38 protein-coding genes (1 of these 38 only partly in view) are annotated in these 41,296 nt (G+C 44.4%); 26 read left to right on the top strand and 12 right to left on the bottom strand.

Annotated features, from left to right (window positions below):
• Positions 1–36: the 5' end (the start) of a glycosyltransferase family 9 protein gene (locus L2W36_RS18805; protein WP_236111126.1), read on the bottom strand. The gene continues 999 nt to the left of window position 1, outside the view; 36 of the gene's 1,035 nt are visible here — the first part of the coding sequence; the start codon lies at positions 34–36; its stop codon lies off the left edge, out of view.
• 140 nt (positions 37–176) lie between these two features.
• Here L2W36_RS18805 and coaD point away from each other — a divergent pair, with 140 nt between their 5' ends.
• Both coaD and L2W36_RS18815 read left to right on the top strand, forming a co-directional pair.
• Positions 177–671 (top strand): pantetheine-phosphate adenylyltransferase, encoded by a 495-nt coding sequence (gene coaD, locus L2W36_RS18810; protein ID WP_236111128.1) that lies wholly within the window; start codon positions 177–179, stop codon positions 669–671.
• Positions 672–860: 189 nt separating this feature from the next.
• Positions 861–2,267 carry an ArnT family glycosyltransferase gene (locus L2W36_RS18815; protein ID WP_236111190.1) on the top strand — a complete coding sequence of 469 codons (1,407 nt, stop codon included), beginning with the start codon at positions 861–863 and terminating at the stop codon, positions 2,265–2,267.
• 55 nt (positions 2,268–2,322) lie between these two features.
• Here L2W36_RS18815 and pyrE read toward each other — a convergent pair whose 3' ends face one another.
• A complete protein-coding gene (gene pyrE / locus L2W36_RS18820; RefSeq protein ID WP_236111130.1) occupies positions 2,323–2,964 on the bottom strand; it encodes an orotate phosphoribosyltransferase in 642 nt (213 codons plus the stop codon).
• Between the two features lie 292 nt (positions 2,965–3,256).
• The gene (rph, locus tag L2W36_RS18825; protein ID WP_006071259.1) at positions 3,257–3,973 is read right to left on the bottom strand and encodes a ribonuclease PH; all 717 of its coding nucleotides are present in this window, start codon (positions 3,971–3,973) and stop codon (positions 3,257–3,259) included.
• Between the two features lie 199 nt (positions 3,974–4,172).
• Here rph and L2W36_RS18830 point away from each other — a divergent pair, with 199 nt between their 5' ends.
• Together L2W36_RS18830 and L2W36_RS18835 are read left to right on the top strand one after the other, a co-directional pair.
• Positions 4,173–5,039: a YicC/YloC family endoribonuclease gene (locus L2W36_RS18830; protein ID WP_236111133.1), complete on the top strand. Its 867-nt coding sequence runs from the start codon at positions 4,173–4,175 to the stop codon at positions 5,037–5,039.
• Between the two features lie 185 nt (positions 5,040–5,224).
• Positions 5,225–6,430 (top strand): tyrosine-type recombinase/integrase, encoded by a 1,206-nt coding sequence (locus tag L2W36_RS18835; RefSeq protein WP_236111136.1) that lies wholly within the window; start codon positions 5,225–5,227, stop codon positions 6,428–6,430.
• A gap of 187 nt (positions 6,431–6,617) precedes the next feature.
• Here L2W36_RS18835 and L2W36_RS18840 read toward each other — a convergent pair whose 3' ends face one another.
• On the bottom strand, positions 6,618–7,214 hold the full coding sequence (locus L2W36_RS18840; RefSeq protein WP_236111146.1) for a hypothetical protein: 597 nt from the start codon (positions 7,212–7,214) through the stop codon (positions 6,618–6,620).
• Between the two features lie 400 nt (positions 7,215–7,614).
• Between L2W36_RS18840 and L2W36_RS18845 the strand changes: the two genes are divergently transcribed.
• Complete coding sequence (locus L2W36_RS18845; RefSeq protein ID WP_236111148.1) at positions 7,615–9,762, top strand: ATP-binding protein; 2,148 nt, start codon at positions 7,615–7,617, stop codon at positions 9,760–9,762.
• A gap of 8 nt (positions 9,763–9,770) precedes the next feature.
• Positions 9,771–11,141 carry a hypothetical protein gene (locus tag L2W36_RS18850; RefSeq protein WP_026958156.1) on the top strand — a complete coding sequence of 457 codons (1,371 nt, stop codon included), beginning with the start codon at positions 9,771–9,773 and terminating at the stop codon, positions 11,139–11,141.
• On the opposite strand, the gene L2W36_RS18855 is transcribed toward L2W36_RS18850, so the two are convergent.
• Entirely contained in the window at positions 11,125–12,660 is a 1,536-nt protein-coding gene (locus L2W36_RS18855) for a DNA cytosine methyltransferase (protein ID WP_236111151.1), read from the bottom strand. The two genes, L2W36_RS18850 and L2W36_RS18855, sit on opposite strands and share 17 nt — an antisense overlap.
• Positions 12,661–13,703: 1,043 nt before the next feature.
• Here L2W36_RS18855 and L2W36_RS18860 point away from each other — a divergent pair.
• Together L2W36_RS18860 and L2W36_RS18865 are read left to right on the top strand one after the other, a co-directional pair.
• The gene (locus tag L2W36_RS18860) at positions 13,704–14,669 is read left to right on the top strand and encodes an integrase domain-containing protein (RefSeq protein ID WP_236111152.1); all 966 of its coding nucleotides are present in this window, start codon (positions 13,704–13,706) and stop codon (positions 14,667–14,669) included.
• A 5-nt stretch (positions 14,670–14,674) separates the two neighbouring features.
• Entirely contained in the window at positions 14,675–14,950 is a 276-nt protein-coding gene (locus L2W36_RS18865; RefSeq protein ID WP_236111155.1) for a hypothetical protein, read from the top strand.
• 177 nt (positions 14,951–15,127) lie between these two features.
• On the opposite strand, the gene L2W36_RS18870 is transcribed toward L2W36_RS18865, so the two are convergent.
• Together L2W36_RS18870 and L2W36_RS18875 are read right to left on the bottom strand one after the other, a co-directional pair.
• Positions 15,128–15,844 carry a hypothetical protein gene (locus L2W36_RS18870; protein WP_147724822.1) on the bottom strand — a complete coding sequence of 239 codons (717 nt, stop codon included), beginning with the start codon at positions 15,842–15,844 and terminating at the stop codon, positions 15,128–15,130.
• Between the two features lie 16 nt (positions 15,845–15,860).
• Positions 15,861–16,703 (bottom strand): hypothetical protein, encoded by an 843-nt coding sequence (locus tag L2W36_RS18875; RefSeq protein ID WP_236111158.1) that lies wholly within the window; start codon positions 16,701–16,703, stop codon positions 15,861–15,863.
• A 143-nt stretch (positions 16,704–16,846) separates the two neighbouring features.
• Here L2W36_RS18875 and L2W36_RS18880 point away from each other — a divergent pair, with 143 nt between their 5' ends.
• The 4 genes from L2W36_RS18880 (at position 16,847) to L2W36_RS18895 (ending at position 19,626) form a co-directional block, all read left to right on the top strand.
• Positions 16,847–17,182 (top strand): hypothetical protein, encoded by a 336-nt coding sequence (locus L2W36_RS18880; RefSeq protein ID WP_236111159.1) that lies wholly within the window; start codon positions 16,847–16,849, stop codon positions 17,180–17,182.
• A 243-nt stretch (positions 17,183–17,425) separates the two neighbouring features.
• Complete coding sequence (locus L2W36_RS18885) at positions 17,426–19,120, top strand: DUF927 domain-containing protein (protein WP_236111161.1); 1,695 nt, start codon at positions 17,426–17,428, stop codon at positions 19,118–19,120.
• Positions 19,117–19,401 (top strand): helix-turn-helix domain-containing protein, encoded by a 285-nt coding sequence (locus tag L2W36_RS18890; protein ID WP_236111163.1) that lies wholly within the window; start codon positions 19,117–19,119, stop codon positions 19,399–19,401. Before L2W36_RS18885 ends, L2W36_RS18890 begins: the two co-directional genes overlap by 4 nt.
• The gene (locus L2W36_RS18895; protein WP_236111165.1) at positions 19,402–19,626 is read left to right on the top strand and encodes a hypothetical protein; all 225 of its coding nucleotides are present in this window, start codon (positions 19,402–19,404) and stop codon (positions 19,624–19,626) included.
• 333 nt (positions 19,627–19,959) lie between these two features.
• On the opposite strand, the gene L2W36_RS18900 is transcribed toward L2W36_RS18895, so the two are convergent.
• Positions 19,960–21,330 carry an NCS2 family permease gene (locus tag L2W36_RS18900; RefSeq protein ID WP_236111168.1) on the bottom strand — a complete coding sequence of 457 codons (1,371 nt, stop codon included), beginning with the start codon at positions 21,328–21,330 and terminating at the stop codon, positions 19,960–19,962.
• Positions 21,331–21,719: 389 nt separating this feature from the next.
• Here L2W36_RS18900 and gmk point away from each other — a divergent pair, with 389 nt between their 5' ends.
• The 6 genes from gmk to recG all read left to right on the top strand — a co-directional run bounded on the left by gmk (position 21,720) and on the right by recG (position 29,023).
• Positions 21,720–22,343, top strand: a complete 624-nt coding sequence (gmk, locus tag L2W36_RS18905; RefSeq protein ID WP_031494034.1) for a guanylate kinase — start codon at positions 21,720–21,722, stop codon at positions 22,341–22,343.
• Positions 22,344–22,521: 178 nt separating this feature from the next.
• Complete coding sequence (rpoZ, locus tag L2W36_RS18910) at positions 22,522–22,794, top strand: DNA-directed RNA polymerase subunit omega (RefSeq protein WP_006071268.1); 273 nt, start codon at positions 22,522–22,524, stop codon at positions 22,792–22,794.
• 45 nt (positions 22,795–22,839) lie between these two features.
• The gene (gene spoT / locus L2W36_RS18915) at positions 22,840–24,957 is read left to right on the top strand and encodes a bifunctional GTP diphosphokinase/guanosine-3',5'-bis pyrophosphate 3'-pyrophosphohydrolase (protein WP_006071270.1); all 2,118 of its coding nucleotides are present in this window, start codon (positions 22,840–22,842) and stop codon (positions 24,955–24,957) included.
• 63 nt (positions 24,958–25,020) lie between these two features.
• Positions 25,021–25,707 (top strand): tRNA (guanosine(18)-2'-O)-methyltransferase TrmH, encoded by a 687-nt coding sequence (gene trmH, locus L2W36_RS18920; protein WP_006071272.1) that lies wholly within the window; start codon positions 25,021–25,023, stop codon positions 25,705–25,707.
• A 96-nt stretch (positions 25,708–25,803) separates the two neighbouring features.
• Positions 25,804–26,091: a GIY-YIG nuclease family protein gene (locus L2W36_RS18925; RefSeq protein WP_412104876.1), complete on the top strand. Its 288-nt coding sequence runs from the start codon at positions 25,804–25,806 to the stop codon at positions 26,089–26,091.
• Between the two features lie 853 nt (positions 26,092–26,944).
• Entirely contained in the window at positions 26,945–29,023 is a 2,079-nt protein-coding gene (gene recG / locus L2W36_RS18930; protein ID WP_236111170.1) for an ATP-dependent DNA helicase RecG, read from the top strand.
• Positions 29,024–29,148: 125 nt separating this feature from the next.
• Here the strand turns inward: recG and envZ are convergent, their stop codons facing one another.
• Both envZ and ompR read right to left on the bottom strand, forming a co-directional pair.
• Complete coding sequence (gene envZ, locus L2W36_RS18935) at positions 29,149–30,468, bottom strand: two-component system sensor histidine kinase EnvZ (RefSeq protein WP_006071275.1); 1,320 nt, start codon at positions 30,466–30,468, stop codon at positions 29,149–29,151.
• 93 nt (positions 30,469–30,561) lie between these two features.
• A complete protein-coding gene (gene ompR, locus L2W36_RS18940; protein ID WP_006071277.1) occupies positions 30,562–31,281 on the bottom strand; it encodes an osmolarity response regulator transcription factor OmpR in 720 nt (239 codons plus the stop codon).
• Between the two features lie 355 nt (positions 31,282–31,636).
• Here ompR and L2W36_RS18945 point away from each other — a divergent pair, with 355 nt between their 5' ends.
• Positions 31,637–32,500: a helix-turn-helix domain-containing protein gene (locus L2W36_RS18945; protein ID WP_236111171.1), complete on the top strand. Its 864-nt coding sequence runs from the start codon at positions 31,637–31,639 to the stop codon at positions 32,498–32,500.
• A gap of 61 nt (positions 32,501–32,561) precedes the next feature.
• On the opposite strand, the gene greB is transcribed toward L2W36_RS18945, so the two are convergent.
• Complete coding sequence (gene greB / locus L2W36_RS18950) at positions 32,562–33,047, bottom strand: transcription elongation factor GreB (RefSeq protein ID WP_006071280.1); 486 nt, start codon at positions 33,045–33,047, stop codon at positions 32,562–32,564.
• 282 nt (positions 33,048–33,329) lie between these two features.
• Between greB and L2W36_RS18955 the strand changes: the two genes are divergently transcribed.
• The 6 genes from L2W36_RS18955 (at position 33,330) to L2W36_RS18980 (ending at position 39,415) form a co-directional block, all read left to right on the top strand.
• Positions 33,330–33,863, top strand: a complete 534-nt coding sequence (locus tag L2W36_RS18955; RefSeq protein ID WP_236111173.1) for a hypothetical protein — start codon at positions 33,330–33,332, stop codon at positions 33,861–33,863.
• A 491-nt stretch (positions 33,864–34,354) separates the two neighbouring features.
• Positions 34,355–35,131 carry a hypothetical protein gene (locus tag L2W36_RS18960; protein WP_236111176.1) on the top strand — a complete coding sequence of 259 codons (777 nt, stop codon included), beginning with the start codon at positions 34,355–34,357 and terminating at the stop codon, positions 35,129–35,131.
• 61 nt (positions 35,132–35,192) lie between these two features.
• Complete coding sequence (locus L2W36_RS18965; protein WP_236111179.1) at positions 35,193–35,852, top strand: fimbrial biogenesis chaperone; 660 nt, start codon at positions 35,193–35,195, stop codon at positions 35,850–35,852.
• 11 nt (positions 35,853–35,863) lie between these two features.
• The gene (locus L2W36_RS18970) at positions 35,864–38,194 is read left to right on the top strand and encodes a fimbria/pilus outer membrane usher protein (protein WP_236111183.1); all 2,331 of its coding nucleotides are present in this window, start codon (positions 35,864–35,866) and stop codon (positions 38,192–38,194) included.
• Between the two features lie 3 nt (positions 38,195–38,197).
• Positions 38,198–38,899, top strand: a complete 702-nt coding sequence (locus L2W36_RS18975; RefSeq protein ID WP_236111186.1) for a winged helix-turn-helix domain-containing protein — start codon at positions 38,198–38,200, stop codon at positions 38,897–38,899.
• A gap of 36 nt (positions 38,900–38,935) precedes the next feature.
• Positions 38,936–39,415: a hypothetical protein gene (locus tag L2W36_RS18980; RefSeq protein ID WP_031493333.1), complete on the top strand. Its 480-nt coding sequence runs from the start codon at positions 38,936–38,938 to the stop codon at positions 39,413–39,415.
• Between the two features lie 91 nt (positions 39,416–39,506).
• On the opposite strand, the gene L2W36_RS18985 is transcribed toward L2W36_RS18980, so the two are convergent.
• Positions 39,507–40,094 carry a YjaG family protein gene (locus L2W36_RS18985; protein WP_006071293.1) on the bottom strand — a complete coding sequence of 196 codons (588 nt, stop codon included), beginning with the start codon at positions 40,092–40,094 and terminating at the stop codon, positions 39,507–39,509.
• Positions 40,095–40,159: 65 nt separating this feature from the next.
• On the opposite strand from L2W36_RS18985, the gene L2W36_RS18990 reads away from it, so the two are divergent.
• The gene (locus L2W36_RS18990; RefSeq protein ID WP_006071296.1) at positions 40,160–41,086 is read left to right on the top strand and encodes a D-2-hydroxyacid dehydrogenase; all 927 of its coding nucleotides are present in this window, start codon (positions 40,160–40,162) and stop codon (positions 41,084–41,086) included.
• The last annotated feature ends 210 nt before the right edge of the window (positions 41,087–41,296 follow it).

Genomic DNA, 41,296 nt, shown 5'->3' on the forward strand with positions numbered 1-41,296 from the left:
GATTTTATCGTTTCGAACTACCAGAATGTTTTTCATGTGATCTTTCTCTTTATCTCGTATACCTAGCAACTCAAGGATAATAGCAAGTCATTGGATTAATGATAACTGTTGCGTGTCTGTTTGTTCGCATCTATAAAATGTTACACTGAACAAAATTTCTTACTAGAGCAAACATTGTGACCCAAAAGCGTTTATCTCGAGTTATCTACCCTGGTACATTTGACCCTATCACCAATGGTCACCTTGATCTTATTGAACGAGCGGCCACTATGTTTGATGAAGTGATCATAGCGATTGCAGCAAGTCCGAGTAAGAACACCATGTTTACACTTGATGAGCGGGTTGAATTCGCCCAAGAGGTGACCAAGCATTTGGACAATGTCTCTGTCAAAGGGTTTTCCGGCCTCTTGGTCAACTTTGCTGAAGACGAAAAAGCCAATGTGCTTATTCGTGGTTTACGAACCACTGTCGACTTTGAATATGAGTTCGGGTTGACCAATATGTACCGACGTTTGCTACCTGGTTTAGAGAGTGTATTTCTTACACCAGCAGAAGAGCATGCGTTCATCTCTTCGACCTTGGTTCGAGAAGTAGCCATACATGGTGGCGATGTCAGTCAATTTGTACCACCTCTGATTGAAGCTGCACTTCAAACTAAGAAAGTCGTTTAACATTTGAATTTTGTTTATAAAATTACACTCCCTAACAATAGATTGATTGCCAATTTATTGACCTACACTTAAAGAATGTGTGAGACTTCGTGAGTTTTTATTTGGCAGGATGATATAGCTATCATCCTGTTTTGTTTGTAACAGAAATCCTGTTATCTGTTTTGGCGACAAGTTGGAGCTAACAAAATGATTAATAAAGAGCGAACGCTGTGGACCTTGCTGATTGGTGCGTTGCTCATCCGCCTACTCTCTCTTGGGTTTTATCCACTTATGGATACGACCGAGTCACGTTATGGAGAAATGGCGCGAATGATGGTGGAAACCGGAAACTGGTTAACACCTCTGTTTGATTATGGAGTGCCTTTCTGGGGCAAACCACCACTATTCACTTGGATGAGTGCTGCGAGCGTTGAACTGTTTGGCCTATCTGAGTTTACGTTACGTCTTCCACATTGGCTGGCTGGGGTCTTAGTAGTGTGGGCAGCGGCATGGTTCGCGAAAAAGAATGGTTATAACCCGCTTGTTGCAGCTGTTGTGTTATCTACGACGCTCGTGTTCTCCATTTCTGCCGGTGCAGTAATGACGGATATGGCGCTTACTGTAGGTTTAACGCTAGCGATGATTGGCTTCTATCAATGCTGGCGTGGTGAGACTCTCTGGGGCTACGTTGGCTTTGCGGGTCTCGCGATTGGCTTGCTGGCTAAAGGACCAGTAGCCATCGTCTTATTTGGTCTGGCGGTCTTCCCGTGGATGGTAGTTCAACATGGCATTATCGGTGCGTTTGTTGAACTGTGGCGTCGCTTCCCGCTCATCAAAGGCACATTGTTAATGCTTGCCATCGCTTTGCCTTGGTACATCATGGCTGAACGCGCTACACCAGGCTTTATCGACTACTTTATCGTTGGCGAACACTATAAGCGTTTTGTTGAGCCGGGTTGGACAGGTGATCTATACGGGTCTGGTCATGAGGAACCTAAAGGAAAAATCTGGTTCTTCTGGCTATTGGCGGTATTACCATGGTCAATCATTCTGCCTATTTTAATGCTAGTTCGCGCCAAATTTGGTTGGGAGCAAGCAAAGCAGAATCACGGTTTTACCAGTTTTGCAATTTGGTGGGTGTTGTCTCCGTTGATTCTATTTACTATGTCGAGCAATATCTTGCCAACCTATGTTCTCCCAGGCACACCAGCTATCGGTATTTTGTTGGCCATTTTCTGGAAGAAGAAGGACACCATTTGGTTGGCCATTGCATCACTGATTGTTCCAGTGGCGCTGATTGCAGCAACTTATATGCTCGCTACAGGTAAGATTGCTGATAACAGTGATAAGGCGATCTTTGAAACTATCGATCCTAATGTCCGTACTTTCTACGTCTACCCTAGATCATACTCAGGCCAGTACTACAGTAACGGTCAAGCTAAGGTGTTTGAGTCGGATGACCAAGTGAAAGGGTTAAACGAGTTCTACATCATCTCGTACAAAGATAGACAGCGTGACTTTATTCCATTTAAGGAAAAGTACGACTGTAGCAAGCAAGCTGTAGCCGAGAGTCACGATAGAATGGCGTTACTTTGTAAAATAAAGCCAAGTAACTAAAAAATAAAAGGGTCGGTATGCAAGCATACCGACCCTTTTTTAACGTTGCTAATAGTTAGATACCGTACTCTGCACGATACGCTTTCACTGCCTCTAAGTGCTCAGCGTTATCACCTTTCTCTTCAAGGAAAGTTACAAGGTCAGTTAAGCTTACAATCGAAATGACCGCACAGCCGAAATCACGTTCTACTTCTTGAATCGCTGATAGCTGGCCTTTACCCTTTTCTTGACGATCAATAGCAACAAGTACGCCAGCTAGATCAGCGCCATTGGCTTTAATGATTTCCATCGACTCGCGAATCGCTGTACCAGCGGTAATCACATCATCAACCAACATAATACGGCCTTCTAATGGGCTACCAACCAAGTTACCACCCTCACCATGGTCTTTTGCTTCTTTACGATTGAAGCAATAAGGAGTGTCCACATCGTGGTGGTCAGCCAGCGCAACTGCTGTCGTTGTCGCAATAGGGATGCCTTTATATGCAGGGCCAAACAGCACGTCATAGTTAATACCAGAATCTGCTAATGCTGCCGCATAGAAACGGCCTAAACGTGCTAGGTCGCGGCCAGTATTGAAAAGCCCAGCGTTAAAGAAATAAGGGCTTTTACGACCAGATTTAAGGGTAAATTCGCCAAATTTTAGAACTTCTTTTTCTAGTGCAAATTCAATAAATTCACGCTGGTATGCTTTCATTTTTTCTCTCTCAGTTGTTGTGTTTAGGTATGCCATTGTCATACCTGATTTGGACAAAGGTTTAGTCAAAGTTATCACTCGCTTTGACTAGATTCCTGCCTACGCAGGAATGACGCGAGCCGTAAATTGACTAACTTAATATGTCGTCACCCCACCAGCCGCGCGCCTGCGCAGGCAGGGGTCTGCTCAACGCAATCTCCAGGCTTTAGTAAATTCCTATCTTCGCGGGAATGACGTACGACGTTAGCCTGTATCTTAATCAAAAAAATAGCCCCCTTACGGGAGCTATCAATCAATCTTCTAATGCCAACTTCTGAGCTGCAACGATCTCGGCAATGCCTTTATTTGCTGACTCCAGCAATGCCATTAATTCTTTGTGGGTGAACGGTTCGCCTTCAGCGGTCCCCTGAATCTCAATCATTCGGCCGTCTTCAGTCATTACCACGTTCATATCGGTATCAGCAGCGGAGTCTTCGGTGTACTCAAGATCGCATAGGATGTCTTCGCCTAAAATGCCGACAGATACTGCAGCAACGTGGCCTTTCATTGGGTTCGCTTTTAGTTTGCCTTTCGCAACTAAGTGAGCGAACGCATCCGCCATTGCCACACTTGCACCCGAAATAGACGCCGTACGTGTACCACCGTCCGCTTGAATCACATCGCAATCAACCGTGACCATGATTTCACCCATAGCCTCTAAATCAACAACGGCGCGAAGGCTGCGGGCGATTAGGCGTTGGATTTCCATAGTACGTCCGCCTTGCTTACCACTTGAAGCTTCACGGCGCATTCTTGAATGTGTTGAGCGTGGTAGCATGCCGTATTCTGCCGTTACCCAGCCTTTACCTTGGCCTTTTAGCCAGCGAGGGACATTTTCCTCTACCGTTGCATTACACAACACTTTGGTATTGCCGAACTCGACTAATACAGAACCTTCTGCATAAGCGGTATAGTTGCGAGTAATTTTTATTGGGCGCACTTGGTCTGCTGCGCGATCATTTGGACGCATGGACATTACCTTTGTTGGGGAAGAGGATTTGGTTGGGCGAGGATTATAGCGAAGTTGGCTTTACGGGTCTAGCATCCTAAGTGCTAGAGACAATTCAATACATCCACCATTGGATATCTCATCGTGTATGACTTAGCGCACCTCACTATGCTAACATGAAGACAGTTTGAACAATTTATCAATCCAAGGAAATCAATCCATGATCTACAGCATGACCGCATACGCGCGTAAAGAAGTCAAAGGTGACTGGGGTAGCGCAGTATGGGAAATCCGCTCAGTAAACCAACGTTATCTAGAAACTTACTTCCGTCTTCCTGAGCAGTTTCGTGGTCTAGAACCTGTACTTCGTGAACGTTTCCGCAAACGCCTAGCACGCGGTAAAGTCGAATGCCACTTGCGCTTCGAAGCAAACCCTGCTGCAAAAGGTGAGCTAAGCATCAACGAGACACTCGCTCAGCAAGTGATTGGTGCAGCAAAGCAAGTTATGACAATGACAGGTGAAGATAGCCGCCTAAATCCATTCCAAGTGATGCAATGGCCTGGTGTAATGGAAACACCTGAACAGGATATGGATACCATCAATAAAGCATTGCTTGAGGGTTTCGAACAAGGTCTTAGCGACTTCATCGATGCTCGTGCTAGCGAAGGTGAAAATATGAAGGCGCTTATTGTTCAGCGTCTTGAAGCGATCACTGCTGAAGTAATCAAAGTACGTGCTCGCATGCCAGAAATTCTTGAGTGGCAACGTGAACGCCTACTAAGCAAGTTTGAAGAAGCAAAAATTGAGCTTGATGCCTCGCGCGTAGAGCAAGAACTTATTCTACTGGCACAGAAATCAGACGTTGCTGAAGAACTGGACCGCTTAGACTCTCACGTTAAAGAAACAACCAGCATCTTGAAGAAAGGTGGCTCTGTAGGTCGTCGTCTTGATTTCATGATGCAAGAGTTCAACCGTGAGTCGAACACACTGGCATCTAAGTCTATTAGCACCGATATCACGGCTTCTGGCGTAGAACTAAAAGTTCTTGTTGAGCAAATGCGCGAGCAGATTCAGAACATTGAATAAGGGTTTTTGAGTCTCTTTGAGCTTACTTAATCTTACCAAGCCCCTGTAAATAGGGGCTTTTTTTGTTTTCAGGAGATTTCAGGTCTTTGCCTAAACTTTCAACCAACTGGTGAGTTTAATGGTGAGTAGGATTGATCTAGTATGCCCTTAAATGGTGAGTAACTTTCCATGATAAGGAGAACTATATGGGTAAGCTCAACGCACGAAAAGTCGCTGCTTTAGCCAAAGATGAACCACGCAAAACCGCAGATGGCAACGGCCTCTACTTCGTCGTACCGACTTCTGGAGAACCTTTTTGGATCTTGCGATTTTCAATCAACGGCAGCCGCCCAGAAATGACACTTGGATCCTATCCAGAACTATCCCTGGCTGACGCACGTGATGCCGCCTTCCAGCAGCGAAAGCTCATTAAACAAGGCATAAATCCACTGGCCGAACGTCAACGCCGTCAATGGTCAGGTATAGAAACCGTCGAGCAACTGTTCGATGATTGGTATAAAAACGATCTTCAAGTAAGACTGCAACACGCTAACATCCCCAAGCGTATCTACACCAAAGAAATCCACCCAGTGATGGGCAAAATAAGAATCGATCAAGTCACTGCTCTTGATGTAAGAGAAGTAATCAAGCGCGTCGTAGATAGTGGCCGCAAAAGCATCGCAAATGATACCTTGATGTACATGAAACAGCTTTTTCGACATGCCAACAAACTCGATCTCACACAGTTCAACCCGGCAGCAGCTTTTCGTGTCAACGACGCAGGAGGTGTTGAAAAAAGTCGAGAGCGTGTTTTAACCGAAGACGAGATAGCAACTGTGTTTCGAGTGTTCAGAGAGAACAATGTAAGCTTTACACGAGAAAACTATCTAGCTTGCTGCTTATATCTAGTGCTAGGCGTCAGAAATAGCGAGCTATGCCAAGCGCCTTGGGATGAGTTTGATTTAGATAATGGGATCTGGGAGCTCCCCAAAGAGAGAACCAAAAATGGCATACCATTAACTATTCCACTTCCTCGCCAAGCTGTGGAATGGCTGCAAGAACTCAAAATCAGAGCTCTTGATTCCGATTATGTATTTCCGAGTAGAAGGAGGAGCAAAAATCCATACATGGGCTCAGATACAATAACCACCGCTATTAAATATTTGTTTGGTCGTGACAAAGAGAGGCCAACCAAAAATAAAATGGAAGGGGTTGATTACTTTGTTGTCCATGACCTGCGTCGTACCTTCAGAACACTGGCTTCAGCCGAGGGCATTGATGGTCAAGTGGCTGAAAGATGTCTAAATCACAAACTCAAAGGTGTTGAAGGCATCTACAACCGTCACGATTTTCTGGAGGAGCGACGAGAAGCACACCAGAAGGTTGCAGATCGCATCGCTAAGTATCTTTGAGCAAATACTCGCCATAACCTTGGGAACTCGGGAAAGTGGGAAATCAGGGAAATTGGGAACACTACCCTTCCTTGCCACTCCCACACCGTTTGGCCTGATAAGCAGCATACCAATACACTCCTCCAACGGCAGCTATCGTCAAAAGCAGCCCTGCTAGCCAATACCAAAGCAATTCCATACTGCCTCCTCAAATCGTTGAATCAAATGGTTCGCAACTAATACCACCACAATCGAAGCCAGTATCAATACTGGTCATGCTGTCATCCCCAAACACATTGCCGCCGATATCAATACAGGAGTTTTCCATCATGGGAAGGCCACTTGCTGGATTGATATCACCACACAAAAATGAAGAACTCGAATCAGAGGCATAATCTGCGGCATCTGGTATCAATTCCACACCTACCGCATCAACCAATCCAGCTTGGTATACTCCTGAACTTAATAAGCCAGATGCCGAGCTAGCTCCCATCGATATCGATCCATGCCCTTGGAACCGTCTCACCCTGTTAGTGCTGGCTCTGGGCCTGCCATAACGTCGATGTAGCTTGTTCACGCAATAAGCTGCGGTAAACAGGATAATCAAAAATGAAATTGGGCTGGGCAAGGCAAACAACAACGCCACAAAAAGAACCAATTTCACCATCACTTTAAGCGGCCAGAGCCAATCACGAATAACTGCTGTCTCCGCCTCTTTTTCTGTGAAAGCATGAGGTTCAATACCAGCGCTGCCAGGATGCCTTGCCGCAGCCTCCGCTGAAACAGCTTTCATTTTGATAGCCATACCAGTTCCTCATTTAGTTACACCTCATAAACCAGTCTGGCACAACACATCGAATACGCAATAAGCAATTGAAAACAAATGAAATGCACTAACAGAACACTAAGAGAAACCTCAGAATTTTAAGCTATTACGCTGCTGAAAGCCCCCCTGAACCACACAAAAATTGGTGTGAGCTAACCCCCATAGAGTACAAAACTAGTTTAATAATTATGATATTAGGGGCATTATCACAGACGAATAGCTAAAACTACTTGCTTAATCATAAAATTGGAACAGTGAAGGCAATCAGCAAGATTTCCTCACCTACAGTATTCTAAGTTTACTTATCGTAGGCCACCGAATAAAACACAAAAGCTTTGATTATGCAGAAGGCTAGGTCACTCATGTTTGAGAGGTAGAAATGGAAGATAAAATGCCACTAATTACGCCGTTTAGAGCAAATGCCCACTTGCTCAAGCTTTTAGGTGATGAATTAATTGGCGACGACCGTTTGGCTGTATTTGAGCTCGTAAAAAACGCTTACGATGCCAACGCAACTAAAGTGGACGTTACGCTGAACTTAGATGGTGATAACCCGCACATTATTATATGGGATCACAACGGCTTCGGTATGACCAAAGAGGACATCCTAAACAAGTGGATGGAAATAGGTACAAACAGTAAACGTAGCAAAAATAAAGTCAGGACTCCAGCTCCACTTAATCGCCTACCTCTAGGAGAAAAAGGAGTTGGCCGCCTAGCTGTTCATAAATTAGGTAAGCAACTTACAATCAACACAAGAGCTAAAGATTCTGCAGAACACCAGATAACTATTGATTGGCCCAAATTGATTGACGAAGCTCAGTACATTGAAGATACGCGAGTAACAATTACACCTCTAGAAACACCTAAGTATTTCAAATCAGAAACGGGGACAAGAATTGAAATTGGTGACTTAAACAACACACATTGGACTCGTGGTGATTTAAGACGCCTTAAACGCCTATTGACTAGCCTTATCTCGCCATTCAAGACTGTATCTGACTTCGATGTAAATTTGAATGTTCCAGGCAGAGAAAAGGAAGTCGCAGATTTACTAGAAGCTAAAGATATACTCGACAAGGCACTGTGGACATATGATTTCATTATCGATGAAAATGGTCAGTTTTCGTCGACCTACTCTTTCAATCCTCCTCAAACATTCAAAGAGCTAGCTTCTTCCTCTATAGAAACTAAAGATGAGCAACTTGAACTTTTAGAACCTAGCAAAGAAGAAGAGTTGGCTCGCGAAGAAGCGATTCGCGAATCATTATTGCTAAAACCTGAAGATATTAAGGGAATCGGTCCTATATCCGGCACCTTTTATATATTCATGAAAACTGGAGCTGTGTTAAGCGCTATTGGTTCTCCCCAATTAATTAAAGATTATTTAAAGGAACAATCTGGAGTACGCGTATACCGAGATGGTATCCGCGTCTTCAACTATGGCGAAGGGAAAGATGACTGGCTCGGTTTAAACGCAGGAAGAATCAATATGCCTGGTCAAAAAATCGATACAGGAATGGTTATTGGTGGTATTGATTTAAACCTTGAGGATAGCGCCGGTCTCAAGGAAAAAACAAACCGTGAGGGTTTTGATGATAATGACACTTATAAACGTTATCGATGGATAGTCGCTAGTGTGATTGAAGATTTTCACTTAAAGCACAGAAATGATCGTGAAGCTCTTGATGCCTACCTAAAAGGAGATATTAAAGATGCGTCACCAGCAACAACTCGCTTCACCGAGAGCATTGAAGACATTAAAAAAACAATCAAAAAACACAAGCTTGAAGAAGAAATGAGCGGTAAAGTTGCACAAATTGAATCAGACTATCTTCAAATGAGGGAGGTTACTTTAAGCTCTGGCATAGCTGGCATCAATTTGGCTGTAATATTTCACGAGGTAGAAAGGGGGGTTGATGATCTAAACGAAGCAATCCGACAGTCTGATGATTACGAAACCCTTCTAAAACGAGCAGAACATCTTGCTGAATTACTCGAGGGCTTTGCTCCACTTCTCCGCCGTAATGAACAGAAAACGTTTAACATCAAAGCTCTTACTCAAAAGATTATCAAACTTAATACACATCGATTCAAACACCACAATGTGACTATATCTTGTCCTGTCAATACTGACGAATCAGAATCGTTTGAGGTTACGGCACCATTCGGTTTACTTCAAGCAACCTTAACTAACCTGATCGATAACTCAATTCATTGGACAAACTTAAAAGCTGAGAAAAAAGGTAGTGATTTTAAACCTGCTATACGTATCGATACCCTTCCCAACTGGTTTAAGGAAGGTCCAGCATTAGTTGTTATGGATAATGGCCCTGGCTTTAGTTTGACCCCAGAAGAAGCGATCCAGCCTTTCAAAACCTCTAGACCTGGCGGTATGGGGGTTGGGCTTTACTACGCCGATAAAGTGATGGAAACAATCGGAGGTAGACTTCAAATATGCAACCCAGAAGATTTAGACCTACCTGAAGCATATCAGGGGGCAGCAGTAGTAATGATTTTTTGCTAGGAATAATAATGATCAGTTTACCAAGTATCGTTCTTATAGACGATAACAAAGAAGACTTAGATATACTTCAAGATAGTTTTACGCGCATGGGCTACCCATGCTTCCCTATACACTATCAAGGAGATGATCCCGCCAATGAGTCAGGAATAGATCACGTCAAACTCGACATGATCAAGCCACGCATCGTAATTTCTGATCTTAACCTTCAAGAGCTTCAAAAAGTTGATGAAAAACAACTAGCTGGCCCAATTGCAGAAGTTCTACATAAGTTACCACTGAGTGGCCCATTCATCTTGTACTTTTGGTCTCGTAATGCAGGCACTGTCGATCCTGTAATGCAAGTGATTTATGAGCGATATACCGATATACCTCATCCTATACACTGGGGAGTACTAGACAAGACTCAGTTCAAATCAGGTCAACAAGACCTAGCAGAACGAATTACTACTATAACTAAAGAAAGTCAGGTGTTCGATGCATTATGTAGCTGGGAAGGCCGGGTCTCAACTGCAGCACAAAAAACAACAGATTCATTGTTCAACTTAGCTCGCGCGACCGAACATGAAAGTTTAGGTGAATATAAAGATAAAACCACTACCAAACTTCAGTCCATGCTATCTGTAATTGGTAATGAAACCTTGGGTGTAAAAAATGCTGCAGAAGAACCAGATATAGCGATAGAGCTTGGCTTAGAACCAGTGCTTCATGACCATATACAATCAATGTATGAGCAAATAGAACCTTCTGTATGGACTGATGCAGCCAATGAGATTGGAAAGCGAATCAGGGCAGACAGTGATGTGAAAGCATATCTAAACTCCTTTTATCATGTCGAAGAGTTAGACGCTGAGGCCTCCAATACCAAACGTGGGACTTGGGTAGAGTTTGAACCTACCTACATGAACAACCCTGACAATGCTCAGAAAATCAAAAACCATTTTGGCAGAAAAATCAAAGCGCTACTGAATGAAGAATTTCTAAACTGCGATATTGGTGACAGTACTGAAAGAGCCGAAGCTCACGCAGCAACAAGGCTAGGCTTTCTAGAGCTGTCTGCGGAATGTGATCAAGCACAGCGGAAAACAAAGCTTCACAGATACTTTTTATCCGCAATGATCCCTGTTGAATACGAAAGATTTACATTTTTTAGAGAGCAGGACAAAACCAAGCATTCTGGGATTTATCGTTTACCTAACATTAGAGTTTGTGAACAGGAATATATCGTTAAAGTAACTTTTATGTATCAGGTTGGGGCAATTCCAGATTTTAACAAATGGCTTGGCAAGCCAATTTTTAGGCTAAAAGATCAGATTTTGTCAGATATTAGCTTCAATGCATTTCAACATGCAGCACGACCAGGGATTATTCGCTTTGACTAAGTAGCTCAATCACAATCTTACCTATCTGCTGTGCCAAATAGGGTGGCACAGCATTCCCAACTTGAACATATTGCTGGGTTCTATTCCCTTCAAACTTATAATTATCCGGAAATGTCTGCAAACGAGCGGCCTCTCGAACTGTTAAGCTTCGGCATTGCTTCGGATCATAATGAATAAAGTAATGCCCGTCTTTTGAAATATGACTTGTCACCGTTGTTGAGCACTTGTTTGCCGCTTGAGTTCTAAAGCGGTCAGCATGAGAGCCGGAATTCCAGTTCTCATGAGCAGGAGCAAGATCTCTTGGGAAATCTCTCGCCTTAGGAGAAGTACCACCACTTAGCTGTGTATATGCAGCGCTGTAAGCGTAACGGAGCAAGTCACTTTCCATATGACCACGAGTTTCATGATTTAACACACAAGGTGGCTCAACCGCTCGATACCATTCAATTAAGTGCTCGGGCATTTGAATTGGGCACTCGACGGGCTGAGACGCAGAGCGAGCGAGATTCTTATGCGGTTTAATGTCTAAATCTTTTGATTGATTAAATTGCGTCTTCAGTAATCGTTTAACTTGGGTAGCATTCTTAGAAACAACGCTCCCCCAATCAGTCGCGTTGTCTTTACGCTTAGAAAAGCCACTTCTGAGCTTAGGCAAATCAGCCAATACTTGCTCTACTGTTGATCTATATTCAAATGGTGTAAGTATCCTTGGTACTTTTTCAATATCAGCACGTACACCAAGTAGAATGACACGATGACGAGCTTGGGGAACACCATAGTTCTCCGACTTAATTAGAAAGTTGGTAGGGTCGTCATAAGTAGGGTTAGTTGGGTCGTTGGCATCAACAACCAAAGAAAAAACTTTGTATCTCGGTGTTACTATTTTAGTAACGCGCCCCGGCGCTCTAAGATCTTTTAAAATGCGAGGGAACATAATTTCCCCGTCTATTTTTGCAGAAAGTATACCGCGTACATTCTCCATTACGAAAACATCCGGCTGCGCAATAGATAGCACTTTTAAATATTCTTTATACAAAAAGTTACGATGATCTTTTTCTGCCTTGTAGTTCTTTATCCCTGCATTGCGAGAACGGCCAGCCAGTGAATAAGCTTGGCATGGCGGCCCGCCTATGACGACTCTAGGCTTGTTGCCATGCTCCTTAACTAGCTTTGTAATACGTTGATGAATATCGTCGTTGTCATCACCAAGGGCATGAGGAGTGTAAAGCGTTTCTTGCTGTGCTTGTTCAGCCTCTTTTGCGAAGCGAGCAAATAGCTCTTCCCGGCTTAACTTACCCAAGAGATAATCGTTGTAGCTTCTTAAGCCCACCTCAGTATCTTTTACCTTTCTGTAAAAAGCCCTTGTGGTTAACGTCATGTGCGCAGATGGTTCCTTTTCAACAGACACACCGATTTTAAATGGTCGATTTCCTTCCTTATCAGTGACTGAAGATACCCCCTCACCTAACCCGCCTGGGCCTGCAAAAAGGTCAATTACAAGAACTTCACCTGTTTTCATTACTTCACTATTACTGTCATTTTTAAACGCTAGGCAATCATACCAGGCAAATAAACATAAACAATTACTTTATGCCTCCACTCTCCAAATAGACAGGTGTACGCTCTTTATTCCCTTACCCGGTCAAAAAACAATCAAAAAACAATCAAAAAACAACTGTTAAGTTTCAAAGCACAAGCTATGACTTAACAATCCAAAACCAACCTAAAAGTCGCTTTTCGATTTCGATTGACGCTGCTCTTTTCTTGCGCAAAGATGAAGGGGCATCAACGGTAGCTGGCCAAAAACAGCAATAACAAGATACCTATCTACTCAAAGACTTTGGTCTTTAAACTCTAACCCAGAACGGGGGAATTGCCCCTACTGGGCACTCCCTCGCCTGATTGTTCTCACACCGAGGGAAACACCATGATTTTTTTGATTATATTTGCGGCACTATGCTGCTGTATTGCTGTGCGTACGCTTTACTGCACAGCCAAAGTTACCTGCGATCAGACTTGTTCGATTGCAGAATCCAGACTCAATATCGAGCCTGCCTACTTCACCAGAGCACCTCCTGCTCTGCAACACAAACCAAATAGCAGTTTTACACAGCTGTACTCCAGCCCCCGTCTCTGTCTCCCGTCAGGGAACAGAGACGGGGGTAGCTACCCCCGACGAAAGCCTTGTCGCTCAATGCGGCAGGGCTTTCGCACCGCGCACAAAAATGCACGAAAAACCCTGCTTTTCGCAGGTTCCTTCCATCAATACAATGAGACAAAGACGATGACATTAGCCGGATCTGCTACCAGTACAGCGCATCTATGCAACAAAGCAATGCAACGAACCAGGTAGTTGAATGAGTTGCTTTCTCCATAGCGATGTTCATTCGTAACTGTTTAACAGTAATTAACACCGTGGGTATCGGGCTTATCTACTCTATGTACCGAGCAAGATCTCGGAGGCCAAGCAGCAAGCAGAGCTGTTAGAAAAACTGCCTTATCACTTACCAATCAATGATGAAAAGCATGGCCGCTAGTTGAATAACCTGAGGGACGACAGCAATGAGGTGCGAACGAGCAAATCCAGACGCTTACAATTTTGGCTTACAAAACAGGGATATGATCCGAGCTGGGTTAAATGCGCTAAAGGAAGATGTGCAAAGTTTTCAAACACGAGAAACACTCCATGATCGATGGCGGGTGTTTGCGACCTGGGCGAAAGCGGAGCTTGGGATAAAAGACATGCGTAAGCTGGAGACTCATCACCTACAACAATATGCTGCGCATTTACGAGATCGCTTTGAGCGTGACCAGATCTCACCGGCGACTGCACAGAATTATATGAGTGCCGTAAATCGGGTAATGGAGATCGCTCGTGGAGATAACCAAGTTCGAGTTGATCCGGTCCGTGAAGGCGGCTTACCAACCAGAGCCGGTGTTTGCGAACAAAGCCGAAGTGCTACACCTAAGCTTCATAATCTCGCCATCTCTGCTGCATCTGAACGAGTTGGCGTATTGTTGGAACTACAACGCGAATTTGGATTACGATTTGAAGAGTCAGCCAAGCTAAATGCTGAAGCTGCGCTTAAACAGGCCACAACAAAATCTGTAATTGATATTAAAGATGGCACAAAGGGAGGACGCCACCGTTGTGTACCTATTGTCTCGCAGCAACAAGTAGAAGTTTTACAGCGTGCGGCTGCAATTCAAGATGGCAGAAGCCTGATACCTGCTCACCAGACCTACAAAGAGTTTCGCCAAGACGCTTATAAAGAAGCCGCCCGTTTACCTGTTAACTTTCATAGTGAACGCCACCATTATGCTCAAGAGCGCTACCTGACACTGATGCGAACTGAATGCCCAGTTCGAGCGGAAGTTGGTCACGGTAGGCCTCACCATCAATACCTTGCTGAAAAGCTGAAGATCAGCGTTTCACATGCTAGGGCATTGGATAAAGAGATCCGTAGCCAAGTAGCGCGAGAACTTGGGCACGGGCGTATTGATGTGACAAACAGTTATTTGGGCTGAAGACTATGGAACGATGGGTCAAGCAGAGGTGCCATGAATACGTTCGCCATGGCGGTAAAGTTGCTCGTCGCAATATGGTGAAACGACTGATTGCTGCATTGGAAGACATTGCAGCGCACGAACATGGAGTGAAACAGCCTCCGCAAGTGGGTCGTGCGCATATTCATCGCTACTACAACCGGCGAGGCGATTTGAGTGAAGCTACTTTGAGAGATCATTTTTACGCATTTTGCCTGCTCTGGAAGCTGCTTGGCAGAACCGGTGAGCCACCAAAGCCTTAAAGCGACAGGGTTGCGCCCAGAATGGGCAACTACAGAGTGCGCTATCGCCAATGGAAACAGATAAAATGTAATAACTTCAGTGAGCAATAACTCATTGAATACGCGGTAGCTGGCCGCGAAAAACAATCAGCATTTACTTAGCCTCCGACTTTCACATGTGAAAGTCGGAGCCCAACATCAACAACGGGGATAGCTAGTCACTAATGTTCGAGTATCCCCGTTTTTTAGCACAAGGAAGCGAAATTCATCATCAGGATGCCGCCACTCCTCAATGTTATCGGTTGTGCCATATTTTCGAACCTTATGCTGACGAACCTTGTCCGTTAAAATGGACCTGCATAACTTAGGGTGCTGCAAGCGCTTAACCAGTGACAACCAGGGGTTCTTTGGCTTGCCTGAGCAGAGCCGAGATACATATTGCTCTACAGCATGTTTGGTGATTTTCACCTTGCCCATCGCGGGTGTGCTGATGGTCTGAAGCTCACAGGACAAATCGCGCGAATCAACGGCAAGTTCTACTATTGGAACATCGTCAAGCACTGGTAGAAAATCCTTCGACTGTGAAACCTCGATCGTGACACCAGCCATACGATTTTGCAGAAAGGACGAGTATTTATAGACGTATTTTTTATCGGAGCGACCAAGGGCAAGCTTTTTGATTGCACCTTTCGATACAGTCAAACGATAACCGTTGCCAGAACCCGGCTCACGACCAAGTACCAGCTCGACAAAGAGCAAATGCTGGATGGCATACAACTCCGCAATCAGCGCACTATCGCTATGCTCAAAATCTAAAGTTACATCAAGAACGCCGCCTCGCTTGGTGCCAACACGCCAGTATACATGTGCTTGTGAGTCAGATTGCTTCTCGGAAAATGTCGTTAATGTCATCATCAGCTTGGCCTCTTACTCAGGAGTCATCTTGAGTGATGAACAGATGAGGCTGACCTTGCTCAAGCAAGTAAGGTGCAGTTACGCTTTGCTCACCGAACTGTAAATTACCAGACGCAATGTATAAGTAGACCCACTCCGGCAACTTTTTGCTGACTGAAGCATAGATTTGCTCTAGGGGAAGAGTTGCTGTTTTTCCAGGCGTTACCTTGAAGCGATGGTAACGATACTTGTGGTTGGATCTGAAGGTGTAGGCTTGAGTGCTGCTCTCGACAAAATCAGGGCTAGCGTGAATATAAGGCTCAATGATCTGCGCCCGCACGTAGCAAAGATCACGGTTGGTCATGCCTTGTTCATACTGTGGGCACCCTAGAGCATTGCTATAAAAGTAGAACTCGGTAGTTTCATCATCAGTGGCTGATGTTTTTTCATAGCCAACATCAAGCTCATCCAAGGTTTCTGACATCGCCTTCGTTACCTGATTGAGTAGGAGCTTCTGAGCCTGTGCTGGCGATTCTGCCTCAGATTGTGGCATCCAAGCTACGATGCTATTTCGTTGGGCTGGATCTGGGTTTTCCAGAGCAGCAGTGAGCAAGCCGATCCCGAAGCCTTCTGACAGGCTCATGCCCAAGCCCGCAGTTGAAGTGAAAAGCAAAGTGTTTGCAGCTGCATCACCTACAAAGCTTAACGATTCATAGTCGGCTCGCGGAACCTTCTTGTCTTTTACGTCATATAAACCACCGGCCTGCGCAATGTTGTAAGCGCGGCTATGGCTGCTGTCATAAACGACAGGCTCTGAGGTTGAAGCGCAGCCTGTGATTGCCACACAGGTGGCTATCGAGAGATAGATTAATTTATTCATTTTGACACTCCTTTGATTTAGTGAATAAATTCATAATCTCACGAAAAAACCAACATGCAACCCCTAAAAATCAATAAGTTAACGATGTTCTGACACAGCAATTCAGGGCACTAAAAACACTGTCGACACAGTTAAGGATAAGTATGAAGAACTTAAATCAAGCAAAGCTAGAAATAATAAAAGAGGCGATTGATCGCTGCCAGGGTGGAGATGCCAACATCAGCTGGCATTTCGATAAGCTGGTTCTGGTTATCAATGCTGACTACAGCGAATTTTCATCTGATTCGAGGATGTACGGTTCCAACAATCCATGCGGTATTCTTCAACCTTGCAGGGTTTACGTCACGTCGCAATCACCATGCAAAATAGTAATGTTTCCGACCAAGTTTGATGAAAAACTGTTCATTGCTGCACAAAAAAAATTTGGCAACCTTAAGGAATTTGGCACTATGCACCAGTTGAAATATTTGTTCCTATAATACCGCTCTCGATTTCGACCTCACGCTTTCACATGTGCAAGAGAATCACTTTATGATGCTGTAACAGCCATTTAGCCAAAACCATCTCACCTCACACTTAAAATCACCGCCAAATAGCCCGGTTTGGACAGTTCCAGAGTGCTAATCATTCAACCAGCACAGATATCATATCCAACGTCGATGAAATGAACTGAAAACAGCTGAAAACTATAGCGCCGCGGCCTATTAAATTAGGAGTGATTTATGAACCAAACAGTAATAGCCAAGAAAGTTGGTTTGATCTTGGAACAGGAAGATAAGGCACCTGTGCAAATCGCAGGCCCCATGAGTGTCAAAGCCTTCACTTATGATCCTGACTTTAAACGAGGGTTTGGCATTTTGATTCAGTGGTGCTCACGAGTCGGTGAACATCATGAGCGAGTATTCAAGATGAAAGACATTCTTGCAGATGGTGGTCGTTCAATGATTCAAGTGCTTGCAGATACCGGTCTGTACATTCACCACAAGCAGGGGTACTGGAAGCATATTATTGATTACGTTCTCTCATCATCGCCAGATGAAACTGTGGTAACAGTCGAGCAAACAGGCTGGTACTTCAATCAATTCGTTACGCCAAATTGGACTGCTGGGTTTAGTGGCCAGGAAGTGATTTTTCAGAATGAGTCAGCTGAGCAGTTAAGTGCGAGAGGTACGTTTATCGATTGGCAAGAGTCGGTTGCCAGCCTATGCAAAAATAATGCGTTGATGAGCTTTGCGCTGTGCGCTGCTTTCGCCGCTCCACTCCTATCAAAGCTCGACTGGGACTCATTTCTTATACATATATTAGGTGGTTCAAAATTTGGCAAAACCACCTTACTTAGGCTTGCAGCTTCTGTGTGTTCTGACTTCAATTACTGTGACTCATGGAGCAGCACTGCCAACGGACTGGAAGCCAGAGCGAAATCTCGTAACAACATGATTGTTCTGTTGGATGAATTTCAGCAGGCAGACCCTGAGGCAATTCTTTCTGGTGTTTATCAACTAGGCAATGGCACATCAAAGCTGCGGGCGACAAAGAATGCCAATCTTCAAGAGCAGTTCCACTGGAGCATCATCGGGCTATCTACCGGTGAGGTTAGTCTTGCCCAAGTGTTAGCCCAGGCAAATCGAAAAGTTCAAGCTGGCCAGCTGATGCGCTTTTTTGAAGTCCCTCTGTTTCAAAGATACGGTGCCTTCGAGCACATACATGGATTTCCTTCTGCCAAAGAATTTGCAGAACACATAACACAAATAACATCACAACAATTTGGCACAGCACTTCAGCCCTTTTTAAATCAAGTGGCATCGATTGACGATCTTCGGGGGAGGCTGCAAGCCAAAATTAAATCGATATCCGCGCTGTGGCTTGACTGTTACGAGTTGGCCAAAAGCAATCAAATTGGTTTCGCAACGGATCGTTTTGCTTTGATTGCAGCAGTAGGAGAACTCGCCATTGAGATCGGAGCCCTTCCTTGGAATAAGGGCAGCGCAATACTGGAAATCGGCAAGGTGTTTGAGGTTTGGGCTGCCAATCAAGATGAGGACTGCAATTTTGAAGAGCGAAATATAAAGAGCCACCTTCGGCAAATTATTCCCAAGTGGCAGTATTCAATGAGCTCACCAGGGGAGGTAGCCAAAAATGGATGGTGGCGCTACGAAAATGATGAACTTTGCTGGCATATCCACCGAGATGCGTTTAAACGAGCCTTCAATCTAGATTTCAACAATCAGGTCACTCAGACAGCCATATATCTCAATAACCAAGGCTGGCTGCACACCAATGAGCCAGCTCGCGGCACTTTCAAAAGCAGTATTTCTGGCCGAATAGCTCGAAACTTTAAGATTTTCCCAGCCAAGATCGCTGAACAATTAGAACTGAGCGTCGACTTTAGCCACTTTCAACAAGGAGGTGAGGCATGATTTCCCACTTTCCCATTTCCCAAAAGGAACGAGCGGAAGCTAAAGCGCTTCTGGCAGATATCAAGACCGCAACAGAAGAACTCCGCACCTTGATCACATCGCAAAAGCAGTTTCTTAGTGCTGAAGAGACGGCTCAGTACACAGGCTTGTCAGTTAAATACATCTATAAGCTGACCCATAGCAAGCAGATCCCGCACTACAAGCCAAATCGCAAGCTGTACTTTAAGCGCGATGATCTCGATGCATGGTTGATGTCCCACCGGGTGGAGGAGGAAAAATAAATGCCTTATACTGAACCGACTCTGACACAAAGAGCCGAGATTTTGACGGCATACGGTGAATCGGAGCGCCTGGTGAGAGAAGCTGAGCGTAAACAGATCACCTCCGTCAGCAACACCACTTGGTGGAGGCTGAGCCGAAAAGGCCAAGTCCCGGTAGCCAAGCAAGTTGGTGCAACCAAGTCTTGGTTGCTGTCCGATCTGCTGCTGTGGATGCAACATCAGTAAGTTAACCAAAATTTTTTTGGTGAGTATATCGGTGAGTAACAAATATTGGTTACTCACCATAATTGATTGAAAGCATTGATTTAAAGGGCATTATCAATGCTATTCTACGAGCAGATTCAGAATATTGAGTAAATCTGTTAAATGATAAAAAAGCAGGCCTCGGCCTGCTTTTTTATTGCTTGAATATCACAAGTTAGGAGTTAAATTGACCGTCACCATTGCACTGGTAGGGGTATACTCAACACACGCACCAAGCCCAAGAAGATTCTAGCGGGCACAGGTGCACTGCTCGTGAAATAGCATTGCTGTGACGAGCACTGCCAACTAAAGTGATTACAGAAGTGCTAAATACGCCATAAACACCACAGACAACACATAAATCACAGGATGCACCTGTTTCCCTTTCCCTGCCACAACCATACTAAATGCATAACTGATAAAGCCCATCGCCATACCGTTTGCTGGTGAGAAGCTTAATACGGTAAACATAATGGTGAAAAAGGCAGCGATGCGAGACTCTTTCTTTTCCCATTGAATATCACCTAAGCGACCAATCATATAGATACCAACCACGACCATAGCTGGCGCTACCATTGCCGCAGAGAATAGCGAGAACAACGGGTATAGGAAGAGTGATAGTAGGAATAGACCCGCTACGACGACTGCAGCTAAACCAGTTTTTGCACCTTGTGATGAGGCAATACCAGACTCTGAGAATGCCGTGACTGATGTGGTACCAAACACTGAACCCATTACTGTACCGCCTGCATCTGCAATCAGCGCTGAGCGTGCATTAGGCACCTTACCATCTTTATCAATGATACCGGCATCACGACCTACCCCTACGATAGTGCTGAGCCCATCGAAGAAATCGACAATCAAAAAGATGATCATAATAAACAGCAGATCAAACATCTTCTCTGCGTTAATCCCTGAGAAATCGAAGATGGCACCAAAGCTGCTCGCCATGCTTGGTGGCATTGCCACGAGTTGTTCTGGGATTGGCGCATTGTTGGTCCCCATGAAGGTATCAGCCAAAATCGTAAGCACTATGGCAGACACAAAAGAGATAAATGTAGCCAACTTAATATCGCGAACCATACAGCCTAATGCGATAAAGATACTGATATACGCGATGATGACTTTCGGGTCAGAAATATCGCCCATACTCACGAGAATAATTGGGTTGGATACGATAATGCCCGCATTCTTAAGACCAAGAAATGCAATAAACAAACCAAGAGAAACGGTAATAGCGAGTTTCAAATCTTCTGGAATCGACTCAATCATCGCTTTGCGTATTTTAGTTAGCGATAAAATAAGATAGATAACGCCCGAGAAAAAGATACCAAGTAGCGCTTCATGCCAAACCAATGCCACAGAACCACTTAACAGCATACCTTTAAAGAAACCATTCATGCTCATGCCGGGGGCTAGCATCACTGGGTAGTTACCAAAAATACCCATGATTAGCGTAGCGAAGGCCGCAGCCAAAGCCGTTGCTGTAAATACAGCGCCACGCTCCATTCCAGGAATGTCCCCCAAAATGGCTGGGTTGACCGCCAAAATGTAGCTCATAGCGAGGAAAGTGATAAAGCCAGCGTATACTTCAGTACCGATAGTGGACTTACGCTCACTCACTTTGAAGGTGGATTCAATGATAGTAGGGCTAGCTTGGCGTTGCCCGGTTAGTTCTGCACTCACAGTAGGACCTATAGCGATAAAATGGGAGACGCAAACGTATGCGCGATAGAAATATTGGCGCGAATTCTAATCAGACTCAGGAATAAATCAATGCTTTTGTGAGTTATTTTTATCTCTTTAAAAACAAAACGTTGATATTTAAGCAAACGTTTGCTTTCAAGGAAAAAGAACAACTGGCTTCTGCGATGTTTTTGCTCCCTTTTAAAATGCAGCCACACGTTGCCTGAGCACTCACCGGATGACTTGTCGAGCTCCTAGCAAACATGATACTCTTCGCCTCCATTTTTCTGGCCGATTTTTAAACGTTTTGGTCAGTGAACGTATAGAATAGAAGTATCAAATAACGATATTCTCTACCCCTTCAACCAAGATGTGGACTCTGAAAAATGATAGGTAAAGGTACGCTTTATATCGTGTCAGCACCAAGCGGTGCTGGTAAATCGAGCTTAATTTCAGCAATGTTGGAAAAAAACCCGACATACGCAATGAAAGTATCAGTGTCTCACACGACTCGTGGTATGCGTCCTGGTGAAGAAGATGGCGTTCATTATCACTTTGTTGAGAAGACCGATTTTGAATCGTTGATCGAACAAGGTGCGTTTTTGGAATACGCCGAAGTCTTCGGAAACTACTACGGTACTTCTCGTCTATGGATTGAAGAGACGCTAGAAAAAGGCATCGATGTATTCTTGGATATCGACTGGCAAGGCGCTCGTCAAATCCGCGAACAAATGCCAGAAGCGAAAAGTGTCTTTATTTTGCCACCATCTAACAGTGAGTTAGAGCGTCGCTTGAACGTACGTGGTCAAGACAGTGATGAAGTGATCGCTAAGCGCATGAGCGAAGCGAAGTCAGAAATGTCTCACTACAATGAGTACGATTACGTCATTGTCAACGACGACTTCGACGGCGCACTTGTTGATTTTAAAGCTATTTTGCGTGCTGAGCGTCTTAAACAAGACAAACAAGCGGTGAAATACAAAGGTATGTTAGACGCCCTACTCGCCGAGTAAGGTAGATTTTAACCACTTCCTTGCAAAGTGAGGCTCAAAATAGGGTCTCACCCTAAGCAAATAATGCAATAAACCAGAAGTAACAGTAGCTAATAGGATCATTTGTGATCTAGAATCTAAACGTAATAGCCTGTATACTTTCTCGTCATCAAAAATTTAGTTAACTATTGGAGTTCTTATGGCACGCGTAACTGTTCAAGACGCTGTTGAAAAAGTTGGTAACCGTTTCGACCTAGTTCTTATTTCGGCTCGCCGCGCACGTCAGATGCAAATCGGTGGTAAAGATGCATTAGTGCCAGAAGAAAATGATAAGCCAACGGTTATCGCACTTCGCGAAATCGAAGAAGGCTTGATCACGAAAGAAGTACTAGATGCACGTGAACGTCAAGAGCAGCAAGAGCAAGAAGCTGCAGAACTAGCGGCAGTAAGCAGCATTGCTCACAACCGTTAATTCCTAGTACCTAATCAGAGTTCCATCGACTTTCGGGCCTAAAATTTGTACCTATTCGATAGCCTTAAAGACGTTGCCCAAGAATACCTAACAGAGCCTCAAATTGAGGCTCTGCGTCAATCTTATGTGGTAGCAAGAGATGCCCATGAAGGGCAGACCCGCTCTAGCGGTGAACCATACATCATCCACCCTGTTGCTGTAGCTCGCATCCTCGCGGAAATGCGTCTGGATATTGAAACGCTACAAGCAGCACTGCTGCATGATGTTATTGAAGATACGGAAGTCACCAAAGAAGAGCTAGAAGAACAATTTGGTACGACGGTGGCGGAACTCGTCGACGGCGTATCTAAGCTCGATAAGCTTAAATTCCGCGATCGTAAAGAAGCCCAAGCAGAGAACTTCCGTAAAATGGTTCTCGCTATGGTGCAGGACATTCGCGTTATTCTTATAAAGCTGAGTGACCGTACCCACAACATGCGCACGCTTGGGGCTCTTCGTCCTGACAAAAAGCGACGCATCGCTCGTGAAACCCTTGAAATCTATGCGCCACTTGCGCACCGATTAGGTATTCACAACATCAAAACCGAGCTTGAAGAGCTTGGCTTTGAAGCACTTTACCCAAACCGTTATCGCGTACTAAAAGAAGTAGTGAAATCGGCACGTGGTAATCGTAAAGAGATGATTCAGCGAATCCATAGCGAGATTGAAGGACGACTTAATGAAGTTGGCCTCAACGTTCGCGTATTGGGACGTGAGAAAAACCTCTTCTCTATCTACAACAAGATGAAAACCAAAGAGCAACGATTCCATACCATCATGGATATCTATGCTTTCCGCGTCATCGTAGATACTGCAGACACTTGTTATCGAGTCCTTGGTCAAGTCCACAGTCTGTATAAGCCACGCCCTGGTCGCATGAAAGATTACATCGCGGTACCAAAAGCGAACGGCTATCAATCCTTGCACACCTCAATGGTGGGCCCTCATGGCGTTCCAGTAGAAGTACAAATTCGTACTGAAGACATGGATCAAATGGCGGACAAAGGTGTTGCAGCGCACTGGGCATACAAGGGTAATGGCGACCGTACTGGCACCACTGCACAAATTAAAGCGCAGCGCTGGATGCAAAGCCTACTTGAGCTACAACAAAGTGCTGGCAACTCCTTTGAATTCATTGAAAACGTAAAATCGGATCTGTTCCCAGACGAAATTTACGTGTTCACACCAAAAGGTCGTATTGTCGAACTGCCACTTGGCGCAACCGCCGTCGACTTTGCTTACGCAGTCCATACCGATGTCGGTAACACCTGTGTGGGTGCGCGAGTGGATCGTAATCCATACCCACTTAGCAAAGCACTGAAAAACGGCCAAACCGTCGAAATCATCAGCGCACCAGGTGCAAGACCGAATGCAGCATGGCTTAACTATGTGGTGACTTCACGTGCCCGCACTAAGATCCGTCAGGTTCTGAAGACAATGCGCCGTGAAGAATCTGTAGTTTTAGGACGCCGCCTGCTGAACCATGCTCTAGGCCGTCACTCTGTTGATACTATCTATCCTGAAAACATCAACGAAGTGCTAACTGATCTCAAACTGGGCAGTATTGATGACCTGCTAGCCGCTATCGGCCTTGGTGAGTTGATGAGTATCGTTATTGCTCGTCGTCTACTTGGCGATACCGATGAACTGACGCAGACCAGTTCAGTGCCAACGTCGGGCAAACGCTTACCGATCCGTGGTGCAGAAGGTATCTTGCTGACGTTTGCGAACTGCTGTCATCCTATTCCAGATGATCACATCATCGCACACGTTTCTCCGGGCCGCGGCTTGGTGGTACACAGAGAAACTTGTCCGAATGTTCGTGGTCACCAGAAAGAGCCTGATAAGTACATGGCGGTTGAATGGAGTGACGATTACGAGCAAGAGTTTACTGCTGAGCTAAAAGTTGACCTGCAGAATCACCAAGGTGCGCTCGCAGAGCTGACTAATGTGATTGCCAAGACAGGCTCTAATATTCACGGTATCTCTACAGAAGAACGCGATGGCCGTTTGTACACAGTCACTGTACTGCTAACGACCAAAGATCGTGTTCACTTAGCTGGTATTATGAAGCGCATTCGTGTGATGCCACATGCACTACGTGTTAGACGTCGTAAGAACTAACACAACTGCTTGATCTAATACGGGTTCGATAATTATCGAGCCCGTTTTATTTGGAACCTATTGATGAACTTAGAACGCTACACTCGTATCCAAGAAGTGCTTAAGGCACGCCAACCTGACCTGACTTTACTGCTAGAACAAGTCCATAAGCCCAATAATGTCTCAGCGGTCATTCGTACTGCCGATGCTGCTGGAGTGCATAAAGTTCATGCAGTTTGGCCGGATGAGAAAATGCGTACTTTAAGTCACACCTCCGCAGGCGCTAGAAACTGGGTTGAGGTTGAAACTCACGATACTGTAGCTGATGCCGTTCGCACGTTAAAATCTCAAGGTATGCAAGTATTGGCCACTAACCTTTCCGAAAACGCTGTCGACTTTCGTGATATCGACTACACCAAGCCAACCGCGATTATTCTTGGTGGCGAGAAGCACGGCATCACCCAAGATGCACTCACCGAAGCAGATCAGGACATCATTATTCCTATGGTAGGCATGGTGCAATCCTTAAACGTCTCAGTCGCCAGCGCACTGATTTTGTTTGAAGCTCAAAGACAACGCCAGAATGCCGGCCTGTACGATCGCGATGTCAGTGCTCTGCCCGAAGAAACCATCCATCGAATCCTATTCGAACGCGGCCACCCCGTACTGGCGAAAGTTGCCAAGAAAAAACGCCTCCCTTATCCGCCACTCGATGACCAAGGCCAAATTGTGGCGACAGAAGAGTGGTGGCAAGAAATGCAGAAAAAATAGAGCTAAGTATGGTTTAAGGCTGGTTTTATAGTTCCTTTGAAGCTCCTCGCAACACTATTTTTAACCAACTCTATTCTAAGAGTTTTGTGGTTGATCATGATGAAGCAAGCTAGTGTTTATATCTTAAGTTCTAGGAGCAACAAGGTGTTATATGTTGGAGTTACTTCTCAGCTGAAACAGCGTATCTGGCAACATAAAAATGGCGTTGTTGATGGGTTTTCTAAAAAATACCATGTACATAAACTGGTCTTTTTCGAAGTTCACCAATCCATGACGGCAGCTATCATTCGCGAGAAACAAATAAAGCGTTGGAAACGGGATTGGAAAGAGAATCTGATCAAAAGCATGAATCCAAATTGGATGGATTTGTATGATTCACTTTAATTGAATGTTTGGATTCAACGCTTAAGACCACACCAATTTATTCGTCCCCCCTACGAAGGCTGGGGTCTACTTAAGGCGTGCACCCTACCTCGAGAAGATTCCTGCCTACGCAGGAATGACGAGCGCTATGAATATAACGCATGAGGCTAATCCAAGTTATACGTCCCCCCTGAGAAGGCAGAGGCCTACTTAACGCGAATACCCTGCCTAGAGAAGATTCCTGCATGCGAAGGAATGACGAGCACTTTGGATTCAACGGATAAAAATACCCCAATTTAATCGTCACCCCTGCGAAGGCTGGGGTCTACTTAACGCGTGCACCCTGCCTAGAGAAGATTCCTGCATGCGCAGGAATGACGAGCGCTATGAATATAACGTATGAGGCTAATCCAAGTTATACGTCACCCCTGAGAAGGCAGAGGCCTACTTAACGCGAATACCCTGCCTAGAGAAGATTCCTGCATGCGCAGGAATGACGAGCGCTATGAATATAACGTATGAGGTTAATCCAAGTTATACGTCACCCCTGAGAAGGCAGAGGCCTACTTAACGCGAATACCCTGCCTAGAGAAGATTCCTGCATGCGCAGGAATGACGAGCACTTTGGATTCCACGCATAAGAATACCCCAATTTAATTGTCACCCCTGCGAAGGCAGGGGTCTACTTAACGCGTGCACCCTATCTTGAGAAGATTCCTGCATGCGCTGGAATGGCGAGCGCTTTGGATTCAACGCATAAGACTATTCCGATTTATGCACCTCAAACTCAATGTACAATACCTTGCTAAAAACTGTACAAAAAGACAGTAAAATGCTTGAATATCTGCATATAACATTTTGATGGATGGTAAATATGGCTCAGCTGTTATCGGCAATTTCTCTTTCTTCGCTTTCTGGCGTAGGAGCTAAAGTCGCTGAAAAACTGGCGAAAGTCGGCTTACACTCGGTTCAAGATTTACTGTTTCACTTACCTCACCGTTATGAAGATCGTACTCGTATCTATCCGATCGTTCGTTTGCATCCTGGCCTTTGGGGATCAGTGCAAGGGAAAGTCATGAGTAGTGATGTGGCTTTCGGGCGTCGCAAGATGTTGACGGTTAAAGTGAGCGATGGCAACGGTACTATTACACTACGCTTCTTCAATTTTACCGCAGCGATGAAGAACAACTTCTCTGAAGGTCGCCTTATTGTCGCTTATGGTGAAGTGAAGCGTGGCAACCATGGTCTTGAAATCATCCATCCAGAGTACAAATTTCAAACCGAAGGTAAAGCACCAAAGTTAGAGCAAACCTTAACCCCTGTTTACCCAACCACAGAAGGATTAAGGCAGCTCACACTGCGTAATCTCACTGACCAAGCTCTTGAGCTCATGGACAAAGCAGCAGTAGACGAATTGCTTCCAAGCGGTCTGTATAACCAACAAATTACTCTCGCTGAGGCGCTACACACCATCCATCGTCCACCACCAACGATTAATTTGGACGACTTTGATGAAGGTAAGCACCCTGCTCAGCAGCGACTGATTATTGAAGAGTTGATGGCGCAAAATCTTTCTATGCTAGCGGTACGCAGTAAAGGTCAACAAGATACAGCCATTGGCTTAGCACCTGTTGAAAAGCTAAAAAATCAGCTACTTGAGCAACTGCCTTTTTCCCCTACAGGTGCGCAATCAAGAGTGGTGCAAGAAATCGAAACTGATCTTGCTAAACCTATTCCTATGATGCGCCTAGTTCAGGGTGATGTGGGGTCTGGTAAAACCTTGGTAGCCGCGCTCGCTGCTGTTCGTGCGATAGAACATGGCTATCAAGTGGCTATGATGGCACCGACCGAATTACTTGCAGAGCAGCATGCCATCAACTTTGCAGGTTGGTTTGAAACCATGGGGATACAGGTTGGTTGGTTATCAGGAAAACAGAAAGGCAAAACTAAGGAAGCAGAGTTGGCGCGTATTGCCAGCGGTGAAGCTCAAATGGTCGTAGGGACGCACGCCCTATTCCAAGAGTCGGTTGATTTTCACAACCTTGCGCTGGTTATTATTGATGAGCAACACCGTTTTGGTGTCCACCAGCGCTTAGAGCTGCGTGAAAAAGGTGCTAAACAAGGTTTCTACCCTCATCAGTTGATTATGACTGCCACGCCAATCCCAAGAACCTTAGCCATGACGGCATATGCCGACTTGGAGACCTCGGTAATCGACGAACTGCCACCAGGAAGAACCCCGATTCAAACCGTTGCCATTCCAGATACAAAACGCGACGACATCATTGAGCGTGTCAAAAATGCTTGCTTACACGAGGGCAAACAAGCGTATTGGGTTTGTACATTAATCGATGAATCAGAGGTATTAGAAGCACAAGCCGCCGCTGAGACCGCCGAAGATCTGCAACGTAAACTGCCTGATCTTAAAATCGGTTTAGTTCATGGTCGAATGAAACCGGCTGAAAAACAACAAGTGATGAAGCAGTTTAAAAATAACGAGCTGCACCTTCTGGTTGCAACCACCGTCATTGAGGTCGGTGTGGATGTCCCTAACTCCAGTTTAATGATCATCGAAAACCCAGAGCGCCTTGGTCTAGCTCAACTGCATCAGTTACGGGGCCGTGTTGGCCGTGGTAGCGTGGCAAGTCATTGTGTGCTGTTGTATCACTCCCCACTATCTAAAACTGCTCAGAAGCGCTTAGGCGTACTGAGGGAAAGTAATGACGGCTTTGTTATTGCGCAAAAAGATCTAGAGATTCGTGGCCCAGGTGAACTACTTGGCACCAAACAAACTGGACTGGCTGACTTTAAGATTGCTGATTTAGTGCGGGACCAAAGATTAGTACCGGAAGTTCAACGAATCGCGCGACATGTGCACGAACAGTACCCAGAGAATGCCAAGAAAATTATTGATCGCTGGTTAGGAGACAGAGAATTTTACGCCAAGGCATAAGACGCCTGCTCTACCCATGCCATTGTCACTCTATAAAAAAATACGCCGTCATCCCCTTGAAAAAGGGGATCTTCTTCAGCACGCCGCTTACGTAAAGCAAACCTTCTGCACAACCAATAAGTACCCTACCTCAAACCATTCTTAGCTACAGGGAAACTCACTTGTGCCTTCAGTCCACCAGCGCTGCGATTCGAAATACTCACTGAGCCGTGATGCTGACTAATAATCCGCTTAACAATCGCCAGCCCTAGACCTGTCCCTTCACTGCCTCGTGCGGTATCACCTCGCGTGAAAGGTTCAAATAGACGACCGATTTGGCTCTCTTCGATACCGGGACCATTATCTTCAATAGTGACCCAAGCCAGTTTGTTGTCCGCCGTCATACCTGTGGTTACTTTCACCCAACCATTGCCGTAACGAACCGCATTAACCACCAAGTTGGTAATTGCACGTTTAATCGCAATTGGACTGCCTTCAATATCTTTGATAGTTGCCATTGGGGCATATTCTATCTGGATCTCATATCCGCCTTCCGATGAGACAATATCAGAAGAAATGTCATTCAGACTCATCGGTTCAAATGACTGAGTATTAACCGGTTTTAGGTAATCCATAAACTGGCCAATGATTTCATTACACTCTTCAGTGTCGCTGATGATGCCCTCTGCTAAGTAGCTATCTTCGGGCGACATCATTTCTGTCGCAAGGCGAATTCGCGTTAATGGGGTGCGAATATCATGGCTGATGCCCGCCATTAATAAGGTACGGTCTTGCTCAAGCTCTTGAATACCTTTTGCCATTTGGTTAAAGGCACGCGTAACCGAGCGAATCTCAGACGCCCCCTTCTCAGGTAAAGGTGGCGGGATTTCCCCTTTACCCACCAAATTGGCTGCATTTTCGAGTGCGGTAAGTGGCCGGTTTTGCAAGCGAATGAATAGCCAACCACCCGCAATCACCAATAGCGCCATAATCAAACTATTTCTAAACAGCGGCGCAAAGTCTTCTTCCTGCAACTCTGACAGCGGAATGCGTATCAACGAGTTGGGCAGTGCGTCTATCTTCATCCAGAGGATGTAGCTTTCAGCTCCCAGAATCAGCCTAACTTCAGTTTTTGAATCCAGCTCATCACTCATCTCCTCGCTCATCAGGTCGATAGGCATCGCATGGTTAAACTCGTTCGCCATCGCACTGTCATCAGCATGAATAGTGACACCCAACTGCTCCAATACACGTCGGCGTAAAGGAGCATCCATTTCAAGCTGCTCATCAATCGCTTCATTGTCTTCCAAGAAAAACGATAGCTCATGCGCCAGTATCTTATTGAACTGCTGCAAACTAGGTACAAGAGCGTAGTTGTACACGGCGTAATAAGAAAAAACTTGGCTAGCAATCAAGAGTGTAAAAAATAGCAGAATGGATTGCGTGAAGGAGCTACGAAATCGCATAGGTTTTCCTTAGAGGGCGAAGATGAGAAGAATCTGAGGTAGATAATAAACAAAAGGCCCTGAATCCATCCAGAGCCTTATCGACATTTCTGATTATGCTTCTTTGCCGTCCGGCACAAATACATAACCTAGACCCCACACAGTTTGAATGTAGCGAGGTTTGCTTGGGTCGATTTCCAGCATACGACGCAGACGAGAAATCTGTACGTCGATAGAACGTTCCATTGCCGAGTACTCACGACCACGAGCCATGTTCATCAGCTTATCACGGGACATCGGCTCACGTGCGTTGGTCACCAAGGCTTTTAGTACTGCAAATTCACCAGATGTTAGAGGCATTGCCTCTTCACCACGGAACATTTCACGTGTACCAAGGTTCAAACGGAAATCACCGAACTCAACCACTGACTCTTCTTGGCTTGGCGCGCCAGGAGCTTCAATAGTTTGACGACGTAATACCGCTTTAATGCGAGCAAGTAGCTCACGAGGATTAAATGGTTTCGGTAGATAGTCATCCGCACCGACCTCTAGGCCGACAATACGGTCAACTTCATCACCTTTGGCTGTCAGCATCAGAATCGGCAACATGTTGTTGGCGTTACGTAAACGACGACAAATCGACAGGCCATCTTCACCTGGTAGCATTAAATCCAATACCATAAGGTGAAAGTTTTCACGGGTTAACAGGCGGTCCATCTGCTCACTGTTAGCAACACTGCGTACTTGGAATCCTTGCTCTGATAAGTAACGCTCTAGTAATGCACGTAGACGTGCATCATCATCAACAACTAAAATCTTGTGATTTTCTTGCATATTCGATTCCACCACTAAAAAGCAATTTACCGACCCCTCCGTCAACAAAAAGTGTGTCAGAAGAGTATCTGCACTAAATGTAACATTTCATGGCCAATAATTGCGCAGAGAATTGTTAACGTTTATTAATTATGACTCATATCAGACACATTCGTCACTGCTCTAAGTGATATAAGTGATGTATATCTAATGTTGCCTAATTTTACTTGCTGCAACTTCGTTAACCTGCACGCTAACTATTCAACGTCTACTAACCCTTTGTAACGTTTTAAAATATGCTTTTGTGCGCCCCGCCAAGCCCATGTCATATAACCTAAGTAAACTATCACTAGCTTATCGAACTCAAGGAGAGATTATGACATTTGAAGCACAATCGGAGAGTCTGTTTTCACGCGATAACTTCGCACAAGCACTGAAGTATTGGCGCAATTTTAATGGCATGTCTCAATTGGAACTGGTTGAAGCGCTGAGCTTATCCCATCGAGCATTTCAAGGGATAAACCAGCCAATGCTCAGTAAGTGGGAGCATGGCAACGGACAGCCTTCATTGATGCGCCGAATCGGGGTCGCCACGTTTTTCCAGCAAAGTTACCATTATTCAGAAGATGAACGTCGCATCATTCAAGGGGTCGAAAAATATGATGACTTCTTTAGAGGGTTTGACACGCTCTACCCTTATACGATTGATACTTATGAAAGCTATCGTTGGGATAATCTGCCAGAGATCTATCGAGAGCAAATCGTCTACGCACAAGAGAACTATCGTTTTATCACGTTTCAAGAGCTGATAGACGTCATGTCCATTCAAGAAATCAACGTGGTTCTTGCTAAGCACCGGGACGCGGTGGTTGGTCATATTGTGCATGGTAAGGATATTAACGGGCAGAACTGCCTACTTAGCTATGTGGCGCTTAATAAAGACTTGCATCGATTAGTGCATAACTACGCGTGTGAGTTGTTTGAAGGTAAAACCTTACTTATCACCGCGATCAAGCCTTACGCTAAAACTCTGATCTCGGATATCTATATTCCTGAAAAGTACCAAAGCGGACATATTACTGTGTATGAATGCCAAGTCGACACGCTAGCCGCCAATCCGTTTTTCGACCAAATTCACGATGAAGGGCGAATCCTAACGTTACTGAGCCATCATCAGAAGATTCAACGTAACCGCCGCTCAGCTCCCACACACAAAACGGACGAGTTAGCTCTGTCATAAATCACAGCACGCAATTTGAGCTCTCAAAGACATACCACTTTAGGAGCTCAAATCGCTCTATTTATTCAGAGTGCTGTTGGTAAGTGATGGAGTTAATAAACCACTCCTTATCTCCTTGAGGGGTCTTCACCACTACCTCATCATCCACTTGTTTTTTTAGCAGCGCCCTCGCCATAGGAGAATCAATCGATATATAACCTTTTGCATCGCCGTAAATCTCTTCGGGACCAACAATACGGAAATGCATGGTTTCACCTTCTTCATTTTCAATCTCCACCCAGGCACCGAAAAAGACCTTCCCTTCTTGTTGAGGTGAATAATCAACGATGGTGACCTCAGGTAAGAACTTGCGCAGAAAGCGAACACGGCGATCGATTTGGCGAAGCAAACGCTTATTGAAGGTATAGTCTGCGTTTTCAGAGCGATCACCTAAACTCGCCGCCCACGTCACTATCTTAGTGACTTCAGGACGTCGCTCGTTCCAGAGGTAATCATGTTCTTGTTTCAGTTTGTTGTAGCCTTCACGCGTGATCAATTTGGTCTTCATTTTGTTCTCTATTAATAGCAACTGCTGCTGAGAGATTATAACGAACTATTTGACTTTGTATGAACCCAAAATCCTCCCTCCTTGCACACCAACGAATTGCTGAAATGATAGTAAACCGTCAAAACACCATTTTAAACTACCTAATTATCAACATGGTTACCCAATGATTTATATCGTTTTTATTTTTTATTAGGACTTATTCTTTTACTTACCCCCTTAACTAATACCAATAATGAATTCTCAACGCATCACTTTCGAACATTCACTGTTAAGGAAAACATCATGTTTAGAAATAAAGCCTCTTTTCTACCTCCACTTAAACTTACCAAAAGAGATCTTCAATTAGAGGATATGGAGCAATTAGGCGTACATTTTGTTCATGGCACTAATTCAAGCGCTTTAGAAGGGTTGGTGAAATTCCGAGCGTTACTATCGGCTGAAGAAATAGATTGTACCCCTTGGTTCCATCGAGCCGAAGGACTAAAATCTGGAGAAAGGGGGAATACATTTGACAACTTGTTTCGCAATCAACCCATAAGCCAAGGTGTTAGCCTAAATTATACTCGTAAGTACCACGAAAGCCTTAATCATTATGCCAAACTCGGTTTACTCGATGAGGACAACTATGAAGTGCTAATCGGTTTAGACTCATTTGTCCCACTGCGTGCTAAGTTTACCGCACATCCCGTTAGTATCAGCGGTATTAGCATAATGAGAATCTGCGCTATTTATGTTCCTGCACAATATGTATCAGACGTAAAAGAGATGTTCCAAACAATTCCCTTTTTAGTCACCAAAATACGAAGTTTTAGATAGTTGACCAATACTTTCGTGAAGATAAACCCCATAGAGTGCTGAAAATCTTACTTCGCTTAGCACTCTTTTTCGAAAGTCGTTGACCTCTTTCTATTTATCAACTTTAGAAGCATATTTCAAATAACTCCACCAACCAACAACTTATCTAATTGTTGCCCCCATATCAAACTGCAAACTAATACCAGGTTCTAATATCTAACTTTCAGTAGTTTCTCTCTCAAGTTTGTTTGTTTTAGTGCAATAGCCTCTACAACTGGTGAGAAGCTCAAGCTCAAGCTCAAGCTCAAGCTCAATATCAACAAGAATTAGTGCTGCATAAAAACACAATGAAAATTATAAGCCACTGATATGTATGACTTTTTATTTTTTATAATCATTTATTAGTTAACTGGGTTCCAAAAAAACAATAAATTTCGTCTCGAATCAGAACACACTGACATTCATATTTAACCTCACTCAAGCAACAAACTATTTAATTTGGAAAATAACTCATGACTTTTAACTTAACAAAACAAACTCTAGCTAGCAGCATTAGCCTTACATTAATGCTAAGCGCATCATCAGCAATGGCTGAAAACACAAAAAATCCAGTAGACGAAGATTATGTAAACTACCAATATTCATTCAGCGAAAAAACTTATGGCGAACACAGTAAGATAAGTAAGCGAAATGTGGAAGAAAAAGCGCTTAATTTAAATATGAAAACAAATATTACGTATGAAGGAGCTATTTGTTCATTTGAATTTGCGCAAGGAGCTGGATTCGATGTTAATTTTGGCGATGTGAAACTCGATAACAGCCAAGAAAATACTATTCGTCTTCAGGATACAGCATTGAGTTTTACTGGTCTCGGTTGTGATATGGCGTTTTTTAATATTGAAAACACATCAGTGAACCAGAAGAACTCACAAGAAGGGAGGAAGCCCCATCCAGTTAACGATGCCTCTTGGAACGACAATGGTCATACTTGGTATGCATTAGGGGATGATATTGGCGTATGGTTTACAACTGTCATCAAGGAACAGAACAAAGTTGTTACGGCAGCTAGAGACAGTGGTGGCAAACGCGGGATAAAAATCAAGAACGGTCAAAAAATTAATAAAGCAGGCGAAACAGCGCAGTGGCTTCGACTGAAAAATTATGCTGAAGCTGACACTATTACATTAACATCAGTTATGAATATTGACCATAGAAAATACGCTATCTGGAATCATACTGCGAATAAAGAAGTCGAAAAAGTGATGTCTTTTACTGCAAAGATTCAATAATACTTATTTAATACCTATCTTTGGAGTATTTATATACTCCAAAGATATAGAGATGTAAAAAATGAAAAAATATATATTACTAATGCTAATGCTACCAAGTATTTGCTATGCCATTGCTATCCCCGGAGCTAGGGTGGTTTATATTGAAGGGAGTAAATACTTTCAAGGTGAAATTGTTAACAACTCTGAATCTGCGACATTAGTACAGCTTTCTATATTAGACGACAACTTTGATGAAGAGAAACTGCCGATAATAACTCCGAATATCATTCTATCTAAAGCAGATAGTCGCTCAGGGTTCAGAATCTATAATTTAGAGTCAGTAATGGACTCTAATGAGGTAGAAACATATCGAACTCTTAGTGCAGTCTCGATAAAAGAGCAGTCAGATACTCCATCTGATGTCATTGCTAGCTTGGATATGCATTACAAGTTATTTATCAGGCCAAAATCCATTGCGACAGTAACCATGGCAGACGCAGTAAAGAAACTCGTTATTAACAAACAAGGCGATGATTTTACAGTAAGAAATGAGTCTCCATTACACATCACGCTCATCTCTATTGAACAAAGAAAAGAAGAGACGATGGTAGTACAAATGATTGCCCCTTATCAGGAGATTACATTTACTAAAAGTAGTAATTTTAACCCCAAACGTTCTTTTGAATTAAATTATATCGACGACATTGGGTTACTTGCTAAAGATAAACGATTGCTATAGAAATATTATCCATGTCACGTTCCCTAGTTTTGTTCTTTCTTGCCTCTCCATTGCTTTCTTTCGCGGGAGGCTTTGATCTTTCTCTCCTTAATGGCATATCTAAAGATGCCTCTCTCGGCAGCTTGGTTAATCACATCCCTGATGGTAACTATGACTTTAAAATTACCGTCAATAAAAGGCGAAAGTATTTTGAATCCATCCGCTTCTACACCAACGAGCAAGGAGAAAGCACGCCATGCTTCTCAGAACAGCAACTAAGTGTGTTCGGCATTAAACCGGATATCAACTTAACACAAGGCTCGTGTGTGCTAAGCAGCGAAATTGGCTTGGATATTGATTTTGGCAGTTTCGAAATAACCATGAACATCCCTTCCAGATTTTTGCTGTCAGAAAAGCAGTATGCTCTGGCTCATTATGATGATGGTGTCACAGCCTTAATGCTGCCATATTCGGCTGGAATATCGACTAGATTTGACGATAACTACAGAGCTTACGGGTCAGCAAGCCCACAATTCAATGTGGGACGGTTTCGCTTCAAGAGTAGCCTCTCGGCTTCTATGATGAATCAAGAGACGACAATGTCCAATGGATATCTCTATGGATATACCAATATTCCTTCACTGCGCAGCAAGTTTATGTTTGGTGAGCTAAGCCAAAGCACAGCAGTCATGGGCTCGGTCGATATGCAAGGCGTTAGCTTAAGCAGTAATAGCCGTTTGTATCAATCAGGGCAAATGACGGACACCACGACCATTCGTGCCAATGCGGAAACGAATGCCGAAGTGCGTGTTTATCAAGACGACGAACTGATTCACACCGAATACGTGGCGGCCGGCGAATTTACTATTAACGATATGAACATTCGTTCCAATAGTGATTTCGTGGTCAGTATTAAAGAAGAAGATGGACGTGAAGCGGTTTTTTCAGTTCCTAGTCAATTGGTACTCAGTGTCCTAAAGCAAGGCACTAGCGAACATAGCTTATTTACAGGGCTACAACGAACCAACTCACACGCCTTTTTAGGAGGAGAATTGATCTATGGCCTAACGGATACTCAATCTTTAACTACTGGGCTTTTTGTCGAGCGCGACTATAGTAACCTATCTGTGGCTAGTACGATGAATTTCGACCTATTAGGTGGTGTTCGCTTATCGGCTGCACATTCTACTTACCTACCAACGGGTCAGTCGGGGACTAAAATCAATTCAAGCTTAACCAAAAGCTTGCCATTCTGGTCGCTGAATTTTCAGACCTCTCTGAGTCATTTTTTGGGAAATGGGTACCGAGATATCAATAGTAGCCATATTGCCGATACGGTTAGAAAAGGCTATCAGTTCTCTACGTCAGCGAGTAGCAGCCTGCCTTTTCAACTTGGAAGCGTCAGTCTATTTCAGTCTCTGGGAGGATCAGACAATGCACAATTCCAAAGCTTTGGCTTAGGGTACTCATTTGGTAATGAATACTATCGATACTCCGTTAGCGCCCTAAAAGCCTATTCTAAAGATAGTGGTCAGAATGACTTTTCCGTCGACAATCGACTCTCAATGAATTTTTCGATACCGCTCAACTGGGGAAAATCGCGCGTAAGCTTATCTCGCTCACACAGCAGTGGTCGCCCTGCGAGTACCTCACTGTCTAGTGGTATGCCGTTCGGCGACAGTAGCTCCGTATCAGGCTCTCTGAGTTTAGATGATAAGAAGGGCCTTGTTGGGCATAGTTTGTCTTTATCAAGCAAGAGTGAATATAACGATTATTCTCTGCAATACTCCAACTCTCAATCGGGCTCACAGGTTAGAGGCACCGTAAAAGGCGGCTTAGTCGTTGCTGAAAATACCGCGCTTCCCACTCGGCGTCTATCCGACACCAATATATTAGTCAGAGTTGACGATGTGGAAGGGTTAAAAATAAGAAATGCCGGTAAAACAAACGTGGATGGCTTTGCGCTCATCCCTTCAGCCTCTGCGTACAGTCAAAATCGAGTTTTAGTCGAATCCGACTCGATTCCTGATGGAGTCTACCTTGACAATACCGTCGCAAATACGATTCCAAGTGAAGGCGCTCTCACCTTAGTCACTTATCACGTTAAAAAAGGGCGCGACACCATGCTTAAGCTGAGGCAAGAGGTTTCATTAGGAACTAAGCTTTATAGTAATGATGCCCCGATTAGTAGCTACTTTGACAATAATGGCCGTGTCTTTATTGCAGCATTTGACAAAAATAAGGAGCACCTAAGTGTTCCTATGCTCAGCTGTGACGTAAACATTATTGAAGACAGCTATATCGATATGTCTGGCTTAGATTATTATGAAGCCGAGTGTCTGTCCCCAAGTAATAGAAGCTAAATCATGACACCAACCACAAATATAACCTTGAACCCGAATAATGGTCACCTGGCGGAAGACGGGCTTACTATCGCCAAATTAAACAGCAGTGAGCGACTTATCCTAGAAGCTCTTTGCAATGCTCAAGGGCACCCATTAACCAAGCAACAGTTATTGGACGTTGGCTGGCCTGGCAAGATTGTAGTCGCTAATTCGCTCAATGTCGCCATCCGAAATATTCGGACAGCGTTGGATAAAGTTGGCTTAGTGATGTGCTTAGAAACCGTTCCAACTATTGGTTTTCGGTTAGACCCTAATGTCATTTTGATCACAAATGACATGCCTTTTGTCAGCGTGAACGTAAGTTCAGCAAGCGCTAGTGACAATGACGCCAGCTCTTCTGAATTAGCCGCTCAGTCAGTCGAAGAATGCCCTTCACCCAACGACACAGTTGCGACACCAACTCGGTTTGAGTTAGTAAAAAAGGTGCCTTTAATGGCACTTTATGCCGCCTTGTTGTTTTGTGCTTTAGTGATTTTTTACGTGTCATCGATAAAGCCAAGTATGCACACCTATAAGCGTGGCAACACCACTTTGGTCGGCTCATTCTCTCTGCCAGATAACACGGTACACGCCCTCTCTAAAGAGACGGAGGGTCATGTGGTGTATTTTCGGGATACTTCTGATGAAGATGGCATTATTCGCTTGGTCCCAATTGAACACTGAACCGAGATTTTAGCTTCGAATAGTAAGGAATACTGAATGCGCTCTACCAATGCTATGGCCAACCTGCGAACAATAGCGACATCAAAATGCTTCGTTGCTTTGCTGCTAATGGTTTCTGTTGTTTGGCTATTGTACCCCTTCGTTAATGGCTTGGGATGTAGCTATAGGTTTACTCATGATGGTGAGCTCAACTTGCAAAAAGGCAAATGCCGCTCGGGCGTGTTGTCTGTGTATATTGAAAATAAAGCCAGCGGGAGGGTCATTAATAAGACCATGCTTTGGGGTAAACGAGGGTCGGAGATTTACACGCTATTTATTAGTCAGAGAGAGGTAAAACCTGCAGTGGCCACCGATAATCAAGCACTGTATGCCGATACGTTTTATGATAATCAGCTGTTAATTGTTGGGCTGTTGCTCGAGACAAAACAGCCTAATCAGTACATCTCTGTGTTTGATTACCCTTTTGATATCGGCTACGACATCACCTTGTTTGGCAAGACGAGTTTTTTTGATTAATACGAGAAGGTATTGAGTTTAGTTTGGTCGTTCTCAGGCGGGTCGTGGAAAACTTACCTGAGAACGTACTTTTCTATCCTGAAGGCGTACGCTAGATACTTACACCAATGTTACTGACTCCCTCTTCCTTAAGCTCAAGGCGAAGATCTTTAATCAGCTCTATATCACGCTCAGTGCAATCACGTAGTGGACGGAAAATAGCCCACTGAACATCCCATTCTTCACACACAGCTTCGTTTTCTTTTTGGTTCTCATTGGTGATTTCCACACCGGTTTCTGCTTGCTCAAGCTGAGCCACAGTCGCGACAGACTGTTGACTGATCTTAAGCGTTGATTCCAGTAAGTAATCACGATCTAGCAAACCATGCAGTAAAGTCGATAAGGCAAAACACGCATCAATCGCTGGATAGACGCCGTAGATATCGAAATCTTCCGAGTTCGGAATGACCTCTTCTAGCTTTTCTAGCTGCTTTTCGAAGTTGATTTTAGCGGTTTTCACCGTCAGCAGTTCCCATACAGCATCCAAAATATTGCGGTACACGCGCGCTTCAGCAAACTCGGTTTGCTCACAGAACATAGCGAAGTTGGGGTACATACGCTCGCACAAACAGGTCATAAAAGTGATATGCTGCCAAGGCTCAAATTTTTCGATACGTACCTGAATAGGGTTCTTTAACATGGTCGCTCTGCCGTAGTGAATATAGTCTGCGGAAGTGTAACCAAACGGATAGGGAATAGCCAGAAATGACGACGCAAAAGCATCGCTTAGCACTTGTGACGGACAACAATGAACACTACCTGCCACTGCTTGAAGCAAAACAACTGCCTGATTTGGAGATTATCTCTGAGTTGAGTAATGCCACTATTGTACTGGCAGCGCCGCCAAAGCTTGCTTCCGAACTCGATAGTGCTGAGCAGTTACAGTGGGTTCAATCTACCTATGCTGGCATTGATGCCTTACTTGGCGAATCTCTGCGTAAAGACTACAAACTCACTAACGTAAAAGGCATTTTTGGTCAGCAGATCAGTGAGTATGTGCTGGGTTACGCCATCAATTACTTCCGTCATTTCGATCTCTATAAACAACAGCAGCAAAAACGTGACTGGCAGCCACACAGCTATCAATCGCTGATTGGCAAACGTATGGTGATTTTTGGTACGGGTGCGATTGGTAGTCACCTGGCGAATTCCGTCAAGGTACTGGGTATTGTGCCTATCGGTGTCAATCGCACCGGCATTCCTCCTCGCCAAAGTGCGTTTGCAGAAACTTTTCATATCAATGAAGCAGAAAAAGCGCTGGAGCAAGCGGATATTATCGTCAATACCTTGCCCAACACCCCGACGACAGATGGACTGTTCAATGAACAACTCTTTGCGGCCTGTCGTCATGCTTTGTTCTTCAATGTAGGTAGAGGCCAAACCGTTGATAGTAATGCCCTACTTAGTGCGCTGGATAAAGGTCACTTGGCCCATGCTTTCTTGGACGTATTTATCAACGAGCCTATTTCTCAAGAGTGCCCTTACTGGCACAACCCAAATGTCACCGTAACCCCACATATTGCTGCCATCAGCTTTCCTGAGCAAGTAGTCGAGATTTTTGCGGAGAACTATTTGCGCTGGCGTGATGGGTTTCAGTTGCAGAATTTGGTGGATTTTGAGCGTGGGTATTAAAGGGGGATGCTATAGCGTTATCAGGCATAACTCTCAAAAAAGTTGTCACTCCTGCGAAGGCAGGAGCCCTCTCAACGCACGCACTAAGCCTCAAATAGATTCCAGCCTTCGCTGGAATGACGTGAGTTGTGAATCAGTCATACTAAAGAACAGTCACACCACTCGCAGCTAGTGGAATGACGTAAGCTGTTGGTCCATCAGACTCAAAAT

Origin of the sequence: Vibrio sp. McD22-P3, assembly GCF_021568915.1 — a bacterium.
Classification (GTDB): domain Bacteria; phylum Pseudomonadota; class Gammaproteobacteria; order Enterobacterales; family Vibrionaceae; genus Vibrio; species Vibrio mediterranei.

What these genes read in the sequence shown, in the direction of transcription:
- pyrE (WP_236111130.1), bottom strand. Translation starts at nt 2,964, where the DNA reads ATGAAAGCATACCAGCGTGAATTTATTGAATTTGCACTAGAAAAAGAA.
- rph (WP_006071259.1), bottom strand. Translation starts at nt 3,973, where the DNA reads ATGCGTCCAAATGATCGCGCAGCAGACCAAGTGCGCCCAATAAAAATT.
- L2W36_RS18830 (WP_236111133.1), top strand. Translation starts at nt 4,173, where the DNA reads ATGATCTACAGCATGACCGCATACGCGCGTAAAGAAGTCAAAGGTGAC.
- L2W36_RS18835 (WP_236111136.1), top strand. Translation starts at nt 5,225, where the DNA reads ATGGGTAAGCTCAACGCACGAAAAGTCGCTGCTTTAGCCAAAGATGAA.
- L2W36_RS18840 (WP_236111146.1), bottom strand. Translation starts at nt 7,214, where the DNA reads ATGGCTATCAAAATGAAAGCTGTTTCAGCGGAGGCTGCGGCAAGGCAT.
- L2W36_RS18845 (WP_236111148.1), top strand. Translation starts at nt 7,615, where the DNA reads ATGGAAGATAAAATGCCACTAATTACGCCGTTTAGAGCAAATGCCCAC.
- L2W36_RS18850 (WP_026958156.1), top strand. Translation starts at nt 9,771, where the DNA reads ATGATCAGTTTACCAAGTATCGTTCTTATAGACGATAACAAAGAAGAC.
- L2W36_RS18855 (WP_236111151.1), bottom strand. Translation starts at nt 12,660, where the DNA reads ATGAAAACAGGTGAAGTTCTTGTAATTGACCTTTTTGCAGGCCCAGGC.
- L2W36_RS18860 (WP_236111152.1), top strand. Translation starts at nt 13,704, where the DNA reads ATGAGGTGCGAACGAGCAAATCCAGACGCTTACAATTTTGGCTTACAA.
- L2W36_RS18865 (WP_236111155.1), top strand. Translation starts at nt 14,675, where the DNA reads ATGGAACGATGGGTCAAGCAGAGGTGCCATGAATACGTTCGCCATGGC.
- L2W36_RS18870 (WP_147724822.1), bottom strand. Translation starts at nt 15,844, where the DNA reads ATGATGACATTAACGACATTTTCCGAGAAGCAATCTGACTCACAAGCA.
- L2W36_RS18875 (WP_236111158.1), bottom strand. Translation starts at nt 16,703, where the DNA reads ATGAATAAATTAATCTATCTCTCGATAGCCACCTGTGTGGCAATCACA.
- L2W36_RS18880 (WP_236111159.1), top strand. Translation starts at nt 16,847, where the DNA reads ATGAAGAACTTAAATCAAGCAAAGCTAGAAATAATAAAAGAGGCGATT.
- L2W36_RS18885 (WP_236111161.1), top strand. Translation starts at nt 17,426, where the DNA reads ATGAACCAAACAGTAATAGCCAAGAAAGTTGGTTTGATCTTGGAACAG.
- L2W36_RS18890 (WP_236111163.1), top strand. Translation starts at nt 19,117, where the DNA reads ATGATTTCCCACTTTCCCATTTCCCAAAAGGAACGAGCGGAAGCTAAA.
- L2W36_RS18895 (WP_236111165.1), top strand. Translation starts at nt 19,402, where the DNA reads ATGCCTTATACTGAACCGACTCTGACACAAAGAGCCGAGATTTTGACG.
- rpoZ (WP_006071268.1), top strand. Translation starts at nt 22,522, where the DNA reads ATGGCACGCGTAACTGTTCAAGACGCTGTTGAAAAAGTTGGTAACCGT.
- trmH (WP_006071272.1), top strand. Translation starts at nt 25,021, where the DNA reads ATGAACTTAGAACGCTACACTCGTATCCAAGAAGTGCTTAAGGCACGC.
- L2W36_RS18925 (WP_412104876.1), top strand. Translation starts at nt 25,804, where the DNA reads ATGATGAAGCAAGCTAGTGTTTATATCTTAAGTTCTAGGAGCAACAAG.
- recG (WP_236111170.1), top strand. Translation starts at nt 26,945, where the DNA reads ATGGCTCAGCTGTTATCGGCAATTTCTCTTTCTTCGCTTTCTGGCGTA.
- envZ (WP_006071275.1), bottom strand. Translation starts at nt 30,468, where the DNA reads ATGCGATTTCGTAGCTCCTTCACGCAATCCATTCTGCTATTTTTTACA.
- ompR (WP_006071277.1), bottom strand. Translation starts at nt 31,281, where the DNA reads ATGCAAGAAAATCACAAGATTTTAGTTGTTGATGATGATGCACGTCTA.
- L2W36_RS18945 (WP_236111171.1), top strand. Translation starts at nt 31,637, where the DNA reads ATGACATTTGAAGCACAATCGGAGAGTCTGTTTTCACGCGATAACTTC.
- greB (WP_006071280.1), bottom strand. Translation starts at nt 33,047, where the DNA reads ATGAAGACCAAATTGATCACGCGTGAAGGCTACAACAAACTGAAACAA.
- L2W36_RS18955 (WP_236111173.1), top strand. Translation starts at nt 33,330, where the DNA reads ATGTTTAGAAATAAAGCCTCTTTTCTACCTCCACTTAAACTTACCAAA.
- L2W36_RS18960 (WP_236111176.1), top strand. Translation starts at nt 34,355, where the DNA reads ATGACTTTTAACTTAACAAAACAAACTCTAGCTAGCAGCATTAGCCTT.
- L2W36_RS18965 (WP_236111179.1), top strand. Translation starts at nt 35,193, where the DNA reads ATGAAAAAATATATATTACTAATGCTAATGCTACCAAGTATTTGCTAT.
- L2W36_RS18970 (WP_236111183.1), top strand. Translation starts at nt 35,864, where the DNA reads ATGTCACGTTCCCTAGTTTTGTTCTTTCTTGCCTCTCCATTGCTTTCT.
- L2W36_RS18975 (WP_236111186.1), top strand. Translation starts at nt 38,198, where the DNA reads ATGACACCAACCACAAATATAACCTTGAACCCGAATAATGGTCACCTG.
- L2W36_RS18980 (WP_031493333.1), top strand. Translation starts at nt 38,936, where the DNA reads ATGCGCTCTACCAATGCTATGGCCAACCTGCGAACAATAGCGACATCA.
- L2W36_RS18985 (WP_006071293.1), bottom strand. Translation starts at nt 40,094, where the DNA reads ATGTTAAAGAACCCTATTCAGGTACGTATCGAAAAATTTGAGCCTTGG.
- L2W36_RS18990 (WP_006071296.1), top strand. Translation starts at nt 40,160, where the DNA reads ATGACGACGCAAAAGCATCGCTTAGCACTTGTGACGGACAACAATGAA.